This is a genomic window from Aureimonas sp. AU4, assembly GCF_001463765.1.
In the GTDB taxonomy this organism is placed as follows: Bacteria; Pseudomonadota; Alphaproteobacteria; order Rhizobiales; family Rhizobiaceae; genus Aureimonas.
The window spans coordinates 1-55,831 of sequence record NZ_BBWK01000054.1; the positions used below are offsets into that span (position 1 = coordinate 1).

Annotated in this window: 53 protein-coding genes and 1 pseudogene (1 of these 54 cut by a window edge); 14 read left to right on the top strand and 40 right to left on the bottom strand. The window is 70.9% G+C overall.

The genetic code is table 11. From position 1 onward, the window contains the following. The first annotated feature begins 343 nt into the window (after positions 1-343). Positions 344-2,224, top strand: a complete 1,881-nt coding sequence (locus tag AUL35_RS15715) for a KUP/HAK/KT family potassium transporter (protein ID WP_192847109.1) — start codon at positions 344-346, stop codon at positions 2,222-2,224. Between the two features lie 7 nt (positions 2,225-2,231). On the opposite strand, the gene AUL35_RS21700 is transcribed toward AUL35_RS15715, so the two are convergent. Further along, positions 2,232-4,835 carry an AAA family ATPase gene (locus AUL35_RS21700; protein ID WP_082666376.1) on the bottom strand — a complete coding sequence of 868 codons (2,604 nt, stop codon included), beginning with the start codon at positions 4,833-4,835 and terminating at the stop codon, positions 2,232-2,234. A 4-nt stretch (positions 4,836-4,839) separates the two neighbouring features. Further along, the gene (locus tag AUL35_RS15725; RefSeq protein ID WP_062016421.1) at positions 4,840-5,961 is read right to left on the bottom strand and encodes a DNA repair exonuclease; all 1,122 of its coding nucleotides are present in this window, start codon (positions 5,959-5,961) and stop codon (positions 4,840-4,842) included. Between the two features lie 155 nt (positions 5,962-6,116). Here AUL35_RS15725 and AUL35_RS15730 point away from each other — a divergent pair, with 155 nt between their 5' ends. Continuing rightward, complete coding sequence (locus AUL35_RS15730; protein WP_062016423.1) at positions 6,117-7,250, top strand: pyridoxal phosphate-dependent aminotransferase; 1,134 nt, start codon at positions 6,117-6,119, stop codon at positions 7,248-7,250. A 6-nt stretch (positions 7,251-7,256) separates the two neighbouring features. Here AUL35_RS15730 and AUL35_RS15735 read toward each other — a convergent pair whose 3' ends face one another. Next, complete coding sequence (locus AUL35_RS15735; protein WP_062016425.1) at positions 7,257-7,529, bottom strand: hypothetical protein; 273 nt, start codon at positions 7,527-7,529, stop codon at positions 7,257-7,259. Positions 7,530-7,917: 388 nt separating this feature from the next. On the opposite strand from AUL35_RS15735, the gene AUL35_RS15740 reads away from it, so the two are divergent. From AUL35_RS15740 to AUL35_RS15750, 3 genes are read left to right on the top strand one after another with little or no spacing between them, the layout of a single operon-like run. Next, positions 7,918-8,271 carry a DUF2147 domain-containing protein gene (locus tag AUL35_RS15740; RefSeq protein WP_244493797.1) on the top strand — a complete coding sequence of 118 codons (354 nt, stop codon included), beginning with the start codon at positions 7,918-7,920 and terminating at the stop codon, positions 8,269-8,271. A 57-nt stretch (positions 8,272-8,328) separates the two neighbouring features. Next, positions 8,329-8,661, top strand: coding sequence for a DUF2147 domain-containing protein (locus AUL35_RS15745; protein WP_062016428.1), 333 nt, complete (start codon positions 8,329-8,331; stop codon positions 8,659-8,661). Positions 8,662-8,666: 5 nt separating this feature from the next. After that, positions 8,667-9,743 (top strand): acyltransferase, encoded by a 1,077-nt coding sequence (locus AUL35_RS15750; protein WP_062016430.1) that lies wholly within the window; start codon positions 8,667-8,669, stop codon positions 9,741-9,743. Here the strand turns inward: AUL35_RS15750 and AUL35_RS15755 are convergent. Next, positions 9,740-10,441, bottom strand: a complete 702-nt coding sequence (locus AUL35_RS15755) for a glutathione S-transferase family protein (protein ID WP_062016432.1) — start codon at positions 10,439-10,441, stop codon at positions 9,740-9,742. The two genes, AUL35_RS15750 and AUL35_RS15755, sit on opposite strands and share 4 nt — an antisense overlap. Positions 10,442-10,617: 176 nt before the next feature. Between AUL35_RS15755 and AUL35_RS22210 the strand changes: the two genes are divergently transcribed. Genes AUL35_RS22210 through sbmA form a run of 4 tightly spaced genes read left to right on the top strand, consistent with a single transcriptional unit; the run spans position 10,618 to position 14,659 of the window. Continuing rightward, positions 10,618-10,785 (top strand): hypothetical protein, encoded by a 168-nt coding sequence (locus tag AUL35_RS22210; RefSeq protein ID WP_156418025.1) that lies wholly within the window; start codon positions 10,618-10,620, stop codon positions 10,783-10,785. Between the two features lie 40 nt (positions 10,786-10,825). Further along, positions 10,826-12,346 carry an AMP nucleosidase gene (locus AUL35_RS15760; protein WP_062016434.1) on the top strand — a complete coding sequence of 507 codons (1,521 nt, stop codon included), beginning with the start codon at positions 10,826-10,828 and terminating at the stop codon, positions 12,344-12,346. Positions 12,347-12,357: 11 nt separating this feature from the next. Continuing rightward, entirely contained in the window at positions 12,358-13,362 is a 1,005-nt protein-coding gene (locus tag AUL35_RS15765) for an endonuclease/exonuclease/phosphatase family protein (protein ID WP_062016436.1), read from the top strand. A 58-nt stretch (positions 13,363-13,420) separates the two neighbouring features. Continuing rightward, the gene (gene sbmA, locus AUL35_RS15770) at positions 13,421-14,659 is read left to right on the top strand and encodes a peptide antibiotic transporter SbmA (RefSeq protein ID WP_062016438.1); all 1,239 of its coding nucleotides are present in this window, start codon (positions 13,421-13,423) and stop codon (positions 14,657-14,659) included. A 22-nt stretch (positions 14,660-14,681) separates the two neighbouring features. Here sbmA and AUL35_RS15775 read toward each other — a convergent pair whose 3' ends face one another. Next, entirely contained in the window at positions 14,682-16,310 is a 1,629-nt protein-coding gene (locus AUL35_RS15775; protein ID WP_062016522.1) for an electron transfer flavoprotein-ubiquinone oxidoreductase, read from the bottom strand. Between the two features lie 242 nt (positions 16,311-16,552). Between AUL35_RS15775 and AUL35_RS15780 the strand changes: the two genes are divergently transcribed. The 3 genes from AUL35_RS15780 (at position 16,553) to AUL35_RS15790 (ending at position 19,224) form a co-directional block, all read left to right on the top strand. Further along, complete coding sequence (locus AUL35_RS15780; protein WP_062016440.1) at positions 16,553-17,422, top strand: uracil-DNA glycosylase family protein; 870 nt, start codon at positions 16,553-16,555, stop codon at positions 17,420-17,422. Positions 17,423-17,523: 101 nt separating this feature from the next. After that, a complete protein-coding gene (locus AUL35_RS15785) occupies positions 17,524-18,753 on the top strand; it encodes an MFS transporter (protein ID WP_062016442.1) in 1,230 nt (409 codons plus the stop codon). A 147-nt stretch (positions 18,754-18,900) separates the two neighbouring features. Beyond that, on the top strand, positions 18,901-19,224 hold the full coding sequence (locus AUL35_RS15790; protein ID WP_062016444.1) for a hypothetical protein: 324 nt from the start codon (positions 18,901-18,903) through the stop codon (positions 19,222-19,224). A 16-nt stretch (positions 19,225-19,240) separates the two neighbouring features. Here the strand turns inward: AUL35_RS15790 and AUL35_RS15795 are convergent, their stop codons facing one another. Continuing rightward, a complete protein-coding gene (locus AUL35_RS15795; protein ID WP_062016525.1) occupies positions 19,241-20,179 on the bottom strand; it encodes a DMT family transporter in 939 nt (312 codons plus the stop codon). A gap of 220 nt (positions 20,180-20,399) precedes the next feature. Here AUL35_RS15795 and pepN point away from each other — a divergent pair, with 220 nt between their 5' ends. After that, positions 20,400-23,051: an aminopeptidase N gene (gene pepN, locus AUL35_RS15800; RefSeq protein ID WP_062016446.1), complete on the top strand. Its 2,652-nt coding sequence runs from the start codon at positions 20,400-20,402 to the stop codon at positions 23,049-23,051. Between the two features lie 311 nt (positions 23,052-23,362). Further along, entirely contained in the window at positions 23,363-25,615 is a 2,253-nt protein-coding gene (locus AUL35_RS15805; protein WP_062016448.1) for an ATP-binding protein, read from the top strand. Here the strand turns inward: AUL35_RS15805 and AUL35_RS15810 are convergent. The 34 genes and pseudogenes from AUL35_RS15810 to AUL35_RS15965 all read right to left on the bottom strand — a co-directional run. After that, positions 25,612-28,539: a bifunctional [glutamine synthetase] adenylyltransferase/[glutamine synthetase]-adenylyl-L-tyrosine phosphorylase gene (locus AUL35_RS15810; protein ID WP_062016526.1), complete on the bottom strand. Its 2,928-nt coding sequence runs from the start codon at positions 28,537-28,539 to the stop codon at positions 25,612-25,614. The two genes, AUL35_RS15805 and AUL35_RS15810, sit on opposite strands and share 4 nt — an antisense overlap. Next, a complete protein-coding gene (locus AUL35_RS15815; RefSeq protein ID WP_062016450.1) occupies positions 28,517-29,947 on the bottom strand; it encodes a HAMP domain-containing sensor histidine kinase in 1,431 nt (476 codons plus the stop codon). Before AUL35_RS15815 ends, AUL35_RS15810 begins: the two co-directional genes overlap by 23 nt. Before the next feature lie 22 nt (positions 29,948-29,969). Next, on the bottom strand, positions 29,970-30,653 hold the full coding sequence (locus AUL35_RS15820; protein ID WP_062016451.1) for a response regulator transcription factor: 684 nt from the start codon (positions 30,651-30,653) through the stop codon (positions 29,970-29,972). A 155-nt stretch (positions 30,654-30,808) separates the two neighbouring features. Further along, a complete protein-coding gene (locus AUL35_RS15825) occupies positions 30,809-32,329 on the bottom strand; it encodes a Do family serine endopeptidase (RefSeq protein ID WP_062016453.1) in 1,521 nt (506 codons plus the stop codon). A gap of 128 nt (positions 32,330-32,457) precedes the next feature. After that, positions 32,458-33,141 carry an ABC transporter ATP-binding protein gene (locus AUL35_RS15830; protein ID WP_062016455.1) on the bottom strand — a complete coding sequence of 228 codons (684 nt, stop codon included), beginning with the start codon at positions 33,139-33,141 and terminating at the stop codon, positions 32,458-32,460. Beyond that, entirely contained in the window at positions 33,134-34,360 is a 1,227-nt protein-coding gene (locus tag AUL35_RS15835; RefSeq protein ID WP_062016457.1) for an ABC transporter permease, read from the bottom strand. Before AUL35_RS15835 ends, AUL35_RS15830 begins: the two co-directional genes overlap by 8 nt. Next, the gene (locus AUL35_RS15840; protein WP_202814284.1) at positions 34,353-35,558 is read right to left on the bottom strand and encodes an efflux RND transporter periplasmic adaptor subunit; all 1,206 of its coding nucleotides are present in this window, start codon (positions 35,556-35,558) and stop codon (positions 34,353-34,355) included. Before AUL35_RS15840 ends, AUL35_RS15835 begins: the two co-directional genes overlap by 8 nt. 213 nt (positions 35,559-35,771) lie before the next feature. Beyond that, complete coding sequence (locus tag AUL35_RS15845; RefSeq protein WP_062016461.1) at positions 35,772-36,230, bottom strand: cytochrome c-type biogenesis protein; 459 nt, start codon at positions 36,228-36,230, stop codon at positions 35,772-35,774. Between the two features lie 9 nt (positions 36,231-36,239). Continuing rightward, the gene (locus AUL35_RS15850) at positions 36,240-38,225 is read right to left on the bottom strand and encodes a heme lyase CcmF/NrfE family subunit (RefSeq protein WP_062016463.1); all 1,986 of its coding nucleotides are present in this window, start codon (positions 38,223-38,225) and stop codon (positions 36,240-36,242) included. Then, positions 38,222-38,707: a cytochrome c maturation protein CcmE gene (gene ccmE, locus AUL35_RS15855; protein WP_062016465.1), complete on the bottom strand. Its 486-nt coding sequence runs from the start codon at positions 38,705-38,707 to the stop codon at positions 38,222-38,224. Before ccmE ends, AUL35_RS15850 begins: the two co-directional genes overlap by 4 nt. Next, positions 38,704-39,843: a c-type cytochrome biogenesis protein CcmI gene (gene ccmI, locus AUL35_RS15860; protein WP_062016466.1), complete on the bottom strand. Its 1,140-nt coding sequence runs from the start codon at positions 39,841-39,843 to the stop codon at positions 38,704-38,706. The genes ccmE and ccmI overlap by 4 nt, the downstream gene beginning before the upstream one ends. 87 nt (positions 39,844-39,930) lie before the next feature. Continuing rightward, on the bottom strand, positions 39,931-40,347 hold the full coding sequence (locus AUL35_RS15865; RefSeq protein WP_156418026.1) for a hypothetical protein: 417 nt from the start codon (positions 40,345-40,347) through the stop codon (positions 39,931-39,933). 55 nt (positions 40,348-40,402) lie between these two features. After that, positions 40,403-41,800 carry a HAMP domain-containing sensor histidine kinase gene (locus AUL35_RS15870; RefSeq protein WP_062016470.1) on the bottom strand — a complete coding sequence of 466 codons (1,398 nt, stop codon included), beginning with the start codon at positions 41,798-41,800 and terminating at the stop codon, positions 40,403-40,405. Continuing rightward, entirely contained in the window at positions 41,797-42,468 is a 672-nt protein-coding gene (locus tag AUL35_RS15875) for a response regulator transcription factor (protein ID WP_062016472.1), read from the bottom strand. The genes AUL35_RS15870 and AUL35_RS15875 overlap by 4 nt, the downstream gene beginning before the upstream one ends. Before the next feature lie 37 nt (positions 42,469-42,505). Then, positions 42,506-42,817 carry a hypothetical protein gene (locus AUL35_RS15880; RefSeq protein WP_062016474.1) on the bottom strand — a complete coding sequence of 104 codons (312 nt, stop codon included), beginning with the start codon at positions 42,815-42,817 and terminating at the stop codon, positions 42,506-42,508. Positions 42,818-42,926: 109 nt separating this feature from the next. After that, positions 42,927-43,130 (bottom strand): hypothetical protein, encoded by a 204-nt coding sequence (locus AUL35_RS15885; protein ID WP_062016476.1) that lies wholly within the window; start codon positions 43,128-43,130, stop codon positions 42,927-42,929. Between the two features lie 31 nt (positions 43,131-43,161). Then, the gene (locus AUL35_RS22945; RefSeq protein WP_280137345.1) at positions 43,162-44,736 is read right to left on the bottom strand and encodes a phage tail protein; all 1,575 of its coding nucleotides are present in this window, start codon (positions 44,734-44,736) and stop codon (positions 43,162-43,164) included. Positions 44,737-44,865: 129 nt separating this feature from the next. Further along, positions 44,866-47,049: pseudogene (locus tag AUL35_RS23150) on the bottom strand (glycoside hydrolase TIM-barrel-like domain-containing protein); the annotation flags it as partial. Positions 47,050-47,055: 6 nt separating this feature from the next. Continuing rightward, positions 47,056-47,496: an NlpC/P60 family protein gene (locus AUL35_RS15895; protein WP_062016478.1), complete on the bottom strand. Its 441-nt coding sequence runs from the start codon at positions 47,494-47,496 to the stop codon at positions 47,056-47,058. After that, positions 47,493-48,374 carry a DUF2163 domain-containing protein gene (locus AUL35_RS15900; protein WP_062016480.1) on the bottom strand — a complete coding sequence of 294 codons (882 nt, stop codon included), beginning with the start codon at positions 48,372-48,374 and terminating at the stop codon, positions 47,493-47,495. Before AUL35_RS15900 ends, AUL35_RS15895 begins: the two co-directional genes overlap by 4 nt. Further along, positions 48,371-49,006: a DUF2460 domain-containing protein gene (locus AUL35_RS15905; protein ID WP_062016482.1), complete on the bottom strand. Its 636-nt coding sequence runs from the start codon at positions 49,004-49,006 to the stop codon at positions 48,371-48,373. The genes AUL35_RS15900 and AUL35_RS15905 overlap by 4 nt, the downstream gene beginning before the upstream one ends. A 2-nt stretch (positions 49,007-49,008) precedes the next feature. Continuing rightward, the gene (locus tag AUL35_RS15910; protein WP_156418033.1) at positions 49,009-49,587 is read right to left on the bottom strand and encodes a phage tail tape measure protein; all 579 of its coding nucleotides are present in this window, start codon (positions 49,585-49,587) and stop codon (positions 49,009-49,011) included. A 25-nt stretch (positions 49,588-49,612) separates the two neighbouring features. Continuing rightward, positions 49,613-49,831: a phage tail assembly chaperone gene (locus tag AUL35_RS15915; protein ID WP_062016485.1), complete on the bottom strand. Its 219-nt coding sequence runs from the start codon at positions 49,829-49,831 to the stop codon at positions 49,613-49,615. Beyond that, positions 49,828-50,166, bottom strand: a complete 339-nt coding sequence (locus tag AUL35_RS15920; RefSeq protein WP_062016487.1) for a gene transfer agent family protein — start codon at positions 50,164-50,166, stop codon at positions 49,828-49,830. Before AUL35_RS15920 ends, AUL35_RS15915 begins: the two co-directional genes overlap by 4 nt. Further along, positions 50,166-50,576, bottom strand: coding sequence for a phage major tail protein, TP901-1 family (locus AUL35_RS15925; RefSeq protein ID WP_062016489.1), 411 nt, complete (start codon positions 50,574-50,576; stop codon positions 50,166-50,168). Before AUL35_RS15925 ends, AUL35_RS15920 begins: the two co-directional genes overlap by 1 nt. Before the next feature lie 84 nt (positions 50,577-50,660). Then, on the bottom strand, positions 50,661-51,071 hold the full coding sequence (locus AUL35_RS15930) for a DUF3168 domain-containing protein (protein WP_062016491.1): 411 nt from the start codon (positions 51,069-51,071) through the stop codon (positions 50,661-50,663). A gap of 65 nt (positions 51,072-51,136) precedes the next feature. Then, positions 51,137-51,313: a hypothetical protein gene (locus AUL35_RS22215; protein WP_156418027.1), complete on the bottom strand. Its 177-nt coding sequence runs from the start codon at positions 51,311-51,313 to the stop codon at positions 51,137-51,139. Continuing rightward, positions 51,310-51,642, bottom strand: coding sequence for a phage head closure protein (locus tag AUL35_RS15935; RefSeq protein WP_062016493.1), 333 nt, complete (start codon positions 51,640-51,642; stop codon positions 51,310-51,312). Before AUL35_RS15935 ends, AUL35_RS22215 begins: the two co-directional genes overlap by 4 nt. After that, positions 51,642-52,190 carry a phage head-tail connector protein gene (locus AUL35_RS15940; RefSeq protein WP_062016495.1) on the bottom strand — a complete coding sequence of 183 codons (549 nt, stop codon included), beginning with the start codon at positions 52,188-52,190 and terminating at the stop codon, positions 51,642-51,644. Before AUL35_RS15940 ends, AUL35_RS15935 begins: the two co-directional genes overlap by 1 nt. Before the next feature lie 64 nt (positions 52,191-52,254). After that, a complete protein-coding gene (locus AUL35_RS15945; protein ID WP_062016497.1) occupies positions 52,255-53,517 on the bottom strand; it encodes a phage major capsid protein in 1,263 nt (420 codons plus the stop codon). A 35-nt stretch (positions 53,518-53,552) separates the two neighbouring features. After that, the gene (locus AUL35_RS15950) at positions 53,553-54,095 is read right to left on the bottom strand and encodes an HK97 family phage prohead protease (protein WP_062016498.1); all 543 of its coding nucleotides are present in this window, start codon (positions 54,093-54,095) and stop codon (positions 53,553-53,555) included. After that, a complete protein-coding gene (locus AUL35_RS15955) occupies positions 54,092-54,439 on the bottom strand; it encodes a DUF6107 family protein (RefSeq protein ID WP_062016500.1) in 348 nt (115 codons plus the stop codon). Before AUL35_RS15955 ends, AUL35_RS15950 begins: the two co-directional genes overlap by 4 nt. A 29-nt stretch (positions 54,440-54,468) precedes the next feature. Beyond that, a complete protein-coding gene (locus AUL35_RS15960; protein WP_062016502.1) occupies positions 54,469-55,680 on the bottom strand; it encodes a phage portal protein in 1,212 nt (403 codons plus the stop codon). A 10-nt stretch (positions 55,681-55,690) separates the two neighbouring features. Beyond that, positions 55,691-55,831, bottom strand: partial view of a DNA-packaging protein gene (locus AUL35_RS15965; RefSeq protein WP_062016529.1) — the final stretch only. 1,080 nt of this gene lie beyond the right edge of the window; 141 of the gene's 1,221 nt are visible here — the last part of the coding sequence; the start codon falls outside the window, past its right edge — the gene reads right to left on this strand; the stop codon is at positions 55,691-55,693.

Genomic DNA, 55,831 nt, shown 5'->3' on the forward strand with positions numbered 1-55,831 from the left:
TCCTGACCTCCAGTCAAGTTATAGGTTAGGGTTGGGCCTTTGTTACGAAGGACAGCCTTCCCTGCCCCATCCCTGTTGAAAGCCTCAGGTCGTCCCCCTTCGTCTTTCGAGTGTGAGGATATCGACGGGCGCACCGGATGCAATCACCGAAAGGCCACACCCCCGCCACCGAGACACGTTGGTCACACCGCTGTTGCGGCGATGCCACGTTCGTGAGGGGTGCGGCCCTATTTCGCTTGCCCGAACCTGAACAAACCCCTGCCTCGAAGGGGTTCGGACGCTAGCTTCGCGCCAGTTGCGGGACGGGCACGTTCGCGTATCGAAGAATCGGAGCGCACCGGGCATGGCGGTGAACGAGGCGGAAACGAGGCTGGAACGCGCCACGGCCTGGGCAGCGGTGGGGGCGCTCGGCGTCGTCTTCGGGGATATCGGCACCAGTCCGCTCTACGCGCTGCAGGAGGGCGTGCGGGCGGCGTCCGTCGGGGGGAACGCCGCGCCGGCCGCTATCCTCGGCGTCCTGTCGCTCGTGACCTGGGCGCTGATTCTCGTGGTGACGGTGAAATACGTCACCTTCATCCTGAGGGCCGACAACGACGGCGAGGGCGGCATCCTGGCGCTCGTCACGCTGCTGCGTGTCCACCAGGGCCGTCGGCGCGGCCAGCTCATCCTTCTGGGTCTCGGGCTGACCGGCGCGGCCATGCTGTTCGGCGACGGCGTCCTCACGCCCGCCATCTCGGTGCTCTCGGCCATGGAGGGCATCCGGGTCGTGGCCCCCTCCTTCGATCGCTTCATCGTTCCGGCGACGGTCGTCGTGCTTCTGGCGGTCTTCGTGCTCCAGCGCCTGGGAACCGCGCCGATCGCGCGCTTCTTCGGTCCGATCATGCTTCTCTGGTTCGCGGCGCTCGGCCTATTCGGCGCCCTCGCGATCGCCGGGCAGCCGGGCATCCTTGCCGCCGTGAACCCCGCGCACGGCATCTCCCTCCTCGTGTCGGAGCCCGGCCGGGCGCTGGCGATCATGGGATCGATCTTCCTGGCGGTCACGGGCGGCGAGGCGCTCTACGCCGATCTCGGCCAGTTCGGGCGCCGGACGATCCGCAACGCCTGGACGATGATCGCCCTTCCCGCGCTTCTCATGAACTACTACGGCCAGGGCGCGCTGTTTCTCTCCAGCCCCGATGTGCGCCATCCCTTCTTCGAGATCGTGCCCGCGCCCTTCGGCCTGCCGATGCTGGTTCTGGCGACGCTTGCCACCATCATCGCCTCGCAGGCGATCCTGACCGGCGCCTTCAGCCTCGCGAACCAGGCCGTGGAGCTCGGCTTCCTGCCGCCCATGCGGGTGCGCAACACCTCGGCGCACAACGAGTCCGATGTCTATATCGGGCGCGTCAACTGGCTGATCGGCATCCTGGCGATCGCCGTCGTCGTCAGCTTCGGCTCGTCCGAGCGGCTGGCTTCGGCCTACGGCATCGCGGTGGCGCTGGCCATGGTCACGACCACGGTGCTCTTCGTGTTCGAGATGGGGCGCGCTTGGCGCGTGCCGCGCTGGCTGGTCTTTGCGGTCGGCGCCTTGTTCCTCAGCCTCGACCTTCCCTTTGCGACGGCGAACCTGACCAAGCTTCTGGACGGCGGTCTCCTGCCGCTCTCGATCGGCGGCGTCGTGCTGCTCGTCATGTGGGCCTGGCGCCACGGCCTGAAGCGGCTTCGCAGCGGGTCGCGCCTTGCGTCCATGCCGATGAAGGAGTTGCCCGGCCGGCTTGCGGGCAGCCGCCGCCTGCCGCGCCCCGCCGTCTTCATCACGCGCACGGGTGAAACGGCGCCGCTCTCGCTCGTGCGCATGCGCAAGCTGGCCGATGTCAGCTTCTCGCCCTCGATCGTCTGCGTGGTGCGGCAGGTCGACAAGCCGCGCGTGCCGGACGGCGACCGCGCGCATTTCACCCGCATCGCCGAGGACATCGTGCGTGTGGACATCGGCTTCGGCTACATGCAGCGCCTCAACCTGCCCTCCGTGCTGGTGCCGGTGCTGCGCGCTCACCAGATCCCGTGCGACGACCTGATCTACTTCACGGCCATGGACCGCGCGGTCCCGAGCGACACGATCCGCTCGTGGAGCGACATCCTCGACCGGCTCTTCACCTTCCTGTTCGACACGGCGGAGCGCCCGGTGGACCGCTTCGGTCTGCCGGAGACGCGGACCGTCTCCTTCGGAACGAGCCGTCACATCTGAGCGTGGTTCACAGCCGGATGATCGGCGCGCCGAGATCGCGGAAGTCGCGCTCGCGGCAGGTGAGCACGATCACCTGCAACCCCGTGTCGGCCGCCCGCTGCAGCGCCATGTGCATGCGCTGGAGGCGAACCTCGTCGGTGTTGACGAGCGCGTCGTCGAGGATGACCGCCGCCGGATGGCCGCCGCGCTTGAGCACCTCGGCCAACGCCAGCCGCGTTACCACGGCCACCTGCTCGCGCGCGCCCATCGACAGGCGATCGAAGCGCTCCTCCGTGCCGCGACGGCGAAGGGCCGCGATCTCCAGCGTCGACTCGTCGAACTCGACGTCGCTTTCGGAATGGAGGAGCCGCAGGTAGGGAGCGACCCGCTGCTTGATCGGTCCGAGCCAGCTTTCGCGAGCCTCGCGCTGGGCGTCGAGAAGGGTCTGATGGAGAAGCCGCGATGCCTCGGCCTCGAGCGACAGACGCTGGCGCTGCATCTCGGCCGCGGCGATCTCGCCCTGCAGGCGCTCGATCTCGGAATGAAGGGAGACGAGCCCCTGCGCGCCGAGTTCGCCCTCGAGCGTCGCGACCTCCGCCTGAAGGCGGGTCTGGTCCTCGCGCACGGCGGCCAACGCGCGCTGGCGCGCCTCCATCGTGCGGCGCGCAGTGTCGGGATCGGCCGCCTCCAGAGCCTCGCGGCGCTGCGTGAAGGCGAGCGCGCGGCCAGCGCGCTCCGTGTCGGCGGCCGCCAGATCCGCAAGAAGGGCGGCACGGGGGCGGTCGCGCTCGGCCTCCGCCAATTCGGCTCCGCGCCGCCGCGCCTCGGCCTCGGCGTGGGCGGCCTCGCTGCGCAGGGCGCCCAGCGCCTCGCGCGCCTGCGACAGGGTACGCCCGGCGCTGGCCATGGCGCGTTCCGCCTCGGCCAGCTCGCGCCGCGCCTCGTCCCAGCTCCCCGCCGCGCCCTCCACCGGCTCGGGCTCGTCGGTCCGCGCCAGTTGCGCGCGGCGGGCCGCCATGCGCCCGGCCAGCGCCGCCAGCCCTTCCGGCACGAGCAGGCGGATCTGTGCGTCCAGCCGCTCTCGCGCACGCGCGCGTTCCTCGCTCTCGCGAACGCGCCGCCGCGCCTCGTCGACGTCGCTTGCGCCGATCGTCCGAAGCTTGTCGGCCAGCGCTCTCCTGGTGCGGTCCGCCTCGCGTCCCAAAGCCTCGCCGTCGCCGCCCGGCTCGATCTCGATCGCGCCGAAGCCCTCGAGCTCGAGCCGCGTCAGCCGGCCGATCCGCAGCACCTCGCCGGGCATGACCGGAGCGTCGGCGGTTCGCGCGGTTCGGCCGTCGAGAGGATAGAGCCGCAGAACGGGGCTCGCGCCTTCGAGACGGATCGCCGCCTCGCGCGCAGCCCGCTCCAGCGCATCCAGCGTCTTCAGAAGCGCGGCATCGAGGCCGGGCTCGGGCTGCGCGACGGCATCGCGCTCCTGCACGAGCGCAATGGCCCGCGCGTGCCGCGCGTCATCGGCTGCGAGCTCGGCCGCCAGTTGCCGGGCCTCGGCGCGTCGCGCGGCCTGTCCGGCCTGCGCGGCCAGCCGCTCCTCGGCCGCCCTCGCCGCTTCGAGCCGTGCCCCGACGCGGGTCGACACCTCGACCTCGCGCGCCAGTCGCGCCTCGCCCTCACTGAGGCGTTCGGCCGTCTCGCCCGCGCGCGCCTGCGCGCCGCGAAGCGCTTCGCTTGCGGTGTCCCGCGCCTTGAGACGTTCGGCACTAGTCTCGCGCGCCATCTCGGCCTGACGCAGGGCGCGCTGGGCCTCGCCCGCCTCGCGCTGCAGCGCGCCGAGCCCGGCCAGCGTCTCCTCGGCTGCCCGCAGCGCCCGCTCGGCCTGCCGCACGACATCGTCGCGCTCGTAGCCGCGCAGCCGGTCGCGCTGGCGATGGAGGCGCTCGATCTTCTCCTGGTAGCCCCGTGCCAGCGCCTCGCGCTCGTTCAGCTCGCGGCCGAGATCGGCCAGCCGGTCCTCGACGGCCTTCAGCGGCGAGTTGACCGAGACACGCCCGCGATCGGTGAAGAAGCGATCGTGGCGCGCCTTCGCGAGGGCCAGCAGCGAGCGGCCCCGGTCGCCGCCGAGCACCTGCGCGACCTCGCCCTCCAGCGAGGCGGCGACCGCGTCGCGACCCTGCCCGAGGTCGAGCCCCTGGAAGGCGCGGCCCTGGTCGGCCCAGAGCAGGCCGAAGGCGCCGGGATAGTCGCCTTCCTTCACCTTGCGGGCGCCCGAATGGTTGAAGCGGAAGATCTCGGCCAGCCGCTCCTCGACGGCCTCGCCGGTCAGGCTGCCGGTCGCCCAGGTCAGCTCCGCGTCGGGCTTCTGGAGGAAGCCCTTGCGCAGGCGATAGCTCTCGCCGCCCGTCTCGAATTCGACGGTGACCTCCGGGCGAACCTGACGCCCGTAGGGCGCGAAGAGACGAACGACCTCCGTCTGCGCCCGGTGGCGCTGGAAGAACGCGGAGCGCAGCGCCAGAAGAAGCGTCGACTTGCCGGCCTCGTTGTCGCCGACCACCACGTTGAGCCCCGGCTGGAGGCCGTCGAGGTCGCGCGTTTCGGAGCCGGCGAAGTTGCGCAAGGAAAGCGAGCGAAGGAACATCGGGTCAGCCTCCCTTGGCCGGGCGGGCGTGGTCCACGAAGGCCATGCGCAGCGCGAGCGCGGCGGCCTCGCGCTCGGGGTCGGCCGGGTCCGCCGCCTTTCGGCGCAGCCTCTCCACCGCCACGCGCACGAAGCCCGACAGATCGATCGCGTCGAGGTCGTCGACATCCGGTTCGTCCACGAGACCGGCATCGTGGATGCGAAGATCATGAAAGCGCGCACGCCATTCGTCGAGGCGCTCTTCCAGCGCGACGCGCTCGCGGATCGGCAAAGTGCCGCGCAGTCTGAGGTCCAGCAGCGTCGCGCCGGTGGGCCCGAGCGCGTCCAGCGCGGCGTCCAGCGCGCCGATCTCGCCGTGAAGTTCCACGTCGAGGCTCGTCCAGCGAAAGCGGGCCGTCGCCACCTTCTCGACGCGCGGCGCCGCGCCCGGTCCGTCGATCTCGACCAGCGCCGCGAAGCCCGGCTCGTTGGCAGGGTAGCGGTCGGGTTCGGGTGTGCCCGCGTAGAAGGTGCGGGGTGCGATCTGGAGGAAGCCGTGCCAGTCGCCAAGCGCCAGGTAGTCGAGTCGGGCGCGGTTCGCGCGGTCGTCGGCGATCGGATTCTCGCTTTCGGCGCTGGCCGGCAGGCGGTTCGCGACGGCGCCATGCGCCAGACCGATGCGGATCGCGCCGGGCGCCGTTTCCGCCGCGTCGAACCACGCGGTGACGTCGGCGCCCTCGTGTCGGCGCCGCAGCGGCGCTGGCAGGACGACGACGCGCCCCTCGCACAGGACGACGGGCTCGGGCCGATCGGCGACCCGCACCCGCGCGCCGTGCCGGAAGCGATCAAGCCGCGTCCAGACAGACACGGAGACGGCGGCGTCGTGGTTGCCGGGAAGCAGCACCCAGTCGCCGGGATAAAGCGCCATCGCGTCGAGCGTGCGCTGGATGGCGCGGTCCGACGCCGTATTGGCGTCGAAGACGTCGCCCGCCACCAGAACGAAGTCGGCCCGCCTCTCGGCCGCCAGACGAGCCAGGCGCTCCACCGCGGCAAAGCGCGCCTCCTTCAGCGCGAAGGCGACCTCGGGCGCATAGCCGCCGAAGGGCTTGTCGATCTGCCAGTCGGCCGTGTGGAGGAAACGGATCATGATCGGGAGAAGCGAACGCGGGACATGGGACAGGGTGTGAGGAGACGGATGCGGCGCTTCAAGGGCGGCGGCGCGCCGAGCGACGGTTGTCCCACGCTTTTCGCCCCGCCGGTCCGCCCACCGCAAGCCCGTTTCGTTCGCCGCGCGAAGTGCCTATGACGAAGCGGTCCGAAACGGAGGCATGGCCGCTCGTGTTCTTCACCCCTCGCACCCAGTCGTTGCCCGCCACCGTCCCCTTCGTCGGCCCCGAGGCGCTGGAGCGGCGGCTCGGACGCCCGTTCCGGGCGCGGCTCGGCGCGAACGAAAGCGTTTTCGGCCCCTCGCCGCGCGTTCTGGAGGCGATGGCCGAGGCCGCGCACGGAAGCTGGGCCTACGGCGACCCGGAACAGCACGCGCTGCGCGAGGCGATCGCGGCCAAGCTCGGCCTGACCGCCGCCCATGTGACGGTCGGCGAAGGCATCGACGGCCTGTTCGGCCTCCTGGCGCAGCTGACGCTCGACCCCGGCGACGCGGTCGTCACCTCGCTCGGCGCCTATCCGACCTTCAACTACCATGTCTCGGGCCATGGCGGATGCCTTGACTTCGTGCCCTACCGCGACGATCGCGAGGACCTCGACGCGCTGGCCGAGCGAGCGAGAACGCTCCGCCCGAAGCTCGTCTATCTCGCCAATCCCGACAATCCGACCGGAAGCTGGCACACGGCGGACGAGATCCGCGCCTTCGCGCAAGGCGTGCCGCCCGAAACGCTCGTCGTCCTCGACGAGGCCTATAGCGATCTCGCACCCGCCGAGGCGCTGCCGCCGAACGACTGGCTTTCGCCCAACGTCCTGCGCTTCCGCACCTTCTCCAAGGCCCACGGCATGGCGGGCGTGCGCGTCGCCTACGTCTTCGGCGAACCCGAGACGGTCCGCCAGTTCGACAAGGTGCGCAACCATTTCGGCGTCTCGCGCATGGCGCAGGCCGGCGCGCTCGCAGCCATGGCCGACGAGGGCTACCTCGCCGAGGTCGTGTCCCGCATCGTGCGGGCGCGGGGCATTCTTGGCGACATCGCGCGCGGCGCGGGCCTCGAGCCCCTGCCGTCGGCGACGAACTTCGTCGCGATCGACTGCGGCCGCGACGGCGACTTCGCCCGGCGCGTCCTAGAAGGCGTCCTGGCCGAGGGCGTCTTCATCCGCATGCCGGGCGTCGCACCGCTCGATCGGCTGATCCGCGTGACGGTCGGCCGCGACGACGAACTCGAGATGTTCGCGCAGGCGCTGGGCCGTTCGCTCGAAGCCGCGCGCAGCTGACGCCCTTCAGTGGCGGACGAGCCACTCGCGCGCCTGCCGCAGGGCCCGCCCGAGCTCGACCTTGGTCAGCGAGGCGGCGATCTCGGCGCGGTGGTAGGCCGCGTCCTCGGCGCCCAACTGGTCGGCGAGGTTGAAGTACATGTGCGCGGAAACGAGATCGACCGGACCCTCGCGACCGGCGGCGGCGGCGAGGCCCCGCTCCATCAAGGTCTCGCCGATCGGCATCGGGGCCACGAGGGCGGTGCCGAAGTCTGCATGCGGAATGTCGAACCGTGCCATGGTTGTCGCTCTCCTGATCCTTTGCCCTTTGTTGTTCGGGCGTTGGTTGAAGAGTGACGCGTAAGATTTGACTGCAATTTAAGGGGCTTGGCTAACCGAAGCTGAAGCGGACGTTCACGTTTCGGCAAGTTCGGGAGCCGCTTGTGCGCAAAGCCCTATGCGGCAGGGTTCGCGTCCAGGCTGTGGCGTTCGGGGCGCGGCGGATCGCCGGACGATGTTCGGGTTTTCCACAGCCTTGTTCGGATGGCTTTCGATTCGGGCGTTCGGAACGACGGGACGCTTCGCCTCCCGCCCTTGCCGAGCCGCGGGCTTTCCGCTTACGTCTTCGTCAATGGCGACCCGACACGACGAAGCGTGGCGCCGCACCCGGAGGAACGACCCGATGCGCATGACGAACCCGATCGCGGCGGCGCTCGCCGCGATGACCCTTCTGGCCGCCACGGGCGCGGCGATGGCGGACCCGATCGAGGGGCGCTGGAAGATGCCGTCCGGTTCGGACGCGACGATCGCCGCCTGCGGCGGCGACTTCTGCCTGACCTACGTGAACGGTCCCAACAAGGGAAAGACCTTCGGCCGGATGCGCGCCACCGGGAGCGGCGCCTACGAGGGCACGGTCACGGACTATACGCGCGGCGGCAAGGAGTTCACCGGCAAGGGCAAGCTGAGCGGCGACACGCTTTCAGTGTCGGGCTGCGTTCTAGGCGGGCTGATCTGCCGCTCGCAATCCCTCACGCGCATCTGAGGTTGACGCGGCTCGCGGATCGGGCAGAACGGGCGCCCGATCCGCTGAAGGCCGCGCATGACCCATCTTCTTCTCGTTATCGCGATGATGCTTGGAACGCTGTCCCTCGCGCGGGCGGAGGCGATCCTGGGAGAATGGAGGGTCTCCAACGGCGAGCGCGTGGTCTACGCGCCCTGCGGCGGCGCCTTCTGCGGCCGGGTCGAGAGCGGGCGATACAGGGGCAAGAGCGTCGGGCGAATGAGCGGTTCGGGCCGAAACTATACCGGCACCGTCACCGACCCCTCCACCGACAAGACCTATGAGGGCCGCGCCGAGGTGTCGGGCGACCGGCTGGTCCTGACGGGCTGCGTGGCGAAGGTCTTCTGCCGGTCGCAGACCTGGACGCGCTGAGCCGCGTGCCGCCCACCCCCGCGCCCCTGCCGCGCAACCGCAACGTCCAGTGGCTGCGCGCGGCGGCGGCCCTGATGGTGCTGCTCTATCACGCCTCCCATTACCTTGCCGCAGAGCGCGGCGACGGTTCCATGGCGGCGATCTTCGGCGGCGAGTTCGGACTTCTGGGCGTCGCGATCTTCTTCGCCATCTCCGGCGCGCTGATGGCCGAGATTCTGCCGCGCACCGCGCCGCCGCTCTTCCTGCTGCATCGCATCGCCCGGCTTTATCCCGCCTTTCTCGTCGCCTCGCTCCTCCTGCCGCCGTTTCTCACGGGCCGGCTGTCGATCGACCTGCGCGCGCTCTCGCTCGTGCCGGTGGGCGACAACGGCTCCTATCGGCTGCGCGTCGAGTGGACGCTGATCTTCGAGCTCTTCTACTACATGGCGCTGACGGGGCTGGCGGCCCTCGGCGGCGCGCGCCTCCTGCGCCTTTTCGCGCTCGGCTGGCTGGCGGTGATCCTCGCGGCGGCGGCCTGGCTGCCGGAGCTGCGGCAGGCGACGCTCGTTCCCACCATCGTCGACCTGCCGTTCCTGGCGGCGAACGCCGCCTTCGCGGGCGGCCTTCTCGTGCCGGAGCTCGTGCGGCGCGGCGTGTTCCAGCCGGCGCTCGGCGCGGTGGCGGCGGGGCTCGCCATGCTGCTCCTCGGCTTCGGCTTCACGGCGGGCCGGCTCCTCGCCTCGCTGGTCGGGGTGATCCTGGTCGGCCTCGCCCTCTCGGCCGCCCCCCGTGCGGGACCGGACGGCTGGATCGCGCGCGGCGCGACGCGGCTCGGCGACTGGAGCTACGCGCTCTATCTCTGCCACGTGCCCGTGGTGCTGGTGGTGATGCGGAGCTTCGAAGCCCCGCCCCTCGCCCTCTGGTTCGCGGCCGTCGCGCTGTCGCTCCTCGTGTCGGTTCCGCTCGGACTTCTCGATCTGGCGATCTACCGCCGCCTGCGGGCCCGGCTCGACGCCGCCCGGCCCCAAGCGCTCGCGCGCGGGGCCGGGATCTACGCCGCCGTCTACGTTGCGGTGGCCGCCGTGTTCCTCTTCAAGACCTAGCGGGCGCGCTGGTTGAACAGGACGCCCTGCGCGTTCTTGTCCTGCGCAAGGTTCAGGCGCTCGCGCTCGGCCTTGCCAACCTCGAGCCCGCGCCGGACGGCGGGACGCGCGTTCATGCGCTCGAACCACGCCTTGAGGTGGGGGAAGTCGTCGAGGTTCTGGCCCTGGTTGGCGTGCGGCACGATCCAGCCGACGCTGGCCATGTCGGCGATCGAATAGTCACCGGCCAGGTACTCCCGCCCCTCGAGCCGCCGGTTCATCACGCCGTAGAGGCGGTTGCACTCGTTGGTGTAGCGGTCGATGCCGTAGGGGATCTTCTCGGGCGCGTACTGGCGGAAGTGGTGCGCCTGGCCCGCCATGGGCCCGAGCCCGCCGACCTGCCAGAAGAGCCACTCCTCGCAGGCGACGCGGGCGCGCTCATCCGTCGGATAGAAGCGCGCGAACTTGCGGCCGAGATACTGCAGGATCGCGCCCGACTCGAAGACCGAGATCGGTTCGCCGCCCGGACCGTCGGGATCGACGATGGCGGGCATGCGGTTGTTGGGCGCGATCGCGAGAAACTCCGGCTTGAACTGGTCGCCCGCCCCGATGTTCACGAGCTTCAGCTCGTAGGGCACGTCCAGTTCCTCCAGCATGATGCTGATCTTCCAGCCGTTCGGGGTCGGCCAGTAATGCAGTTCGATCGGGCGCTGTGCCATCGCGGGCTCCTGTCTTGCCTGTCGGGCCGGGAGCTAGCGCGGCAAGGGCCGGCCGCCACCGTTCGCCGGCCGCGCCCTTCCTGAACGCAGCTTGAAGGCGGACGCAAGGCCGGGTTCAGCCTCGCCGTGCCATGGTCGCCCATCGCAATCGGGGCTTGAGGAGGAGACGAGCCGCCATGATCATACGCCTCTCCGTTCTCACCGCCCTGATGGCGCTCTTTGCGGTCGGCTTCTCGTCCCTGGTCCGCATCGAGCGGCCGTCGAGCGGCCCCGTGTTCGCCAAGGGCGACTGCCTCGACACCGGTCTCGTCTGCGCGCCGCGCAAGGCACGCGTCGGTCTCTGAAGCCGTTTCCCGCGCCGTGCGGGATGGGGTAGAAGGGGCCATGAACGAGCTCTCGCTGGCCGCCCGCCACCCCGACACCCTGGCCATCCCGGCGATCGTCTCGCCGCCCCCCTCGCCTGTCCGCGTCTTCTTCGACGCGCGCGAGGCGGTCGGCGAGCTGCGACGCCTCTACGACGCCGCGACGCATTTCCTGGTGGAGAGCTTCCGCGAGGTCCTGCGCACGGGCGACACGAGCCGGCGCTATCGCGTCTTCTACCCGCAGGTCTCGGTGCGGACCGTCGGCCATGCCCGCGTCGACTCGCGCCTTTCCTTCGGCTTCGTGCCGGGGCCGGGCCTCTACTCGACCACCGTCACGCGGCCCGACCTCTTCGAGACCTATCTCACCGAGCAGCTCGACCTTCTCATCCGCAACCACGGCCAGCCGGTCGAGGTCGGCGCGTCCGAGACGCCCATTCCGCTCCACTTCGCGCTGCCCGAGGGCAGCCATGTCGACGGCGCCTCGGCGGACCGGCTCGACAAGCCGCTGCGCGACATCTTCGACGTGCCCGACCTCGACGCGACCGACGACCGGATCGTCAACGGCAACTTCGAGCCGGTGCCGGGCGGACCCATGCCGCTCGCGCCCTTCACCGCGCAGCGCGTCGACTACTCGCTCCACCGCCTCGCGCACTACACCGCGACGAGCCCCCGCCACTTCCAGAACTTCGTGCTCTTCACCAATTACGGCTTCTATGTCGACGAGTTCTGCGCGCTGGCGCGGCGCTGGATGGCGGAAGGGGGTCACGGCTACGAGAGCTTCGTGGAGCCCGGCAACGTCGTGACGCGGGCGGGCGCCTCGCATGCCGAGAGCGGGCTTGCGGTTCCGCGCCTGCCGCAGATGCCGGCCTACCACCTGACGCGCGGCGGACAGTCCGGCATCACGCTCGTCAACATTGGCGTCGGTCCGTCCAACGCCAAGACCATCACCGACCACGTGGCGGTGCTGCGCCCGCATGCCTGGCTGATGCTCGGCCACTGCGCGGGGCTACGCAACACGCAGGCGCTTGGCGACTACGTGCTCGCCCACGCCTATGTGCGCGAGGACCACGTGCTGGACGCCGACCTTCCGGTCTGGGTGCCGATCCCCGCGCTCGCCGAGGTGCAGGTCGCGCTGGAGGAGGCCGTCGCCTCCGTCACCGGCCTGTCGGGCTACGATCTCAAGCGCATCATGCGCACGGGCACGGTCGCCACCATCGACAACCGGAACTGGGAGCTGCGCGACCAGCGCGAGCCGGTGGAGCGGCTATCGAAGTCGCGAGCGGTCGCGCTCGACATGGAGTCGGCCACGATCGCGGCCAACGGCTACCGCTTCCGCGTGCCCTACGGCACGCTGCTCTGCGTGTCCGACAAGCCGCTGCACGGCGAGCTCAAGCTTCCGGGCATGGCGACGGACTTCTACAAGCGCCAGGTATCGCAGCATCTCGAGATCGGCATCCGCGCCATGCAGAGCCTGGCCGACATGCCCCACGAGCGCCTCCATTCGCGCAAGCTGCGGTCCTTCTTCGAGACCGCGTTCCAGTAGGACGATCGATCGTGTCGCATCGGCATGCCGCCGCCCGCCTCCTGGGCGGGCTTATCACGCTCGGCTCGGTACTCGGCGCGGGCGCCGTCCTTGTCTCCTTCGCGGGGGGCGAGCTTCACCCGTTCGACAGCGTCGGGCATTTCCGGCTGCACATCGCCGTCGCCCTCGTGCTGATCGGCCTGGGAGCGCTTTTCTTCCGGCGGTGGATCGGCGCGGGCGTCGCGACCGTCGGCGCCGTCGTCGGCCTGGCGACGACGCTGCCCTTCGTTCTGCCGCAACCGAGCGCCGAAGCCGCCGGGGCGAGCTACACGCTGCTGCAGATGAACCTGCGCTACGACGCCCCCGAACAGGACCCGGCGGTGCAGCTGGTCGCAGAGCTGCGGCCCGACGTCGTGACGCTGGACGAGGTGACCGAAAGCTGGCGCGCCCGCTTCGAGGCGCTGGAGAGCGCCTATCCCTACCAGCACTATTGCGGCACCTACGGCAAAGGCGGCACGGCGGTCCTGTCGCGCCGACCCTTCGCGACCGATCCGGAAACCTCGGTCTGCCGCATCGAGGACGGCTTCGCCGCGCGCGGCGTCGACTTCAACGGGCGCGTCGTCACGATCGCCGCGCTGCACCTCGACTGGCCCTGGCCGAGACACCACTGGGGCCAGGTTCGAAGGCTCGAGCCCATTCTGCCCAAGCTCCCGAAGCCCGCCATCCTCGCGGGCGACTTCAACGCCGCGCCCTGGAGCGCGGCGGTCGGAACGGTCGCCGCGGACGGCGGTTGGCGCGTGGTGAAGGGCATCGGCCCGAGCTTCATGCTGGCCGACCTGCGCCGCATTCCCGCCCATGTCTTCGGACTGCCGATCGACAACGTCCTCGCCTCCGCCGACGTGCGGGTGCTGGAGGCCGAAACGCTGGCGCCGACGGGCTCGGATCACCTGCCCGTGCTTGTTCGCTTCTCGGTCGAGGCGGGCCCCTCGGCCGCACCGGACGCCCCCTCCGTCGCCGCGCGCGTGAACGCGAATTAACATGCGGCGCCGGTCGGGCGCTGCCATGATGCGCGCGCTTCCCGGAGACCGTTAGCCGATGTTCGTCTCGTTCTTTCCGCGTCCGCGCGCCTTCTTCCTGTCCGTCGCGGGCTGGACACTCGTCTGCGTCGCGCTCTGGTACGGCTTCGGGCGCGGGCTCGGCGTGAACCTCGGCTTCACGCCGCCGGCGGAGGGCGAGGTGGGCATCCAGACCTTCTGGTCGGGCTCGTTCCTCTGGTTCTACCTCTATTTCGCGCTGGCGGTCGCGATCTTCTATGCCGCGTGGCGGGCCATCGCGAACCACCCCTGGCAGAACTGGTCGATCCTCGGCTCGGCGCTGATCCTGTTCGTGACCTACTTCCAGGTCGAGATCACGGTCGCCATCAACAACTGGTACGCGCCGTTCTACGACATCATCCAGGCCGCCCTATCCAAGTCCCGCCCGGTCGAGCCGGGCGAGATCGTCGCGAGCATCACCTACATCTTCGGCGGCCTCGCGCTGGTCGGCGCGACGGTCAGCGTCCTGAACGCCTTCTTCGTCAGCCACTACATCTTCCGGTGGCGGCAGGCGATGAACGACTTCTACATGTCGCACTGGCCCAAGCTGCGACACGTGGAAGGCGCCTCGCAGCGCGTGCAGGAGGACACGATGCGCTTCTCCACCACGATGGAGACGCTGGGCGTGCGCCTGATCGACTCCGTGATGACCCTGATCGCCTTCCTGCCGATCCTTCTCGGCCTTTCGGCGGCGATCACGCGGCTGCCGCTGATCGGCGACGTGCCCTATGCCCTGGTGCTGGCGGCGATCCTCTGGTCGGTCGTCGGCACGGCGCTGCTGGCGCTCGTCGGCATCAAGCTACCGGGCCTCGAGTTCAAGAACCAGAAGGTCGAGGCGGCCTACCGAAAGGAGCTCGTGATCGGCGAGGACCGGGCCGACCGGGCGCGTCCGCCGGAGGTGCGCGAGCTCTTCGCGCATGTGCGCCAGAACTACTTCCGCCTGTATTTCCACTACATGTACTTCAACGTCGCGCGCTACGCCTACCTGAACGCCGACACGGTCTTCGCCTACCTGATCCTGGCCCCCACGATCGCCGCCGGCGCCATCACGCTGGGCATCATGAACCAGATCCTGAACGCGTTCGAGCAGGTGCGGTCCTCGTTCCAGTTTCTCGTGAACAGCTGGACGACGATCGTGGAGCTGCTCTCGATCTACAAGCGCCTGCGCACCTTCGAGGGCGTCATCGACGGCGGGCTTCCCGCGCCCGCCGGCCCGCAGCTGGCCCAGCCGGCGCAGTGACCCGCCGGCCGCGAGCCGCCCGTCACATGGAGGCGTAGACCGGCCCCTCGCCGCCCTGCGGCGGCACCCAGCGGATGTTGCCGTTGGGATCCTTGATGTCGCACGTCTTGCAGTGGACGCAGTTCTGCGCGTTGATCACGTAGCGAGGCGCGGCCGGATCGGTCTCGTCCCATTCATAGACGGCGGCGGGGCAGTAGCGCTGGCTGAGGCCCGCATAGACGTCGTGCTCGGATCGCTTTTGCAGCGCCATGTCCTTCACCACGAGATGCACCGGCTGGTCCTCCTCGTGATTGGTGTTGGACAGGAAGACCGAGGATGTCCGGTCGAAGGTCAGCTTGCCGTCCGGGCGCGGGTAGTCGATCGGCCGGTGCTTCTGTGCCGCTTCCGTGGATTCGGCGTCGGTCTTGCCGTGGCCGAGCGTCCCGAAGAACGAGAGTCCGAGAAGCTGGTTGGTCCACATGTCGATGCCGCCGAGGATGACGCCGAGCCCCGTGCCGAAGCGCGACCAGAGCGGCTTGACGTTGCGCACGGGCTCGAGGTCGCGCCCGATCGGCGAGGCACGCCAGCCGTCCTCGTAAGCCGACAGGCGATCGGCCGAGCGGCCCGCCGCGATCGCTTCCGCCGCCGCCTCCGCGGCCATCATCCCGCTGGTGATGGCGTTGTGGACGCCCTTGATGCGCGGCACGTTCACGAAGCCCGCCGAGCAGCCGATCAGCGCACCGCCCGGGAAGGCGAGCTTGGGCACCGACTGCCAGCCGCCTTCCGAGATCGCGCGCGCGCCGTAGGCGATGCGCTTGCCGCCCTCAAGCAGCGACGCGATGTCGGGGTGACGCTTGAAGCGCTGGAACTCCTCGAAGGGCGACAGATACGGGTTCTTGTAGTTGAGGTGGACCACGAAGCCGACGTAAACGCGGTTGCCCTCCAGATGGTAGAGAAAGGACCCGCCCCCGGTGGCCAGATCCAGCGGCCAGCCGAACGAGTGCTGCACGAGGCCGGGCTGGGCCTTGGCCGGATCGATCTCCCACAGCTCCTTGATGCCGAGGCCGTATTTCTGCGGCTCGGCGCCGTGGGCGAGGCCGTATCGCTCCACGATCTCCTTGGCGAGCGAGCCGCGCACGCCCTCGCCGACGAGCACGTACTTTCCAATCAGGGCCATGCCGCGCTGGAACGCGCCGCCCGGCTCGCCTCCGCGCGTCACACCCATATCGCCGGTCGCGACGCCCACGACATTGTCGTTGTCGTCGGTCAGAAGCTCGGTCGCCGCGAAGCCCGGATAGATCTCGACGCCGAGACCTTCCGCCTTCGCGCCCAGCCAGCGGCAGACTGCGCCGAGCGAGACCACGAAGTTGCCCTCGTTGCTCATCAGCTTCGGCATCAGCGCGTTGGGCAGCCGCACCGCCCCTTCCGGTCCGTAGAAGTAGAAGCGGTCGGCGGTCACGGGCTGGCGGATCGGCGTCTCTTCCGAGCGCCATTCGGGCAGCAGGGTGTCGAGCGAGGACGGGTCGAGGACGCAGCCCGACAGGATGTGCGCGCCGACCTCGGCCCCCTTCTCGAGGACGACGACCGACAGTTGGGGGTTCACCTGCTTCAGCCGGATCGCCGCCGAAAGCCCGGCGGGGCCCGCCCCCACGATCACGACGTCGAACTCCATCGACTCGCGCTCGGGAAGCGCTTCGTGTTCGGACGCCAAGTCGCTCAAATGCCGTTCCTCCGCTCGTGCCGCGCGAGGCACGCCCGCCCCGTCTGGAATCGTTCCGTTCTGGCCTTCGGTCTTACAGGTCGGAGCGCCGCGACGACACCCTCGCCGCCGATCATTCTTACGTAAACGTCAAAGTGTCGCCCCGATTTCCGCCTGCGCATGCGGGGCGCACCGCTTCGTGCTAGAAGCGCCCCATGAGCGTCGCATCCCAACCGGCCGAGATCATTGCGGGCCTTCTCGCCTGGTACGAGACGGTCGGCCTGCGCGACTTCGCCGGCGAGGTGCCGCGCGACCGCTTCGCGGAAACGGCGCCCCTGCGCGCTGCTGCGTCCGCGACGCCTGCCGTGCGCGCGGCGGAGGCCGCCGCTCCCCAGCCGGTCGACCGGCGCCCCTCGCCGAGCGCCGAGCCGCCGGCGGCGCCCGTGCGACCGGCGCTTGCCTTCGAGAGCGACGATGCGGCGGCCGACGACGCCCGAGCCCGCGCGCGGCGGGCGAAGACGCTGGAGGAGCTGGAAGCCACCTTGCGCGAGTTCGAGGGTTGCGCCCTGCGCGCCTCGGCCCGCTCGCTCGTCTTCGCCAGCGGCCGGCCGGATGCGCGGCTCATGATGGTGGGCGAGGCGCCGGGCCGCGACGAGGACCTTATGGGCGAGCCCTTCACCGGGCGCTCCGGCCAGCTTCTCAACCGGATGCTCGCGGCGATCGGGCTGGAGCGCGACGCCGTGCGCATCACCAACACCGTGTTCTGGCGTCCGCCCGGCAACCGAACGCCGACGCCCGCCGAGACCGAGACCTGCCTGCCCTTCACGCTGCGTCATATCGAGCTGGTTCGACCGCGCGTCCTGATCTGCCTCGGCTCCCCGTCGGCCAAGGCCCTTCTCCATATCGAGGAGGGCATCATGCGCGCGCGGGGCCGCTGGTCGAGCCTGCGCCTTGCCGACGGGACGGAGATTCCGGCCATGGCGATGCTCCATCCCGCCTATCTCCTGCGCCAGCCCGCCCATAAGCGACTTGCCTGGCGCGACCTTCTCGCACTCAAGGCGAAGCTCGACGAGACCGGTGCATGAGACCCATGTCGAATCGCCGACATGAAACGGCGATAGGACGCTCGCGCCGCCTTCCCTCATAGGGTAGCGAGACGGCGATTCTGTCAGTGTCGAGCCGTCGCATGGGCGCCCAACTTCTTCCGATCGTCGCGCTTCTGACGTCGACCTTCTTCCTCCTGGTCGGCATCGGCCTCCAGGGCATCCTCATGCCCGTGCGGGCTGCGAGCGAAGGCTGGAACGCCTACGAGATCGGCCTCATGGGCACGGCCTACGCCATCGCCTTCACGATCGGGTGCCTCGTCGCGCCGCGCCTCGTCAAAAGCGCAGGCCACATCCGCACCTTCTCGAGCCTTGCCGCTCTGCTCGCCGTCTGCGTTCTCCTGAACGGGCTCTGGGTCTCACCGATCGGCTGGATTCCGGTGCGCGCCCTGTCGGGCTTCGCGATCGCGGGCGCCTACATGGTGATCGAGAGCTGGCTCAACGAGCGCGTCACCAACGAGACGCGCGGCCTCGTCTTCTCGCTCTACATGGCGGTGTCGATGGCCGCGATGATGGGCGGGCAGTTCTCGCTGCCGGTCGTCGGCGAAGGCGTTCCCGCCGCCTTCATGCTGTGCGCGATCTTCTACGCGCTGGCCGTCATTCCCAACGCGCTCTCGCGCGCCCCCAGCCCCAAGCCCCTCGTCCAGGCCAGCCTCGACCTTCGGATGATCTGGCGCAACTCGCCGGCGGCGGTGGTCTGCGTGACGCTGTCGGGCGTCCTGTCGGGGGCCTGGACCAACATGGCGCCCGTCTTCGGCCAGCGCGTCGGCCTGTCCACCGCCGAGATCTCGACGCTGCTCGTCGCCACGATGGGCGGCGGGCTCGTCTTCCAGTTCCCGCTCGGCCGCCTGTCGGACCGGATCGACCGCCGCCTCGTCATGGTTCTGGCGGGGCTGATCGGCCTTTCGGCCGCGCTCGCGGGGCTGCTCGTCTGGGGCAGCGGCCACCTGCCGCTCTTCGCCATCGCCTTCGTGATCGGCGGCGTGATCTATCCCGCCTACTCGCTGGCAGTGGCCCATGCCAACGACTTCGCCCGCCCGACCGACTTCGTGAAGATTTCCGGCGGGCTCCTGATCCTCTACGGCTTCGGCACGATGGCGGGCCCGATGCTGGCCGCGTGGCTCATGGAGACGATCGGCCCGCGCGGTCTGTTTTTGGCGACCGGCGCGTCCCATGCGAGCTTCGCGACTTATGCGGCCTGGCGCATGGCGCGCCGACCGGACGTGGTCCCGCCGGCAGAGCGGTCCGACGCTCCCTCGCTCCCGACCGCGCCCCTCACCACGCCGGAGTCGCTGCGCCGCGAAATGGCCTGAAGCGCAGTGCACATTAAACCTTGGCAAGCTGACGGTTCCGCCCGAACCCGATCACGATGTCGTGCATTCTAGGATGCGTAATGTCCGCCGCGCCGCCCGGCAGGGGCCGGGCGCTCCCAGCGGAAACGCCTTTTGGGAGGCATTCTAATGAAGACCCGTTTGATTCTCGCCAGTCTGGTTCTGGGTACGCTGGCCACCGGTGCCGCTTCAGCCGCCGAGCCGATGGTGCATCACCGCAAGCCCGTGCACCACGCCGTGATGAAGCATCGCGCGCCGGTCAGGCATCACACGGCCATGCGCACGACGACCGCGGCGACCTACGGCGCGCCGAACCGCCGTCCGCTGAGTTCCGGCGACTCGCCGACCGTGGCGCGGGAGGGCAAGGTCGTCGATCCGCTGGCCGTTCCGGGCTCGGATGCGGCGATCTACAACTACAGCCCGAACGACCGGAACTCGGCCTACGGCTACTGAGCCGTGAGCCCCAGCGTCAGCCCCCCGTGCCGGGGCTGACGCGCTTGGCCGCGCGCCGCTCCAGACCGAGCCGGTGCTCGCGGAAGATGATGAAGACGCCGGCGCTGATCACGATGCCGGCGCCCGCCAGCGTCGTCCCGCTCGCCTCCTCCCCGAACAGGAAGTAGCCGACCGCCACCGCCAGGATCATCGAGGTGTACTCGAAGGGCGCGATGGTGGAGGTGTCGGCATGCCGATAGGAGGCGGTGAGGAGGAGCTGCCCCACCCCGCCGCAAAGGCCCGCCAGAACCAGGAGCACGGCCTGCGGCCACGTCGGCCACGTCCAGCCGAACACCGCCGTCGTCGCGGAGATGATCGTCGAGGTCAGCGAGAAGTAGATCACGATCGTCGCTGTCTTCTCCGTGCGCACGAGCCGCCGGATCTGGATCATCGCGACCGCCGCGATCGCCGCGCCCGCAAGAGACGCGAGGATGCCCGCCGTCTGCGAGGCGTCGATGCTGTCGGCACTCAGCGTGAAGTTCGGCGCGACCACGACGACGACGCCCGTCAGCCCGACCAGCACGGCCGCCCAGCGATAGGCCCGGACCGTCTCGCGCAGGAACACGGCCGCCGCCACCACCGTCAGCAGCGGCGAAGCGTAGGACACCGCGATCCATTCGGGATAGGGCAGCCGTCCGAGCGCGTAGAAGCCGCAGCCCATGGACGACACGCCGATCACGCCGCGCAGGAAGTGCCCGCCGATATCGTCGGTGCGCAGCGAGCCGCGCAGGTCCCCCAGCCAGATCAGGTAGGCGACCACCGGGACGAGCGCGAAGAATGAGCGGAAGAAGACGAGCTGACCCGCCGGAAAGGCGTCGCCGGTGGCCTTCAGCGCGGTCTGCATGCCCACGAAGACCACCACCGAGACGACCTTGAGCGCGATGCCCAGCATCGGGCTCGTGGTGTCGGAGTCGATCGCGAGGGCCATGGCATCCGGCGAGTGGAAACGGGAGCGGGAGGTCGGCCCCGCTTACGCCCACCGTTCCGGCGGGTCGACCCACCTTCTGGCATCATCCGTGAAACTTATGGTTAGCATGGGACACGACCCGTGATCGTGAACCGGGGCCGCGCGGTTGGCGTCCGGCGCGCGGACCGGTTACGGACGGCCGAACCCGGGCCCAACGAGGAGAGCTTTGATGGCGCGCAGCGACGATGGACAGGTTGTCCGGCTGGAAGACTACCGCCCGACCGACTTCCTGATCGAACATGTCGAGATGCGCTTCGAGCTCTTCGAGGGCGAGGCGCTGGTGGAAACGGTCTCGACGCTCCGCCGGCGCGAGGGAACCGACCCGGCGCGCCCGCTCGTCCTCGACGGCGACGCGCTCGACTTCGTATCGGCGACGCTGGACGGGCGCGAAATAGAGGCGGGCCGCCTTGAGGCGTCACCCGACCGCCTGACCATCCACCTCCCCGAGGCAACGCCCGCGCAATCCGTGCGCCTGGCCGTCCGCACCCGCCTGCGGCCGGAGGAGAACACCCAGCTCATGGGGCTCTACCGCTCCAACGGCGTCTGGTGCACGCAATGCGAGGCGGAGGGCTTCCGCCGCATCACCTACTTCCTCGACCGGCCGGACGTACTCGCGACCTACCGCGTCCGCGTCGAGGCCGACCGGCGCGCCGCCCCGATTCTCCTGTCCAACGGCAATCCGGTCGAGGCGGGCGTCACGGACAACGGCCGCCACTTCACTGTTTGGGACGACCCCTTCCCCAAGCCCTCCTACCTCTTCGCGCTGGTGGCGGGCGACCTCGACCATATCGAGGAGCCGTTCCGCACCCAGTCGGGTCGCGAGGTGAGGCTCGCCATTTACACCGAGAAGGGCCTGTCGGACCGCGCCGGCTACGCGATGGACGCGCTCCGGCGCTCCATGGTCTGGGACGAGCGGCGCTTCGGGCGCGAGTACGACCTCGACGTCTTCAACATCGTCGCGGTCGGCGACTTCAACATGGGGGCGATGGAGAACAAGGGTCTCAACGTCTTCAACCACAAGTACGTGCTGCTCGACCCCGACACCGCGACCGACGCCGACTACCAGGGCGTCGAGACCGTGATCGCCCACGAGTACTTCCATAACTGGACCGGCAATCGCATCACCTGCCGCGACTGGTTCCAGCTCTGCCTGAAGGAAGGGCTGACGGTCTTTCGCGACCAGGAGTTCACGAGCGACGAGCGCTCGCGGCCCGTCAAGCGCATCGCCTCGGTGCATACGCTGAAGTCGCACCAATTCCCGGAGGACCAGGGGCCGCTGCAGCACCCGGTGCGCCCGACGCGCTACCGCGAGATCAACAACTTCTACACCGCGACCGTCTACGAGAAGGGCGCGGAGCTGGTGCGCATGATCGCGACGATCCTCGGCGAGACGCGCTTTCGCGCCGGCATGGACCTCTACTTCGAACGGCACGACGGCGACGCGGCGACGATCGAGGACTTCGTCCGCTGCTTCGAGGAGGCGGGCGAGACGGACCTGTCGCAGTTCTCGCGCTGGTACGCCCAGGCCGGCACGCCGACACTGGAAATTCGCGAGAGCTTCGAGGACGGCCGGCTGACGCTCGACCTCGCGCAGACGCTCGTGCCGGGCTCGGCCGGAACCGGCACAGCGCCCCTCGTCATCCCGATCCGCTTCGGTCTGGTGGACGGAAGCGGACGCGACATGCAGGCGGTGCCGGAGGCCGGCAGCGCCGATGTGGAGGGCGACGTCATCCTCCTCACCGAGGCGCGCGCGAGCGTCGTCTTCGCAAACCTGCCGGAGCGGCCGCTCGTGTCGGTCCTGCGCGGCTTCTCGGCCCCCGTCACGCTCAGCTACCCGCAGGCCGAGGCGGACCGACTGGCGCTGGCGCGGCTCGATCCCGATCCGTTCGGGCGCTGGCGCGCGCTGACCGATCTGGTGGGCGAGCGCCTGCGCGACGCGGCCAAGGCGGGCGGTGCGGCGGGCGCGACCGCAGTGGATCCGGCCATCGTCGAGACGCTGGTCCGCAGCGCCGAGGACGAGCGGCTGGAGCCGGCCCTCCGGGCGCAGATGATGCAGCTTCCCGGCGAGGCCGAGATCGCGCGGCTGATCGGGCGCGATGTCGATCCCGAACGCGTCCATGCCGTGCGCGAGGCGGTGCTGCGCGAGATCGCGCGCGTCGGTGCCGAGCGGCTCGCGCGCGTCGAGGCGACGCTCGGGGGCGATGCCGCCTTCTCGCCGGACGCCGCCAACGCCGGGCGGCGCGCCCTGCGAAACGCGCTGCTTCTGCCGCTCTCGCTGGCCGACGCTTCGCCCGCGCGGGCCGCGCGCCGCTTCACCGAAGCCGACAACATGACCGACCGTCTCGCGGCGCTGACGATTCTGGCTCACGTCTTTCCCGAAAGCGCCGAGGCCGACGCCGCGGTGGACGGCTTCTTCCGACGCTTCGAGGGCGACGCGCTCGTCATGGACAAGTGGTTCCTGCTGCTGGCGACCGTGCCCCGTCCCGAGACGCTGGAGCGGGTCGAGGCCCTCGCCCGCCATCCGCTGTTCCGTCTTGCCAACCCGAACCGGGCCCGCGCGCTGATCGGCGGCTTCGCCACCGGCAACCAGCGGGCCTTCAACCGGGCCGACGGCGCGGGCTATCGCTGGGTGGCGGAGCAGCTTCGCCGGCTCGACCCGGTCAACCCGCAGACGGCGGCGCGCCTTGCCACGGCGTTCCGATCCTGGCGGGCCTTCGAGCCGACGCGGCAGGCCCATGCCCGCGCCGCGCTGGAGGATCTGGCGGGGGCCTCCGGTCTCTCGCGCGATCTTGCCGACATCGTCGCGCGGAGCCTGAATTGATAAGGGCGAACCGATAAATTTTTACGTTTACCCTTCGTTCACCTTGATCCGCGAAACACGTGGAAAAACGGTGTGTAAGCCTTGCAACAGGCCCCCTCGCGGCTTGCGCGGGGACGGTTTGCGTGACCCCGGCTTGCTGGACAACTGAGTCGCCGACTGGTTGAATGTTGTTAAGGTTTCGGGTGGCGGCGCCCGATGCCAATGATCGACATTCGAGGGGTCGGTGAATGGGGCTGGACGCGGCACGCGTTCCGGGACGGGCGACGTCGTCGCTTTTTTCCGGTCGTTCGGCGGGGACCGATGAGCGGCGAATGTCCCGGTTCCGGCTGGACACGGCCCGGCTCGGCGAGTTCGAGCCGATGCTCCGCTTGGCTCTTCCCTATTTCGTGGTGCTGTTTCTCGGCGTGCTGGCGCTGAGCTGGGTCGTCGCCCTCGTCGAGGAGCGCGGTGCGATCGAGGATCGCGCGCAGGCCGAGCTGCGCCTTGCCGCCAGCCTCGTGCGGGCCGAGGACGCGGCCCTTGCCGACGGCCTACCGGCGGCCGAGCGTGCCGACGCGCTGATGGCCAACGTCCTGTCGAGCTTCCTCCACGACAGGCGCATGATGGGTCTCGTGCTCGACCCGACCGGCCGGGTCCTGTCGGCGACGCCGGACGCCGAGCGGATGATCGGCGAGGACGTCGACCGGCTGGTCGGCAACTCCCAGCCGCTCATGGTGTTCGGCGAGCGCGCCGGCGTTCTGCCCGTGCTCTTCGAGCGCGAACCGGCGATGGCCGCCGCCGCCCGCCTCGGCGGCACGCTCGGCAGCGTGCTTCTCCTGCGCGACGAGGCTTCGCTCTACGGCGGCTGGCGCCGCTCCGTCTCGATCAGCGTCACGCTCTACTGCCTGACGAGCCTCGTCTTGCTGGCCATCCTGGTCGCCTACTTCCGGCAGGCGACGCAGGCGAGCCAGGCGAGCCGCCTCCTGATGGACCAGCACCAGCGCGTCGACACCGCGCTCTCGCGCGGTCGCTGCGGCCTCTGGGACTGGGATCTGGCGCGCGGGCGCATGTACTGGTCGCGCTCCATGTACGAGATCCTCGGCATGGAGCCACGCGACGACGTCCTGTCCTTCGGCGAGGTCGCGGCCCTCCTTCATCCCGAGGACGGCTCGTTCTTCGAGTTCGCCCGGCAGGTCGCGACCGCGCAGGGCGGCAATATCGAACGCTCCTTCCGCATGCGCCGCGCCGACGGCCAGTTCCTCTGGCTGCGCGCCCGCGCCGAGATCGTGCGCAACAACAACAACGAGATCCACCTGATCGGCGTCGCGGTCGACGTCAGCGAGAACCACATCCTCGCGCAGATGACCGACGAGGCGACGACCCGCCTACAGAACGCGGTCGAGAACATCTCCGAGAGCTTCGTTCTGTGGGACGCCGACCACCGGCTGGTCCTGTGCAACTCGAAGTACCAGGAGGTCTTCGGGCTGACCGACGCGGACGTGCGGCCCGGCACGGTCTTCGGCGAGGTGCGCGCCAAGGCGCGGCGCCCGATCGAGGAGCGCAAGCTGACCTCGCCCTCCTTCGTGCTCGGCGAGCGCGCCACCGAGACGCGTCTGGCCGACGGCCGCTGGCTTCAGGTCTCCGAGCGCACGCTCGCCGACGGCAGCCACGTGTCGATCGGCACCGACATCACCCAGCTCAAGGTCCACCAGGAGCGCCTGTCGGATTCCGAGCGACGTCTGATGGTGACGATCGCCGACCTCTCCAGCGCCCGCCGCGACGCCGAGGCCAAGGCCCGCCAGCTGACCGAGCTCAACCGCAACTTCCTGATCGAGAAGGAGCGGGCCGAGAGCGCCAACCAGGCCAAGACGACCTTCCTCGCCAACATGAGCCACGAGCTGCGCACGCCGCTCAACGCCATCATCGGCTTCTCGGAGATCATGCGCGACGGCTCGTTCGGCCCGATCGGCAACGGCAAGTACACCGAATACGCCGCCGATATCCACCAGAGCGGCCACTACCTCCTGAAGCTCATCAACGACATTCTCGACATGTCGAAGATCGAGGCGGGTCGCATGGTGCTCGCCAACGAGCGCGTCGACCTGCCCGCCATCGTCCACGAGACCACCAAGATCGTCGAGGTCATGGCCGAGCGGAAGCGCATCACCATGCGGGTCCATTGCGCACACGACCTGCCCTTGGCCGGTGATCGCCGGGCCACGAAGCAGATCCTTCTCAACCTCATCGCCAACGCGGTGAAGTTCACGAACCCCGGCGGCATGGTGGACCTGCGCCTGCGCCAGGTCGGCGACCGCGCGCTGGTGACGATCCGCGACAACGGCATCGGCATCCCGCGACAGGCGCTGCGCAGCCTCGGGCGTCCGTTCGAGCAGGTCGAGAACGAGCTGACGCGCACCAACAAGGGTACGGGCCTCGGCCTTGCCATCGCCCGCTCGCTGATCGAGCTGCAGGGCGGCGCGCTGCGCATCGCCTCCGAGCCCGGCAAGGGCACGGTCGTGTCGCTCCGCCTCCCATGCGCGGCGGCCGACTGCGCGACGCCCGCCGAGATCCGCCGCGCGGCCTAGCCGAGCTTCGGGTCGAACGGCAGGAGCGCGGAAAACATCTCGCGCACCGCCCGCGCCGTGTCGCCGACCTCGGTCTCGATAGCGGCCGGTTCGGCCAGGTCGAGCGCAGAAGCGATGCGCCGCGCAAGGCCGAGCGGCAGGTCCGCCACCCGGTTCGCGGTTCCCGTTCCCAGTCGCAGAAGCTGCATCAGCCGCGTCATGCGGTCCATCGCGTCGCTCGGGTCGAGGCCGAGCCCGGCGCGGTCCTCCGGCCGCAGATGGCGCAGCACCTCCGCCGTCGGGCGTCCGATGGCCTCCAGCGGCGCGCGCCCCGTCAGGATCGCCCATTGCGCGAGGAATTCGAGGTCCGTCAGCCCTCCGGCGAGGCGCTTGAGATCGAGGACGCCGCGCGGGGGCTTCTGCACGTCGAGCCGGGCGCGCATGTCGGCCACGTCGTCCGAGAGGAGCGGGTCTGCGCGGTGGGTCTCGATCGCCTCGCGCACGGCGGCCACGATCTCCGCCGCGAGCGCCGCGTCGCCGGCCACCGGGTGCGAGCGCGTGAGCGCCATGCGCTCCCAGGTCCAGGCCTCGGCCTGATAGCGCCGGAAGGCATCGACATGGGTCGCGAGCGGGCCCTTGTTGCCGGACGGGCGAAGGCGGAAGTCGACCGCGTAGAGCACGCCTTCGGCCATGGGCGCCGAGAGCGCGGCGATGAGCCGTTGGGTGAGGCGCATGTAGTAGGTCGAGACCGCGAGCGGGCGCTCGCCGTCGCTCTCATCGGCGCCCTCGTCGTGGTCGTAGAGGAGCATCAGGTCGATGTCGGAGCTGGCCGTCAGCTCGCGCGAGCCGAGCCGGCCGAGGCCGAGAACCGCGACCCGCCCGCCCGGAACCTTGCCGTGAACCCGCGCGAACTCGGCCTGCACGGCTTCGAGGACCGCCTCGATCACCACTTCCGCCAGAACCGTGAAGGCCGCGCCCGCCGCGGGACCCTCGATCGCGCCCGACAGAAGCCGGACGCCGATCAGGAACCGCCCCTCGGAGGCGAAGATGCGCAGGCGTACGAGGCGATCCTCGAGCGAGGTCGCCTCGGCGAGAAAGGCATGGAGTTGCGCGCGTCGCGCCTCCGCGCTCGGCATGTCGCGGAAGAAGGCGGGTTCGAGCAGGGCGTCGAAGACGTGGGGCCGCGCGGTGATGGTGCGGCCAAGCTCGGGGGCCGAGGTCACAATCAGCGCCAGTAGGTCGAGAAGGCGCGGGTTGGAGGCGATCAGCGAGAAGAACTGGAGCCCGGCGGGAAGTGCGGCAAGGAAGCGATCGAACTCTGCGAGCGCGGCGTCCGGGTCGGGTGCCGCCGCGAAGCTCTCGAGGAGACGCGGCAGGACCTGGGCCAGCGGCTCGCGCGCCGCTTCCGAGCGCGTCGCGCGCAGACGCCCCTCCGTCCAGCCGCCGAGGATGCGCGCCATGTCGGCCGGTCGGCGATACCCGAGCCCGGCCAGCCGCTCGCGCGTCCGCTCGTCGTCGCCGTAGCTCTCCGTCGCCTCGTCCTCGCGCCCGTCCGAGAACAGCGCCGAGAAGCGCCATTCGACACGCCGCAGGTGGTTGGTGAGCTCCGCCGAGAAGCTCGCGGCATCGGGATGGTTGCAGAGACGCGCGACGGTCTCGAGCCCCTGAGCGCTCTCGGGCAGCGTATGGGTCTGCTCGTCGGCGATCATCTGCACGGCGTGTTCGGCGCGGCGCAGGAACCAGTAGGCGCGGGTCATCTCCTCAGCGACCTCGGCGTCGATCCAGTCGCTCGCCGCCAGCTGCGCCAGCGCCTCGTCGGTGCGCCGCATGCGCAGGCGCGGCGACCGGCCGCCCGCGATCAGCTGCTGGGCCTGCGCGAAGAATTCGATCTCGCGGATGCCGCCGCGTCCGAGCTTCAGGTTGTGGCCGGCGACCTCGATGCCGGTGAAGCCGCGATGCTGGTCGATGCGCGCCTTCATGTGACGGATGTCGCGGATCGCCACGAAGTCGAGATAGCGCCGCCAGACGAAGGGCGTCACCTCGCGCAGGAACCCCTCGCCCGCCTCGCGGTCGCCGGCGACGACGCGCGCCTTGATCATCGCGGCGCGCTCCCAGTCGCGGCCGGAGCCCTCGTAGTAGACGAGCGCGGCCGGCAGCGGGATGGCGAGCGGCATGGCGGAGGGGTCGGGCCGCAGCCGCAGATCGGTGCGGAAGACGTAGCCCTCGCGCGTGCGCTCGCCGATCATGCGCACGAGGCGGCGCGCGAGCTTTCCGAAGGTCTCGACGCTTTCCGACGTGTCGAGGACGGCCGGCGCGCCGGGGTCGAAGAAGAGAATGAGGTCGATATCCGAGGAGTAGTTCAGCTCCCCCCCGCCGAGCTTGCCCATGCCGAGCACGAAGAGGCCGAGCCCCTGCTCCGGATCGGCCCGGTCGGGAAGCCGCAACGCGCCGCGCCGGTCGAGGTCGAGCGCGAGGAAGCGCACCGCATGGCCGACGGTCGCATCGGCAAGCGCCGAGAGATCGCGGCAGGTCTCGTCGGGCGTCGCCGCGCCGAAAAGATCGCGAAGCGCGACGAGGAGCGCCCCTTCCGCCTTGGCACGGCGAAGGTGCGCCATGACCTCGCCCTCGCTTGCGCCGTCGCCGACCGGCGCGTTCAGGTTCCCGACGATGGCCCGCACGCGCGCGCCGGCCTCCTCTTCGAAGAGAAGATCCAACCATTCGGGATGGGCCAGCGCGATCGAGAAGAGATGGGGCGAGAGCGACCAAACGGCCGCAAGGCGGGGGTCGCAGCGCTTCGACCGCAGCCACGCCGCCAGACGTTCGCATCCCGCCTCGCCGGCGCGCTCGGCGAGCTCGGCGCCTCGCCGCGCGGCCAGATCCGCGTCGAGAGCGTCCAGCGGCAGCGTGCCGCCGATCCGCAGGCTAGGCGCTGCCCCGCTCGCCATCTCCATCTGATCCCTCGCCCTCGCCAGCCGGAAAGCTCAGCGTCACCACGAGGCCGGGCCCCGCGTCGCTCAAGCTCATGGTCCCGTCATGGATGCGCGCGATGGCCTGCACAAGGGACAGGCCGAGGCCGGAACCGGGCTTCGTGCGGCTTTCGTCGAGCCGGTAGAAGCGCTCCAGCACGCGATCGCGCTTGTCCTCCGGAATGCCCGGCCCGTTGTCGGCGACCGACAGCTCGACGCGCTCGCCCAGCCGACGCACGCGCACGCGCACCTCCAGCGGACGCTCCGCCGTCTCGCCGTATTTCAGCGCGTTGTCGATGAGATTGGAGACGGCCTGCGCGATCAGCTCGCGGCTCACCACGGCCGGCAGCGGGCTGATCGCCTCCACGTCGAGGCGTCCCCCGTCATCCTCCACCAGGGGCTCGTAGAGTTCCGCCACGCCGGCCACGAGCTCCGCCAGATCGACCCGATTCTTGATCGCGGGATGCGAGCCTGCCTCGACGCGGCTGATCATCAGGAGCGCGTCGAACGTGCGGATCATGTTGTCGGCCTCCGCCATCGCGCCTTCCAGCGCCTGTCGCGACTGACGCTCGTCGGCGCCACCCGAGAGGCCGGCCTCGACCCGGTTTCTCAGGCGCGTCAGCGGCGTCTTCAGGTCGTGGGCGATATTGTCGGAAACCTGCCGCAGCCCTTCCTGAAGGAGCGCGATACGGGCCAGCATCATGTTGAGGTTGGCTGAAAGCCGGTCGAACTCGTCGCCCGAGCCGTCCACCGGCAGGCGCTCGTGGAGATCTCCGGCCATGATGCGGGCGGTCGAGGCCGACATGCGGTTCAGGCGCCGCAGGGCCGTGCGGCCGACGAGGACCCAGGCCGCGAGCGCGCCCACCGTCATGAGGACGAGCGCCAGGATGACCGCGTTGCGCACCACGAGGCGGATGCGCTCGAGGTCCGAGACGTCGCGGCCGACAAGGACGCGCATCCCGTTCGACAGCGTCAGCACCTCTGCGACGGCCGTGTGGACGCGGTCCGTCTCGTTCTCGGAATAGCGGGCATAGCCGAAGGCGCGCTGGGTGAAGCCGGGATCGTCGAGCGTGCCCGGCTGGATGCTCTCGACGTTGCCGGCCAGGATGCGGCCCGACGCGTCGGACACGAGATAGAGCGAGGCGCCGGGCCGGCGCGAGCGGCGGTCGATCGATCGCACGAGCCCGACGATGCCCGCGCCCTCGTAGATCTGGTTGAGCTCGGTGATCTCCTCGGCGATCGTCGCGCGGCTCTGCGACTGCAGGAGCGTCTGCGCCGTCGAGGTCACGTAGAGAAGCAGAACCGCCGCGAACACGGCGAAGAGCAGGAGGAACACCGCCGAAAGCCGGACGGCGGTGATCCGCATCAGGTCGCGCAGCCGCGTCATGGTCCGGCGCCCGGTCGCCCGGTCACGCCCCCTCGCCGGCCTTCATGATGTAGCCGGAACCCCGCACGGTGTGGAGCAGCGGCTCGCCGAAGTCGCGCTCGATCTTGGAGCGCAGGCGCGAGATGTGGACGTCGATGACGTTGGTCTGCGGGTCGAAGTGGTAGTCCCAGACGTTCTCGAGCAGCATGGTGCGCGTGACGACCTGACCCGCGTGCTTCATCAGGTATTCGAGAAGCCGGAACTCGCGCGGCTGGAGGAGGATGCTCTTGCCCGCGCGGCGCACCTCGTGGCTGAGACGGTCGAGCTCGAGGTCGCCGACCTGGTACTGCATCTCGACGTCGCGAGAGCCCCGCCGCCGGCCCAGCACCTCGACGCGCGCGAGAAGCTCCGACATCGCATAGGGCTTGGAGAGATAGTCGTCGCCGCCGGCGCGAAGGCCGGTGACACGGTCGTCCACCTGCCCGAGCGCCGAGAGGATCAGCGCGGGCGTCGCGTTCTTCTTTTCGCGCAGGCCCGCGATCACCGACAGGCCGTCGCGTTCCGGCAGCATCCGGTCGACCACGAGCACGTCGTAGTTCTGCGTATCGGCCATGTGGAAGCCGGTCTCGCCGTCGGCCGCATGGTCGGCCTGATGCCCGGCCTCCTTGAAGGCCTTCACGAGGTAGGAAGCGGCTTCCCGGTCGTCTTCGATGATGAGGATGCGCATGGCTGAGGATGTAGGGGAAACGGCGGCCAGCGTCATCTGATCCTCCGGCGTTCGAGGGACTGGATCTCAAAAAAGGGGCGGCGAACCCACCGGCTCGCCGCCCCGACACCTTCGGGGGATCCCGCGCCCTCGACCGGCGCGGGATCGTCGTCCGATCAGCTGCCGGCGATAGGCAGCGCGACGAAGCGGTTCTGGTCGCCCTGGCGCAGCTGGAACAGGGCGGCCTTGCGGCCCGAGTCCTTGGCGGCCTTGATGGCGTCCTGCACCTCGCGCTGCGAGTTCACGCTCTTGCCGTTCACGGCCACGATCGTGTCGCCGGCCGAGACGCCGCGCGTGGCGGCCTCGGAGTCCGGGTCGACGTCGGTGACGACCACCCCGTTGCCCTCGTCGGAGGGCGTCAGCGTCAGGCCGTAGCCCTGCAGCGAGGACGGGTTCACCGGCACGCGGCTGTTGCCATTGCTCGCGTTCGAGGCCTCGTCGAGCGAGGCGATATTGCCGAGCGCGACCTTGACGTCCTTGGCCGACCCCGAGCGCCAGAGCGTGACGTCGATCGTCGTGCCGGGACGGTAGGCCGCCACCTTGCGGGCGAGGTCGCGCGGTCCGTCCACCGTCTCGCCGTTGACGGCGGTGATGACGTCGCCGGTCTGGATGCCGGCCTTGGTGGCGGGCGTCTCGTTGTCGGGCAGCGTGACGATGGCGCCCTTCTCGTTGGCGAGGCCCACGGCTTCCGCGATGTCCTTGGTCACCGGAGCGATCTGGACGCCGAGCCAGCCGCGCTGGACGTTGCCGTTCTCGCGCAGCGACTGCACCACGGACTGGGCGGTCGAGGCGGGGATGGCGAAGCCGATGCCGACCGAGCCGCCCGAGGGCGAGAAGATCGCCGTGTTGATGCCGATCACCTGACCCTGCTGGTTGAAGGCGGGGCCGCCCGAGTTGCCGCGGTTCACCGGCGCGTCGATCTGGATGAAGTCATCGTAGGGGCCCGCGCCGATGTCGCGGCCGCGCGCCGAGACGATGCCCGCCGTCACAGAGCCGCCGAGGCCGAAGGGATTGCCGACCGCGATCACCCAGTCGCCGACCCGCACCTTGGCGTCGTCCGCAAAGCTCACATAGGTGAACTTCTGGTTCTTGGCGTCGACCTTCAGAAGCGCGAGATCGGTGCGCGGGTCGGTGCCGATCAGCTTGGCGTCGTACTCGGTGCCGTCGTTCAGGACGACCGTGTACTGCGTTCCGCCGTCGACCACGTGGTTGTTGGTCACGACGTAGCCGTCGTCGGAGATGAAGAAGCCCGACCCCTGAGCCATGCCGCCGTCACGCGGCGTGCGGCGCTGGGGACCGCGCTGGCCCGGCTGCCCTTGGCCGTTCGGGCCCTCGAAGAAGCGGCGGAGCGGATGGCCCTCGGGCAGCGAGTCGAAGGGCGAGGCGCCGCTGTTGCCGTCGTCGGCGGCGGGCCGCACGGCCTCCTTCACGCGCACCGACACGACGGCGGGCGACACCTTCTCGACGACGTTGGCGAAGCCGAAGCTTTCGGCGGCGGGCGCCACCTGGACGGCCTGGGCAAAGCTCGGGGCGGTCGTGGCGACGACGCCGCCGGAGAAGGCGAGGCCCGCGACGCCGGCCGCGAGCGCTGCGGCGGAAAGGCGGCGCTTCGTCTTGGATAGGGTCTGGATGCTCATGATGACCTCGTTCGATGGGTTCGGTCGGGCGGGGTGCCGCTCTGTCCGTGACCCGGAACGTAGGGATCGTCACCTTACGGCAATCCTTCGATGGCATGAAACCTTGGTAAGGTGCCCGATAACCGCGTTTACGGCACGACTCGGCCGTCCACGATCTGGATCGTGCGGTCGCAGCGGCGCGCCAGATCCATGTTGTGGGTCACGAGGAGAAAGGTCGTGCCCCGCTCCTTGTTGACCGAGCGCATGAGCTCGAAGACGCCCTCGGCCGACTTCGTGTCGAGATTGCCGGTCGGCTCGTCGGCCAGGACGATGGCGGGATCGACCGCGAGCGCGCGAGCGATGGCGACACGCTGCTGCTGCCCGCCCGACATGGTGTTCGCCCGGCTGTCCGCAAACGGGGAAAGCTGCACCTGGTCGATGAGCCGCTCGGCGGTCCGGCGCATCTCGCTGTTGGCGAAGCCGCGCCGGACGAGAAGCGGCAACATGACGTTCTCCAGCGCCGTGAAGGCCGAGATGAGGTGATGGTACTGGAAGACGAAGCCGATGCTTTGCCCGCGAAGGGTGGTCAAGGCGGCCTCGTCGAGACCGCCGGTGTCCTGCCCGTCGATGCGCAGCGAGCCGCCGCTCGGGCGGTCGAGCAGGCCGATGATGTTGAGGAGCGTGCTCTTGCCCGAACCGCTCGGGCCGATCACGGCGCAGAACTCGCCCGTCGCGACCGTGATGTCGATTCCGTGCAGAACCTCCGTCTCGGACGGCGTTCCGACGTTGTAGGCCTTGCGGATGCCTTGAAGAAGGAGAACGGCCTCAGCCACGGATCGCCACCACCGGATCGAGACGCGCCGCGCGCAGGGCCGGCACCATCGCCGCGAGCACGCCGCAGACGGTCGCGAGAAGGCTGGCCATCGCAAAAAGGCTCGTCTGGATGTCGATCGAGAAGAACGGCGTCCCGTCGGGGTTTCGGGCAAGGATCTGCCAGACGCTCAGGAAGAGCCGCGCCAGGGCCGATCCGAAGAAAGAGCCCGCCAGGCCGAGCAGGCCGCCCTGGACGAGAAAGACGCGCATGATCTGCCCGCGCGAGGCGCCCATGGCGCGCAGGATGCCGATCTCGCGCGAGCGCTGCACGACGGAGACGACCAGCACGCTCGCGATGCCGAGCGCCACCGAGAGCGCGACCGAGGCCCTGATCGTCGCGCTCGACACGTTCTGGCTGCGGATGGCGGTGAAGAACTGGCTGTTGGTGCGGATCCAGCTGTCCGCCTGGACGGGCCGGACGGCGGCGAGCTCGTCGGCGATCCCGTTGGCCACGTAGGGGTCCTTGAGCGTCAGGTCGATGCTGGACACCTCGCCCACCAGGCCCAGAAGACCCTGCGCCGTGTTCAGCGTGCCGATCACGATGCGCTCGTTGAAGCCCTTGTTGCCAAGGTCGAAGATGCCGGCGACATTCAGGGTCTCGGCCATACCCTCCGCCGTGCGCAGGAGCACCTTGTCGGCCACCCGGATGCCGAGGTCCTCCGACAGGTCCTTGCCGATCAGCATGTCGCGGCTCGTCAGGTGCGCGGTGCCCACGACCATCTGATCGGGCATGGTCACGAAGCGGAAATACTGATCCGGCTCGACACCCTGGAAGGTGACGGTGCGCGAGGCCGCGCCCCGGATCACGAAGACGGAGCCCGACGCCATCGGCGAGATGACGTCGACGCCCGGCGTCGCGCGCAGGAGCGCGGCCAGCTTGCGCCACTGGTCGACGGTGATGTGGCGCTGCGGCCGGCTCTGGACGAGGCGCACGAAGCGGACGCCATCCTTCGTCCTGACGGGCCGGGACGCGTCCTTCTGGGGCAGGACGACGACCTGGGCCTGCGTGCTCAGGACACGGTTCAGGAAGTTCGCCTGAACGCCGGCCAGCAGCGCCGACATGAACACGATGACGCCGACGCCGACCGCGACGCCGACGACGATCAGCAGCGTCTGGACGAGCCCCTCGCGCAGGAAGCGCACGGCGGCGATGAGCTCGAAGGGAAGATGCTCACGCACCGGTCCGCACCCGCAAGCGCTGGCCGTCGGCAAGGTTCGTGCCAAGCCCTCGGACGACCGTTTCGCCGGGCGCGAGGCCGCCAAGCACCTCCAGCGCCGCGTCGCCCCTCAGGCCCGGCCGTATCGTGCGGCGGTGGAGCACCCCGTCCTGCGCCACCAGCACCCACGGGTTCGGCCCCGCGACGTCGTGGACATCGCCGAGATCGACCGTGACGGCGTCGGTCTTGCGATTCGTCTCGATCTCGGCCGAGACGGTCATGTCCTGCCGGAGGTAGGCGGGCGGGTTCGGCACGTCGAGCTTGACGAGAACCGAACCGCTCTGGGCGTTCACCGCAGGGTTGATGTAGCCGACCGTCGCCGCGAAGACCTGTGCCGGATAGGCGTCGGCCGCGATGGCGGCGGTCTCGCCGAGCCGGAGAAGGCCGAGGTTCTGCTCGTCGATCTGCACCACGATCTGCGTCTCGCCGGCGGGCGCAAGCACCATCAGCGTCTCGCCCGGCTGCACCGTGTCCCCCAGCTCGACATTGCGGGTGATCAGCGTGCCGTCGCGCGAGGCCCGGATCTGGCTGTCGCGCAGCACGGTCCGCGCCGCCTCGAGCTGCGCCTTCATCTGCTCGACGAGGCTCTGCGCGACGCGGAAGTCCATGCCGCCCGGCCGGTTGGTCTCGACCTGAAGCTCGGCGGCGCGCAACTGGGAGCCAGCGACGTCGAGAGCGCGCTTGTCGTCGTCGAGGGTCGCGGTGGTGGCGACGCCGTGGCGCGAAAGGTCGAGCGTCCGACGATAGGTGGCCTCGGCGTTGACCAGCGCCGCCTCGGCCTGACGCCTTGCCTCCTCCGCGAGCGGCGCGGCCACGTTGCGCAGTTGCTCGAGCTTCGCTTGCGCCTGCGCGACCGCCGTCCCGGCGGTGGCGACGGCCGTTCGGGCCTGCGCGTCGTCCAGCTGGATCAGGAGATCGCCGGCCTTCACGGCCTGCCCCTCCTCCACCGGCACGCCGGCCACGACGCCGATGATCTTCGAGCCGACGTCGATCCGGAACGGCGTCTGCACGAGGCCGCTTGTGACAACGGTCTGGACGATGTCCCGGCGCACGACCGTCGTGACCGGGACGACGGGGCCCAGGAACCAGGGAACGGTGAAATAGGCGATGCCGCCGCCCACGAGGACGAGGGCCACGATCCAGCCCATGCGCCTGCGCAACCAAGCGAGCGGCCCTTGGGCGGACTTTTCGGCCTGGGTGTCCGGCCATCGTAGCGCATGTGTGACCGACATCGCGAACGCCCGATGCGGGCCGCGACGGCGGGCATGGAATGGGAAGCCTCGCCGTGGCCTGCAGCTGCCGACGCTAGGAAGCGGGCGGCGCCCGGCCTTGATCCCGATCAGACGCCCGGCGTTTGTCGCACGAGGCGGTCGTCAGGCGTCCTCAGCCGTCAGGCGCCGGAGTTCGCGCTCCTCGGCTTCGCTCAAGGGTTCCGTCTCCATCGCCCTCGCGCGACGCCGCGCGCTCCAGGCGAGGACGCCGCCGAAGACGAGAAGCACCGCCGGCGTGCCCCAGAGCGCGATCGTCTCCCATTCGAGGCGCGGGCGTAGCAGCACGAACTGGCCGTAGCGCGCGACGAGATAGTCGCGCACGCCCTCGTCGCTGTCGCCCGCCTGGAGCCGCTGGCGCACGAGGACGCGCAGGTCCTTGGCAAGGGGCGCGTCGGAATCGTCGATCGACTGGTTCTGGCAGACCATGCAGCGCAGCTCGGCCGAGATCGTGCGCGCCCGCGCCTCCAGCGCCGGGTCGGGCAGGATCTCGTCGGGCTGGACCGCGAGCGCGGGGCCGCCGAGTGCAACAGCAAGCGCGAGTGCGGCAAGGCGGCGACGCATGTCCGCGCCCTACTCCGCCGGCACCGGTGCGGGCGGGCGGCGCGAGCGGGCCGGCGCGCCGACGCGCAGGCGGCGATCGCTGAGCGAGGCGAAGCCGCCGAGCGCCATCAGAACGGCGCCGAGCCAGATCAGCGTGATCAGCGGCTTGGTCCAGATGCGGACCACGGTCGCCCCGCCGTTCGCCGCGCTGTCGCCGAGCGCGATGTAGACCTGGCTGAAGAAGCGGGTGTGGATGCCGGCTTCGGTGGTCGGCATCTGGCGCACGGGATAGAAGCGTCGCGCCGTCTCCAGCGCGGTCACCTCGCCGTTCGGGCGGATCAGGGTGAAGCGCCCGACATCCTCGCGGTAGTTCGGTCCCTCGCGCGGGGTCATGCCCTCGAAGCGCACGGTGATGCCGTCCGCCACGACGCTCGCACCGGGCACCATGGTCGTCACCGTCTCGGTCTCGAAGCTGTTCACCGCCACGACGCCGAGCATCGTCGCGCCGAGGCCGGCATGGGCGAGAGCCGTGCCGAAAGCCGAGCGCGGCAGGCCGCGAAAGCGCGACCACGCGGTGCCGAGAGGCACGCGGCCAAGGCCCGCGCGGCTCGCGAGATCGACGAGGCTTCCCGCGATCACCCAGACCGCGAGGCCGAAGCCCAGCGCGGCCAGGATGCGCAGTCCCTGCGTGACGGCGAGAACCGCGAGCATCGCCGCCATCGCCATGCCGACCGCCACATAGAGGCGCTGCGCGGCGGCCAGAAGGTCCCCGCGCTTCCAGGCGAGGAACGGCCCGAAGGGCACCGCCAGCAGCAGCGGCACCATGAGGGGGCCGAAGGTCAGGTTGAAGAAGGGCGCGCCGACCGAGATCTTGGTGCCGGTCACCACCTCCAGCGCCAGCGGGTAGAGCGTGCCGACGAGAACCGTGGCGGCGGCGGTCGACAGGAACAGGTTGTTGAAGACCAGCGCGCCCTCTCGGCTGATCGGCGCGAAGATCGAGCCAGCCTCCAGCGCCTGCGCCCGCCAGGCGAAGAGCGACAGCGAGCCGCCGATGAAGACGCACAGGATGCCGAGGATGAAGACGCCGCGCTCGGGGTCCACCGCGAAGGCATGGACCGAGGTCAGAACGCCGGAGCGCACGAGGAACGTCCCGAGCAACGAGAGCGAGAAGGTCAGGATCGCCAGAAGCACGGTCCAGATCTTCAGCGCCGAGCGCTTCTCCATGACGAGCGCCGAGTGAAGCAGCGCCGTGCCTGAGAGCCAGGGCATGAAGGAGGCGTTCTCGACCGGGTCCCAGAACCACCAGCCGCCCCAGCCGAGCTCGTAATAGGCCCAGTAGGAACCCATTGCGATGCCCGCCGTGAGGAAGGCCCAGGCGAGCAGGGTCCAAGGCCGCACCCAGCGCGCCCAGGCTGCATCGATGCGCCCGTCGATCAGCGCCGCGACCGCGAAGGAGAACGAGATCGAGAAGCCGACATAGCCGAGGTAGAGAAGCGGCGGGTGGATCGCGAGCCCGATGTCCTGGAGGATCGGGTTGAGGTCGTTGCCCTCCGGCGGCGCCGGAACCGAGCGCAGGAAGGGGTTCGAGGTCAGCAGGATGAAGAGGAGGAAGGCCGTCTGGATCCAAGCCTGGACGCCGAGCACGTTGGCCTTCAGCGTCGGCGGCAGGTCGCGGCCGAAGAGGGCCACCGTCGAGCCGAAGAGCGACAGGATGAGCACCCAGAGGAGCATGGAGCCCTCGTGGTTCCCCCAGACGCCGGTGATCTTGTAGAGGAGCGGCTTCAGCGAATGGCTGTTCTCGACGACGTTCACGACCGAGAAGTCGGATACGACATAGGCGTGGGTCAGCGCCGCGAAGCTCAGCGCCAGAAGCAGGAAGCCCGCCACCGAGCTCGCCGACCCCGTCGCCATCAGACGCTCGTCCCTCAACCGCGCGCCCACGGGCGGCAGGACTGACTGAACGAGCGAGAGCGCCAGCGCGAGCACCAGCGCGAAGTGGCCGATCTCGACGCTCACATGCCCGCTCCGTTCGGCGCGGTCGGCGCGTTGGCGCCCGCCATGACCTCGCCCTCCTTCCAGATGCCGCGACGCTTCATGTCGTCGACGACCTCCTTGGGCATGTAGGTTTCGTCGTGCTTGGCGAGCACGGTGTCGGCCCGGAAGACGTGGTCCGCCCCGACCGTCCCCTCCGCCACGACGCCCTGCCCCTCGCGGAAGAGGTCCGGCAGCAGCCCGGCATAGGTCACCTCGACGCTTTCCACCGTGTCGGTCACGCGGAAGCGCACCGGAGCGCCGTCGGCGCGGGCGACCGAGCCCGCCTCGACGATCCCGCCGAGCCGCAGCCGCTGGCCGGAGCCCGGCTGGTGCGAGAGGATGTCGGTCGGCGAAGCGAAATAGGCGACGCTGTCGGACAGCGCGGTCAGCACCAGCCCGCCGGCCGCTCCGACGACGGCGAGGATGGCGGCGAGCGAGAGGGCGCGCTTCTGTTTGCGGGTCATGGCGTCGATACCGGTCCGGAGGCGTCGAGGCCGAGCGCTGATGCGGCCTCGGCCACCGTCATACGCCCGGGCGACCCTTGCGGAAAGACGTCGAGCGCGCGCCGCAGCGCCGCGCCGGCGCGCTCGCGCTGGCCGAGAACCACGTAGGAGCGCATGAGCCGGGCCCAGCCATCGGGGTCGTCGGGCGTGGATTCGAGGCGGCTGGCGAGCTGCGCCACCATGCCTTCGATCATCGCGCCACTATCCTGCGTCGACAGCGAGGCCGCCGCCTCGACATCGGCAGCGGTCGGCCCGCTCGAGGGAGCGGACGACGCGGCTCGCGCATCGGCGAGCGCCGCTTCCGCGACAGGCCGGAACGGCGCGTCGGCCGGCGCATCCGCCAGCAGCGCATCCCAGGCGACGGCGGCTTCGGCATTCTGGCCGCTCTGGGATAGCGCGAGGGCGAGATAGAAGCGCGCGGCCGGCAGGCCCGGCTGGAGCTCCAGCGCGCGGCGGAAGGTCGCCTGCGCCTCAGGCGAGACCTCGCCGCCCGCCGCCTGCACCATCGCCTCGCCAAGGCCGGCCTGGTTCTGCGGCGTCTCGCCGGAAAGGCGGATCACGTTGCGATAGGCGTTGGCGGCCTTGGCCCCCTCGCCCATGCGCAGATACACGGGCGCCACGACGCTCCAGCCCTCCGCGTCGTCCGGCCGATCGGCGAGGCGCTGCTCGATCAGGCCGACGATCGCGGCCACGCTCGGCCGCTTGGCTTCAAGGTCGCGCGAGGCGAGCGGCTGGTCGCCGATCTCCGGGGTGCCGGTGCGGTCGTAGAACACGAACGCGCCGAGCGGCAGGAGCAGCGCCACGACGAGGGCAGCCAGAACCGGACGCCGCGAGGCGATGGCGGGCTTGGCGGCGGCCGTCTCGGCACGCAGGAGCCGGCGGCCGATCTCGGCCCGTGCGCCGGCCGCGTCGGCCGGCGCGATCGCGCCCCGCTCGACATCTCCCGCCAGCTCGCGCAGCTGCGCGCGGAACACCTCGCGGTCGTAGGCCTCGCGCGTGTCGGCCTGTGCGCCGTCGGGCGTCCGGCGCAGGAGCGGAAGGACGATCGCGGCGGTGACAATCAGCGTGAGAAGCGCGGCGAGGAGCCAGAAGAGCATGAACGGTCCGAAGGGTCAGGCCGCCCGTCTGCCCTTTCGGGGCGGCGACATCAAGGCGAACGGTCTGGTGAGCCGGTCACGCACGCGTCAGGCGACGGGGGTCCACTGGTCCTCGCCCTGCCGGCAGGCGGTGCCGACCTGGCGCACCGTGTTGTCGCCGCGCGTGATCGTATGGGTGAAGCCACGGCAGTCCTGCGATCCGACGCGATAGAGCTGGGTCGGCACGAACTGCCCCCGGAAGCCGTCGGCCTCCCAGCTCACGGGCTGGCCGACCGGCCCGAACTGGAGCGCCTGGTACTCGGCGAGGATCGCCCGTTCCTCGGCCGCGGAGGATAGCTTGATGCGCTGGGTCGATGCGATCGAGCCGCGCAGCGAGGCCGCCCCGGCCGGCAGCGCCACGGGCTGAGAGCCGGTCAGGCGCGGAAGCGAGGTGAGGTTCGCGTTCGCGCAGCCCGCCAGCATCAACGGAACCAGAAGGAGGATCATTGAACGGGCAAGGCGCATGAAACCGGACCGCTGCGGCGCCGCGAGCTCTGGCCGTGGCGCCCTTGAACAACCCTCAGGACATCGGCGTGTCGGGCGCGCGAGGCAAGACGACCTCCGCGCGCAATCCCCCGATTTCGGCGCGCGCGAGGCGAAAGTCGCCGCGGTATTGCAGAACGGTATCAGTCACGATCGACAGTCCGAGCCCGCTTCCCGCCACGCGCTCGTCGAGCCGCGCGCCGCGCCGCAGCGCCTCGGCCCGCTGCGGCTCCGACAGGCCGGGACCGTCGTCCTCGATCGCGATCAGGAGGTGGTCGGCGTCGAGCAGCCGGAGCTCCGCGCGAATTCGGCTGCGGCCGTATTTCGCGGCGTTCTCCAAGAGGTTGCCGACGATCTCCTCGAGGTCCTGCGCCTCGCCGGCGAAGACCGCGCGGCCGGCGCCCTCCGCGTCGAGCTCGACCTCGGTACCCGGCGAAAGGCGTGCGATGACGCGCATCGAGCGCTCCAGAACGGGAAGCGCGGGCGTTCGCGCCACGGCGAGCCCCGCAAGGGCGGCCACGCGAGCCCGGTCGAGATAGTGCTGCACCTGGAGGCGCATCGCCTCGGTCTGCTCGGCGACGAGGCGTCCGCGCTCGCCGCCGATGGCGTCCGCCTCGTTGCGCAGGACCGCGATCGGCGTCTTCAGCGAATGCGCGAGGTTGCCGACCTGCGTGCGCGCCCGCTCCACGATGCGACGGTTGGAATCGATCAGGAGGTTCATCTCGGTCGCCAGCGGCCTGATCTCGGCGGGAAACGATCCCGGCAACCGGTCAGCCCGTCCCTCGCGCACCTCGGCGAGCGACCGGCGCACGCCGATCAGCGGATGAAGGCCGGTGAGGATCGCGAGCGCGTTGATGACGATCGAGCCGAGACCGAACACGCCGAGATAAAGGCCGAGCCGCCGGTTGAAGGCGGCGACGTCGCCGTCCACGACGCTGGCATTGCCCATGACGCGGAAGCGCGCGGCGTGGTTGTCGCCGTCGAGCACGACCTCCGCCTCCTCGACGTAGAGCATCTCGCCGTTGAGGCCCGTGGTGCGGTAGTCGCGCCGGTACTGGCCGTCGAACGGGCGCTCGCGCTCGCTCGGGGCCTCGATCCGGCCCGGCCCGAGCGAGAAGGACGAGAGGCGCCCGTCCGTGTTGGCGCTGGCGGGCAGTACCTCCCAGTACCAGCCCGAGAGGGGCTGCGAGTATTCGAGGTCGCCGAGGTCGGGCACGCCCACCAGCCCGCCGTCCTCGTTCACGGTCACGGCGTTGATGAGGTTGAAGAGCTGCGCGCGCACCACGGCCTGGAAGCCCGACTGCGCGGTGCGCTCGTAGAGCGAGGAGATGAGCGTGCCGACGACGAGGAAGGCGGCGATCGCCCAGAGGCTCGACAGGCCGATGACGCGGGCCGCCAGGCTCTCGGTCGGACGGAAGCGCGTCGGCCCGATCACGAGGCGTCCGCACCCCCGTTCATGCGGTAGCCGAGGCCGCGCACGGTCTCGATGAGATCGAGGCCGATCTTGCGGCGCAGCCGGCCGACGAAGACCTCGATCGTGTTGGAATCGCGGTCGAAGTCCTGGTCGTACATGTGCTCGGTCAGCTCCGAGCGCGACACGATCTCGCCCTGGTGGTGCATGAGGTAGCTGAGGAGACGGTACTCGTGCGAGGTGAGCTTCAGCACCTGCCCGTTCAGCGTGGCGCGCGAGGTGCGCGTGTCGAGCCGCAGCGGTCCGCACAGGATCTCCGACGAAGCGTGCCCGGCCGCGCGGCGAATCAGGGCGCGCAGGCGCGCCAGCACCTCCTCCATGTGGAAGGGCTTGGCGACGTAGTCGTCCGCGCCCGCGTCGATGCCGGCCACCTTGTCGCTCCAGCGGTCGCGCGCCGTGAGCAGGAGGACGGGCATCGCGCGTCCCTCGCGGCGCCAGCGCTCCAGGACGCTGATGCCGTCCATCTTCGGCAGGCCGACGTCGAGCACCACGGCGTCGTAGGGCTCGGTGTCGCCGAGGAAGTGCCCCTCCTCGCCGTCGCCCGCGCGGTCGACGACATAGCCGGCGCCTTCCAGCGCCTCGGCCAGCTGGCGGTTGAGGTTCGGGTCGTCCTCGACGATCAGGATGCGCATGAAACGGGTCCGCCCTTCAGGGTCTCGCGCGGGAGCGTTACTGCTCGATCGTGATGGTCTGACGGCGCGGCCGGTTGCCGTCCTGTGCGGGTATCAGGACGGTCACGACGCAGACCGTCCGGCCGCCCCGGTTGGCGGTCTGGACCGACAGGACCTGTCCGCCGGACTGCTGGGCCGCCTCGCGAGCGGCACCCGAGCAGCCTCCTTGCGCCACCTGAATGCCGATCTCGCGGCCGGGAACCGCCTCGTCCATCCCTCGAGGACCGACATGCAGAGCCTCTGCCGCGGTCGCCGGCATCAGGAGCAGCGCGGCGAGCGCGAGCGGGCGAGAGGTCGAGGGGCGCGTCATCGGTGATCCATTCCAGCAGTCCCCCGAACGCTAGCAACCCGTCGCTGAATGTCCAATGAATGGCGGGCGTTCCGCCCGGGAACGCCCGCCCTCCTGACGCAGCCGTGACCTAGCGCAGCGTCTCGCGCGCGGCAAACCGGCCCCAGATCGCGACCAGCGCGCCCGCCGCGCCCGCCAGCGCCGTCAGGGCGCCGACGGCCTCCTCGCTGGAGGCGGCATCCAGATGAACGCCCGTCATGCCGGCGAGCGCGCCCGCGAGAGCCACGACCGCGCCCCAGACCTTCCGGGATTTCCACCAGTCCTTCTCGTCCATACCCGTCTCCATCCTCGTTCGCGGAGCGGCGTCATGCCGCCCCCACCTCCACGGTCCGGGCCTCGCCCGGACCGACCGCCGCGCCGATCTGCGCGACCGATACCGCGAGGCGGCCGGACGCTTCCGCACCCAGCCCCGCCTCGATCTCCTCCCGTGCGACGACGCGGGCGGGCGTTGTGGTCTCCACGACCATCTCCCGGCCGCCTGGCGTGAGAAGGCGCACGCGATAGCGCTCCGTCGCCTCGCCGAGCGCGATCTCCTCGTCGAAGGGATCGAGCGGGGCGCGGCTGCGGCGGATCCAGCGGACGGAAAGGCCTCCCGCCTGTCTTCGGGCGCGCAGGTGAACCGGCGCGAGCGGCAGAAGCGCGCGACGGCCGAGCGCGAGGGTTTCGCGAACCACCGCCCCGTCGTCGAGCGCGCGCCCCGCCGGGGCGACGAGCCAGTCGAGCGCCGCGCCGGTCTCGCTTTCGGCGAGCGGAACCGGCACGCAGCGCTCGTCGAGAAGCACGAAGCGCGCGCCGGCTGCCGCCGCGGATCCGCCGGTGGCGCCGCGCCCACGCACGAGGCCCGCCAGACGGAAGCGATTCGGCGCCACCTCCTCCGCCTCGCGGAACTGCAGCACTTCCCAGCGCCCCTCGGCGCTCTCCACGGCGGCAAGGTTCGCGCCCGCCAGGAGCCGCGCCGCGTCGATCGACTGGAGCGCGCCGCCCGCCAGATCCACGAGGATGCGGTTCGTCCGGTCGAGACAGCTCTCGCCGCCGGCGCCCAGCGGCTCGACCAGCCGTCCCATCGCGGCCGGCTGCGACACGCGAAGGCGCGGGCGCATGTCGCCGCCGCCGCGCGAGACGAGTACCTCGCAGGGCACGAAGGGCCGGGCCGCGAGAGCGACGCGCGGCCCTTCGCCGTCCGGCAGGAGGCCGAGCGTGGGAAGATCGAGGAAGGCGGCAAGCGGGCGCGAGGGAAAGGCCGGCCCGCCTGACACGGGTCCCGCCGGGGGCATCCGCCCCCCGCCGTCGCCGAGCGCCGGGGCGAACGCCGCTCGCCGCGCCTCGACGCGCCGCATCAGCTCGTCCTCGATCCGCTCGACGCTCCAGACGCCCGCCTCGCCCGCGATGCGCAGCTCGTCGCCCGGCACGACCTCGAGGCGGGCGGGAGAGAGCGCGAAGCTCGCGGTCTCGCCGGTTCCGGCCAAGCGACGCAGGAGCCCGGCGGCGAGCCGTCGCGCCGCGTCCTCGCCCAGCGTCAGCGGCAGTTCCACCATCTCCTGCCGGGGCCGGTCCGCCTCTCCGCGCACGGCGTCGGCGACGCCCGGCTGATAGGCGCGCGCCGGATCGCTGTAGGCGAGGACGAGTTCGCCGGGCCGGTCGCGCTCCTCCGCGCGCCGCCGCTCAACGAGCGGCCCCCCGTCCTCCTCCGCGACCGCGTCGATCTCGTGAACGGCACGCACGCGGTCCACCGAGCGAAGGCGCAGCACGCCGTCCACCTGCGCCGCCTCGACGCCGCATACGCGCATCAGCTCCTCGATCTGCGCGCGCGCGCTGCCGGGCGTGGCCAGCAGGAAGCCGCCGACCACCCCCTCGACACCGGAGGCGTCCACCGTCGTCACGCCATGGTCGGCGAGAAGCGCGACCAGAAGTTCGCGCAAGGGTGCGGCGCCGAGCCGCCCGCTCAGCCAGTGCCCCCGCTCCCAGTTCGCGCCGTCGCGCCATACGTCCCGGGCCGCCGGGAAGGCGGGATAGGGTCGCGCGTCCCAGCACCAGAGATGGATCGCGTCCGGTGGCACCATGCGCTCGCCGGTGAGCGGCGAGAGGGGATTGTCGCTCTCGCGAAAGCCCGGCGCGGCCGGGTCCCAGCGCCGGAGGTGAGCGTCCAGAAAGGCGCGCTGCGCCGCGTCGTCGCGGTGCCCGGCCGAAAACCAGGGGAAAGCGCTTTCCGCCGACTTGGGGTCCAGGAACACGTTCGGCCGGTTCGCGCCCCGTTCGATCGCCGGGCAACCGAGCTCGGTGAACCAGATGGGCTTCGAGCGCGGCATCCAGGCCGTGTCGGCGGCCATCTCCTGCCCGCCGCGCCGTTCACGATGTCGGTTCTCCCACCACGAGCGGATGTCCTTGGCGCGAAACACCCAGGGCTTGCCGAGGCCGTCCGTGATCGCCGTGCGCCGACGCGCGCGCCGGTCGGCCTCGTCGCGGTAGAACCAATCGAACCACTCGCCCGCCGCGATGCCTTCGCCGAGCGCCGCCTCGTCCAGCGCCGAGGCCGCCCCGTCGGGCGAGGTGCCCTCCGCGTCCTCGTCACGCCAGTCGAGAAGCGGGAGGTAGTTGTCGATGCCGACCGCCCCGATCGCCGGATCGGCCCAGAGCGGGTCGAGGTTGAAGAAGACGTCGCCCAAGCCGTCCGCCGGCTGGAAGCCGAAATACTCGCTCCAGTCCGCCGCATAGGTCACGGTCGCCTCCGGCAGAACCGCCTTCACGTCGCGCGCCAGCGCCACCATCGCCTACACGAAGGGAAAGCGGTCGCGCTCGTCGCGAAGCCGCGTGAGGCCCACCATCTCCGAGCCGATCACGAAGGCGTCCACACCGCCCGCCAGCCGCGCCAGATGGGCTTGATGCAGCACCATGCGCCGCAGGCTCCACTCGGCGGGCCCGCGGTAGCGCACGCGCCCGGCCTCTAGCCGGAAGTCTGAGGGCGCGGCGCGACCGACGAAGCGCTCGACCTCGGTCCTCGCCCCGGCGGTCCGGTCCGCCGAACCCGGTCGTCCGGGCGCGACGTCCAGCGTCATGCGCCCGCGCCAGGGATAGCTGGCCTGCGCCGCCTCGCCATAGGGATCCGCCAGCGCGTTGCCGGCCGGCACGTCCATCAGGAGAAAGGGATAGAGCGTGACCTTCAGTCCGCGCGCCCTGAGATCGAGGATCGCGCGCACGACGCCCGCGTCCGAGGGCGTCCCGCCATAGGCCGGTCCACCGTCCGCCTGGCTGACGAGGTAGGCCCCGTCCCGTCCGGTCTCACCGACGCGCCACGCTTCCGTCTCGTCCCGCACCGCCGTCTCGACGCCCGGCCGCACCTGCGCCCGCCCCACGCGCAGGTCGTCCGCGAACCAGGCGACCACCAGCGCCGCGCGCTCGAGCCTCGGGCAGAGCGCCGCAAGCTCGTCGATCGAGGCGGTCCAGTCGCTCGCTCCGTGCAGGACGTGCCGGTTCGCGAGACGGTCCTCGCCGAGCCCGATGCGTTCGCGCACCACGACCGGGTCGAGTCCGTGCTCGCTCGCGCCGGGAATCACCGTCACGGCGCGGATGTTCGCCTCCAGCGCGCCGACCGGGCGCACGACCTCGCAGGCGATCTGGGGGATGCGGTTGCCCCAGCGCTCCAGGGCCAGGCGCTCGAACACGACATAGGCGAGGCCGCGATAGGCCGGCGCGTTGCCGCGTCCCTGCCGCGCCTCGATCAGCGGGTCGGGCGCTTGGCCCTCGTCACCGGGGTGGAGGCGCCAGTTGACGAGCGAGAGATCCATCTCCTCGCCGTCCGCCCATATGCGGCGCACGCTTGCCACCGGTCCCTCGCACAGCCCGATCGCGACATTGCCGAAGTAGCTGTAGCTCATGCTTTCGGCGCCGCCGCCGCGCCCGCCCTTGCCGCCCTGCCGCTCGGTGGTCGCGACCTCCTCGAAGCGCGTCGTCCAGATCACCTGTCCGGCGATGCGCGCCGTGCCATAGAGCCGGGGCACCCCCGCTCCCTCGTCGGCCTCGAGAATGCGCGCGGCCCCGAGGCGCGGCCCCTCGCGCCGCGCCGCCCCGCCGAACAGCCGCTTGTCGATTGCCGCGCCGCCGAGCGCCCCGAGCGCGCGGCCCGCCATCGCCCCGAACGGGCCGCCGACGAGACCGCCCGCCACACCGCCCGCAGCCTGGAGAAGGATCGTCGCCATGAGACCTCACGGAAAAAGAAAGCTGCCGCAGATGCGCCGTGCCCAGGCGCCCGCCAGCGGCGAGGACACCACCGCCGCGCCCTCCAGCGCATGGAGGATGCGCGGGCCAGCCGCGTCCGGCTCGTCGAGGATCGCGCAGTGCCGCGCCGGCCGGCCGTCGCGCCAGCGAAAGAGCACGAGATCGCCCGGCCGCGCCTCGCTCGGCGGCAGGGCCGCGAAGTGCCGCCGGGCCGCCTCCGACAGGGGGTCGCCGGCGGAAAGCTCCGCCCAGTCCGCCGCATAGGCCGGCAGCGCCTCGGGCTCCCCGCCGTAGAGCCTGCGCCACACGCCGCGCACGAGGCCCAGACAGTCGCAGCCGACGCCCGCGCGGCTGCCCTGGTGGCGGTAGGGCGTGCCGAGAAAGCGGCGCGCCTCGTGCAGCGCGGCCACGCGTCGGTCGCCCGTCACGGCACCACCGGCGAGCCGTCATGCGCCCCGTCGCGCTTGGCGACCCCGAGCGCCGCGTCGTTGCCCGGCATGTGCGGGAAACCGCGAAAGTTGAGCGCGTTGCGGAAGCGGTCGCGGCAGGTCGCGAACGACCGGTCGCAGCCTGCCAGAAGGCGCAGCGCCGCACCTGGCACGGCGCGCACCCGCGCCTCCGGCTCGGCCAGGGCCAGCCGCCAGTCGCCGGGCGTTTCCGTTTCGGTAAGCCCGGCGAGAAACAGCGTCTCGTTGCCGAGCACCACGCGACCGAGCCCAAAGAGCGCCGCGTCGATCCCGGGTCCGAGCCGCGCCACGAGCCGGCCCTCGCCGCCTTCGACGAGCGTGCCATCGCGGCGCCACGCCGCCGCCGTCAGGTCGACGCCGCAGCGCCGGTCGCCGAGCACGGCATCGCAGCGGCGCCGGTAGGTGCGCCCGTGCACGTCGTCGAGCCGCGCGGCCAGCCCGCGCAGTTCCGCCGAGAATCCGCCCCCCGCGCGCCGGATGGGTCCGAGTTCGGCGACGTCGACGAGGACGTGCAGCGCCGGCTCGCTCCAGTCGACGCGAAACACCTCGATCCGCGCCCCGTCGAAGCCCCCGGCCGCAATGTCCTCCTCGCTCAGCGCATCGCAGGACAGCGCCCCCCCCACCGCCGCCGTGCCGGCGACAAGCCCGGCCGTCCCTTCCGCCTCGCCAGCCGTCCAGCCGCTCGCGGCATGAAACAGCGTCCCATCGAAGCGAAGATCCGCGTCGTGGTCGGTGAAACCCAGCACCGCGCCGTCGCGCCGCGTCAGGCGCCAAGCGCTGGCCAGCGTCGTCGCCGGCTCGCGCAGCCGCTCGGCCAGTCCTGCGGGGAGCTCTCTCATGCGCGCACCTCGACAAGCGGGATGGTCGGAATCTCGCCGGCCTCGAAGGCCGCGAGGTTGATCGCGAGATGGTCGATATCGAAGCGCACCGGCACGTCGAACAGGAAGCCTGCCGTCACGGCGGCGCCGGCTGCGGGCGCCGCGTCGAAGCGCAGCAGGCCGCTCGAGGCGTCGAGCATGAAGCCGGACGCGATCTCCGAGCCCGCGACGGCGACGCGCAGCGTGTCGGCCACGGGCTTTGCGATCGGCCGCTCGTAGCCGCCCTCGCCCATGCCGTAGCGCTTCACGAGCTGGAACGCTGCCTGCTCCCCGTCGCCGATGCCCAGCACCTGGTCGAAGGCCGTCACGGCCAAGCCGAAGCGCGCCGAGGAGTGATCGAACGGGTCGCGGAAGCGGAAGGCGACGAGCCGCCCGCGTCGGGCCTCGAAGAAGTCGAGCACGATCGCAAGGTCGGCCAGGGCCTTCACGCCCGAGCCCGCGTCGTAGCGCCGGGCCGAGTGTCGCGCGCGCTGGTTGCGGTTCTCGAAGCCCGTCGACAGGCGCACGATATCGGTACGCCGCTCCGGGCCGCCGCTCGTGTTGAGACTGAGCCGCAAGGGAAAGCGCTCGTCGCAGAAGGAGGCGATCCGCATCGTCAAAGCCCCCGCTGTCCGCGCAGCGCCGCGCGCGCCAGCATGGCCTGGATCTGCCCCTCGGCGCGGCGAAAGCTCGGCGCGTCCGGTGTCGAGACGTTGAACACCACCGTCGTGGGCCCGCCCCGCGCGCCGCCGCCGCTGGTCGCCACGCCGAGGCTTCCGTCGCTGCCACGCCGGAGCGGCAGGATCGCCTCCGCCCCCGCCTCGCCCATCAAGCCGGCCGCGCCGCCCATCGGAAAGAAGCTTGGCGCCCGCACGACGCCGCCCTTGGCGAAGGGCACGACGCGCTGCGGTGCGGCCGCACCCGCCGCGCCGCCGCCGAGCGCCCCACCGAGGCTGCCGATGAGCCCGTTCAGGAGGTTGCCCGCCAGAGTCCCGACCGGCCGCAGCGCGCTGTCGAGCGCGATCCCGCTGATGCGGGTCGCCAGCTGCTTCAGGACCCCTTCCAGCGACTTGCCGCCGCCGGACGCGTTGCGGAAGGCGCTCGTGAAGGCCGAGCCCAGCGCCCCCGCCCGCAGCTGCAGGTCGCCCATCGCCCGGTCGAAGCCGCGTGTGTCGGCCTCCACCGCGATGCGCATCGTATCCGCGCCGTCCTGCGCCATGTCATCCTCCGTCGGGAAAGCGTTGCATCAGCGCGTCGAGCGCAGCGCGGCCGGGATGGCCGAGCCGTTCGGGTGCGTGCGCCTCGAGAAGGGCGGCGAGCTCGCGCGGCGCGAGGCGCCAGAACTCGGCGGGCGCAAGGCCAAGCGCGAGCGCGGCGCGCATCGCCCGGTCCCAGGGAAAGGCCGCCGCGCCCGCCGCGTCGGGCGCGGCGGCGCTCAAGGGCGAGCGGGCGTTTCCCCGCCGGCTCCCCCGAAGGCCGCATCCAGAAGCTCGGCCGCAACCCGTGCCGCGCCCGCCACCCCGCCCTCGATGGGAAGGTTTGCCAATTCCGCGTCGCTGACGCAGGCGCCGGCGCCCCGCAGGCCCGCGCCGAGGATGCGCGTCAGGTCGCGCGCCGACAGGTGCCCCGAGCCGAAGCGCGCGGCGAGCTGTCCGAGGTCCTCCAGCGCGAAGGCGTCCTCCAGCTCGGCCAGCGCCCCGAGCGTCAGGCAAAGCCGCCGCTCCTCGCCCCCGATCACGGCCGAGACCTCGCCGCGCCGCCGGTTCGCCGCCATCACAGCGCCTCGAAGACGAGCGCGCCGGCCGATTCCAGCGTCATCTCGAATGACACCTCGCCGTCGTGCTCGCCGCCGTATTCCAGCGCCGTCACCTGGAACGGACCGGTCACCGTGCCGAAGTCCGGCACCACGGCCTGGAAGGGCACGGGGCGCCCCTCGAAGAACACCCGGCGGAGCGCCGCGTCGGAGGCCGCGTCCTTGAAGAGGCCGGCGCCCGAGAGCGAGGCACGCTGCACGCCCGCCCCGCCCAGAAGCTCGCGCCAGCGCCCGGCGCTCTCGCCGTCGGTCACGTCCACGATCTCGGCGTTCATGGCCAGCCGGCGCGTGCGCAGGCCGGCGACGGTCTGGAACGGCGCGCCGTCCAGCGAGATCTTGAGAAGAAGGTCCTTGCCGCGCTGCGCGCCCATGGTTGGCGATCCCCGATCGTGAAACGAAAAAGGGGCGGTCCCTTCGGACCGCCCCTTGCGATGGCGTGGATGGCTGGAATGCCGTCAGGCGAGCGGTTCGGTCACCGCCCGGAAGCGCAGGATGCCGTGATAGGCAGGCGAGTCCGGCTCCTGCCGGGCCTCGGCGAACTGGAGGCGCAGGTTGACGAGCCGGTGGCCATCCATCGGCAGCGTCGCGTCGTGAAGCCTGTTCGTCACCTTGTCCATGATCGCGTAGGTCTCCTGCTTCGAGCCGCCGCGTCCCCAGACGTGAAGCGTGAGAATGTGCTCGGAGCCGTCCTCCGAGCCGGTGGACCAGTCCACCACCGCGGTGCGCCCAAGCGTCAGGTAGGGAAAGGCGGCGCGCTCCGGCTGCCGGTCGAAGACCTTGGGCCCGCCCAGCATCGCGGTCAGCGCCGGGTCGCCCATCAGCGCGGAGACGATCGTGGTCTGAAGTTCGGCGCTGGCCTGCATCATGGCCGGTGATCTCCCTGTTTCACGATATGCGTGTCACGGATGATATGCATTGAAATGTGGCGTGATCAGGCACGCGCGTCCAGCCGATCCGTTAACTTTTCCTCACCTTCGAACGGCTTTCCACCGCCCGACGATGCTCCGTCCAGCCGCAGCTCCGCCTCGCGGGCCAGCCGCTCGCGCAGCCGTCGCAGCATCAGCGCCCGCAGCTTCGCGCCGGCCGGTCGCCTCACAAGCGCCCTCACGCCTCCTCCTCGCAACGGCACACGAGGTAGCGACCCGTCTCGTCCGGGTCGTGCATCGTACGGATCACCAGCCGCCGCGCGCCGAGACGAAAGGCCATGCCGCGCTCCAGCCCGGCGCGGCGGCGCAGCGTCACGCGATGCGTGACGTTCGCGATCCGCTGTCCCGCCTCCGGCCCGACCTCGACGCGGGCGGGCTCCACCCGCACCGACGTCTCGCCCACCTCGCGCCAGCGTTCGGTCGCCCCGCCCATGGCGTCGGGCACCGGCTCGTTGCGCTCGATCAGCGCGCGGTGCCGCAAGAGCCCTGCATCCAGAAACAGAGTCGACATCAGATCGCCAGGCTCCGGTAGGGCGACAGGAGGCTGCCGACGAGCGGCGGGATCGTGTCGGGCTGCAGCGCCGGGGCGAGCAGCGTGCGCGTCTCGTAGGCTGTCGCCGCCAGCCTTAGCATGGCGAGCCGCAGCGATTCCGGCACGAGTTCGGGCGGCAGGCCGGCGCGCAGTTCCAGTTCCGCCCCGCCGGCGGCCACCACCGGGCGGCGCCAGTGAAGCCGCGTGTGCAACGGCGAGTTCTCGAAGCGCAGGTCGGCCAGATCGCCCAGACGGGTCGCGCCGTCCTCGTCGAACAGCGTCACGCCGAGGATTGTCGTCACCGGCCGGAAGCCAAGCGCGAGCGTCCCGACCGCCGCCTCCACGACGAGGCGGCCCGTGCGTTCGGCGACGAGCAGCCCCGTGCGCCGCTCCACGTCCTCGCGCGCCGCCCGCAGGAGGCGCCCGAGCAGCGCGTCCTCGTCCTCGCGGTCCAGCCGCAGGAAGGCGCGAAGCTCCGCCACGCCCACCGGCTCCTCGGCCGGCGCGCTGGTCTCGATCCAGATCATGGGTGCAAACCTCGGCTGATGGGGAAGAGTGAGGGCCGGGCGAGAAACCGCCCGGCCCGCCCGGTCAGGCGTTGAAGGCGAGAAGCTTCGCCGCGTCGAAGTCCTGCACGCCGCCGCCCACGCGCTTGGTCGTGTAGAAGAGGACGTAGGGCTTGGCGGAATAGGGATCGCGCAGGACGCGCACGCCCTGGCGGTCCACCACGAGGTAGAAGCGCCCGAAGTCGCCGAAGGCGATGGCCTTCGCCCCGTTCGCGATGTCGGGCATGGCCTCGGCCTCGACCACGGGGAAGCCCATCAAGCTAGCGCGTCCGCCCGCCACGCTCGGCGGCGCCCAGAGGTAGTTTCCGTCCGCGTCCTTGAGCTTCCTCACCGCGCTCTGCGTGCGGCGGTTCATCACGAACGTGGCGTTCTGCCGGTAGCTGCCCTTCAGCGCGTAGACGAGGTCGATCAGCGCGTCGCCGCCGAGCCCCGGCAGGAAACCGCCGTTGGCCCCGGTCGCTACCGTCCCGATCTTGCCCCAGGCCCAGTCGGCCTCGGCTGCGGTCGGGTAGGTCATGAAGCCCTTGGGCTTGGCGACCCCGTCGCCCGTCACGAAGGCCGCGCCCTCCTGGCCGGCGAAGGCCTGCTCCACTTCCTCGCCGAGCCAGCGGTCGAGATCCACCGCCGCGTCGTCGAGAAGCGCCGAGGTCGCCGCCGGCATGGCGTAGAGCTCCATGGTCGGGAAGCTCAGCTCCGAGAGCTGCGGCGCATTCGTCTGCGGCCTCGCGTCGGCCTCGCCCACCCAGCCTGTCTGCGCGCCGTTCACCGCGAAGGGCTTGCGCAGAACGGCCGAAGACACGGCGCGAACGCTTGCGATCGAGCGGATCGGCGAGACGCTGGCGAGACGCCGCCCGATCTCCGTCTCTGTCTCGGGCGGCACGAGGAAGCCGCCGTCCTGGCCCGACAGGCCCGACATCGCCTTCTCCTCGAGGCGACGGATGCGCCCCTCGTCGCCGCCGCGCACGTAACTCTCGAAGGCGGAACGGTGCTCGCTCGGCTCGGCCGACATGCCCTCCGCGCCCCCGCCCAGCGGCGGCCGCAGGCCCTTCAGGACGAGACGCTCGAGGCGCCGCTCCTGCTCGTCCACCGCACGCGAGATGCGGTCCGCCTTTTCCTGCGTCACCGTATCGGCGCTCATGCGCCGCTCGATCTGGCTCAAGCGCTCGTCGTTCGCCTCGCGGAAGCCCTCGAAGGCGCGCATGAACTCGTCGAAGGCGTCCGCCGTCTCGCCGTTGCGCGGCGCGTCTGCTGCCTTGGTCTCGTGCGACGGCATGGGGATGGTGTGCATCGGGTCGATCCTTGTTGGCTTTCGGGGTGAAGGGGTCAGCGCGCCGCGAGCGGCGGCGCCAGCGGCGGCAGGAGCAGCCGCCGCGCCGCCTCGACGAGGCGCAGGGAAAGGTCGCGGGCCGGCAGCGTGCGCGAGCGCGTCTGCGTCACGCGCGCGGCCTCCTGCATCGGGAAGGTGACGATCGAGATCTCCCAGAGATCGAGCTCGACGAGGCTGCGCCGCGCCCGCCCGTCGTGCACGGGCGCCGAGCGCCGCGTGTGGAAGCCGATCGACAGCCCGTCGATCGCCCCGGCGCGCAGGAGCTCGAAGGCCTCGCGCCCTGCGCCCGACTGAAGCGCCAGCCGTCCTTCCGCGAAGAGCCCGACCTGATCCTCGGCGAGCCGCGTCCAGACGCCGATCGGCCGAGCCGGGTCGTGCTGCCAGAGCATGCGGATGCCCGCCGCCCCGCGCCGCAGGAGCGATCGGCGGAAGGCGCCGCGCTCGACACGGTCGCCGCCGTTGTCGGGCCGGTCGAAAAGGCTGGCATAGCCCCTCACGGTGCCGTCCGCGTCCAGCCGCGCGGGCTGCGCCGCGCTCACGGCTGGCCTCCCCGGCGGCGCTGGCGGAACAGCCCGTCCGCAAAGCGCCCCAGCGCTCCCAGCGCCCACCAGGCCGAAAGGCTCGCCGCCGCCGAGCCCATCACCGCCGTCTCGGTGGCGCCCAGCGCCTGCCCGAAGCCGAGATGGTCGGCCAGAAGCAGCCCCGCCGGGCCGCCGAAGACCAGCCCGGTCGCGAGCCCGATCAGGAAGCGGGTCGCCGCCTCGCGCCGTCCCTCCGGCAGGAGATAGGCGATCGAGATCACCGAGCCGCCGATCGCCCCGACGCATTTGGCGCCGAGCAGCGCGAGCGGGGACGCGACGTCCCCGGCCACCGTCGTATCCATGGCTTGCCTCCATCAGTGGATGTGAAAGTTCAGCGCACGCCCGCGCGCGGGCCGTAGCCGACCGCCTCGCGCTTCTCGTCCTCGGACAGGAACTCCGCTCCCCCGAGCCGTCGCCACAGCGCCTCGCGCTCCAGCGCCAGGCCCTCGATCCGGTCGGCGTCGAAGCCGAGCCTCAAGGCCGGTTCGCCGTGAAGCGCGGCCAGCCAGTCGCCCACCGCCGCGCAGAGACGCGACACGAGCGGCAGGACCGTCAGCCGGAACAGCGCCCGGTTGGCTTCGGCGTAGTTCGCGTAGGTCGCGTCGCCCGGGATGCCGAGCAGCATGGGCGGCACGCCGAAGGCGACCGCGATGTCGCGGGCCGCGCCGTTGCGCGCCTCCACGAAGTCCATGTCGCGGGGGGAAAGCGCCATGGTCTTCCAGTCGAGCCCGCCTTCCAGCAGCATCGGCCGCCCGGCGCGCGCCGCGCCGACATAGCCGTTCTCCAGCTCGCTCTTCAGCCGGTCGAACTGGTCGGGCGAAAGGTTCGAACCGTCGCCCGGCTGGTAGACCAGCGCACCGCTCGGCCGCGCCGAGTTGTCGAGAAGCGCCTTGTTCCAGCGCGTCGCGGCGTTGTGGAGGTCGAGCGCCGTGCGCGCGGCCTCCAGCGGGGCGAAGCCGTCCGCCTCGCCGAGCGGATGAAAGAGCCGGATCGCGAGGACCTGGGGCGGCCGTCCGCCCTCGCCTTCGAGACTCAGGCGACGCACGCTCGCGCCATGCCGCAGCTCGACCGCCGCCGGCCAGCCGTCGTTCCCGGCCAGCGTGCGCACCGTGTCGGGCCGCAGCGCATGAAGAAGGCGCGGCTCGCCGTCGAGCATCACCGCCTCAAGGTGCGCCGCCCCCGAAAGAAGAAGGTGCCCGCACAGCGCCTCCACCAGCGCCGCCCCGTCCTGCGCCCCGTTCGGCCGGCGCAGCAGCCCGAGCATCGGGTGCTCGGCCACCTCGCGGGCGCCGTCGTAGAGGAGAAGCGGCACCGCCGCCGTGCTTTCGGCCAGAAGCCGCACGCAGCGATAGGCGACCGGGTTGCGCATGAAGCCCTCGCGCGCCGCCGACACGTAGCCCCGCTCGCTCCAGCTCGCCCCGTCCGTCTGCCCGCCCGCGAACACGAGCGAGCCGCCGGCGAACCCGCCTTCCTTGCGCTCGGGCGCACGCGCGCCCGCCGGCCCGCGCGCCCAGGCACGCAGCCTCTCCACTGGTCCCACCATCGATGTCTCCTCAGATCGTCCGAACGCGCGGCTCGATCACCGGGCCGCCCAGCGCCGTCACCGCCCAGACCAGCGCGTCGAGCCGGTCCGGCGAGCGGCCGTTCGACAGGCCGTCGGGGCCGAAGTCGGCCATCTCGTCCTCGAGTTCGGG

Excerpts from the sequence above, each read along its gene's own strand:
- AUL35_RS15715 (WP_192847109.1), top strand. The coding sequence starts at position 344 with ATGGCGGTGAACGAGGCGGAAACGAGGCTGGAACGCGCCACGGCCTGG.
- AUL35_RS21700 (WP_082666376.1), bottom strand. The coding sequence starts at position 4,835 with ATGTTCCTTCGCTCGCTTTCCTTGCGCAACTTCGCCGGCTCCGAAACG.
- AUL35_RS15725 (WP_062016421.1), bottom strand. The coding sequence starts at position 5,961 with ATGATCCGTTTCCTCCACACGGCCGACTGGCAGATCGACAAGCCCTTC.
- AUL35_RS15730 (WP_062016423.1), top strand. The coding sequence starts at position 6,117 with ATGACGAAGCGGTCCGAAACGGAGGCATGGCCGCTCGTGTTCTTCACC.
- AUL35_RS15735 (WP_062016425.1), bottom strand. The coding sequence starts at position 7,529 with ATGGCACGGTTCGACATTCCGCATGCAGACTTCGGCACCGCCCTCGTG.
- AUL35_RS15740 (WP_244493797.1), top strand. The coding sequence starts at position 7,918 with ATGACGAACCCGATCGCGGCGGCGCTCGCCGCGATGACCCTTCTGGCC.
- AUL35_RS15745 (WP_062016428.1), top strand. The coding sequence starts at position 8,329 with ATGACCCATCTTCTTCTCGTTATCGCGATGATGCTTGGAACGCTGTCC.
- AUL35_RS15755 (WP_062016432.1), bottom strand. The coding sequence starts at position 10,441 with ATGGCACAGCGCCCGATCGAACTGCATTACTGGCCGACCCCGAACGGC.
- AUL35_RS22210 (WP_156418025.1), top strand. The coding sequence starts at position 10,618 with ATGATCATACGCCTCTCCGTTCTCACCGCCCTGATGGCGCTCTTTGCG.
- AUL35_RS15760 (WP_062016434.1), top strand. The coding sequence starts at position 10,826 with ATGAACGAGCTCTCGCTGGCCGCCCGCCACCCCGACACCCTGGCCATC.
- sbmA (WP_062016438.1), top strand. The coding sequence starts at position 13,421 with ATGTTCGTCTCGTTCTTTCCGCGTCCGCGCGCCTTCTTCCTGTCCGTC.
- AUL35_RS15775 (WP_062016522.1), bottom strand. The coding sequence starts at position 16,310 with ATGGAGTTCGACGTCGTGATCGTGGGGGCGGGCCCCGCCGGGCTTTCG.
- AUL35_RS15780 (WP_062016440.1), top strand. The coding sequence starts at position 16,553 with ATGAGCGTCGCATCCCAACCGGCCGAGATCATTGCGGGCCTTCTCGCC.
- AUL35_RS15785 (WP_062016442.1), top strand. The coding sequence starts at position 17,524 with ATGGGCGCCCAACTTCTTCCGATCGTCGCGCTTCTGACGTCGACCTTC.
- AUL35_RS15790 (WP_062016444.1), top strand. The coding sequence starts at position 18,901 with ATGAAGACCCGTTTGATTCTCGCCAGTCTGGTTCTGGGTACGCTGGCC.
- pepN (WP_062016446.1), top strand. The coding sequence starts at position 20,400 with ATGGCGCGCAGCGACGATGGACAGGTTGTCCGGCTGGAAGACTACCGC.
- AUL35_RS15805 (WP_062016448.1), top strand. The coding sequence starts at position 23,363 with ATGTCCCGGTTCCGGCTGGACACGGCCCGGCTCGGCGAGTTCGAGCCG.
- AUL35_RS15810 (WP_062016526.1), bottom strand. The coding sequence starts at position 28,539 with ATGGCGAGCGGGGCAGCGCCTAGCCTGCGGATCGGCGGCACGCTGCCG.
- AUL35_RS15815 (WP_062016450.1), bottom strand. The coding sequence starts at position 29,947 with ATGACGCGGCTGCGCGACCTGATGCGGATCACCGCCGTCCGGCTTTCG.
- AUL35_RS15820 (WP_062016451.1), bottom strand. The coding sequence starts at position 30,653 with ATGCGCATCCTCATCATCGAAGACGACCGGGAAGCCGCTTCCTACCTC.
- AUL35_RS15825 (WP_062016453.1), bottom strand. The coding sequence starts at position 32,329 with ATGAGCATCCAGACCCTATCCAAGACGAAGCGCCGCCTTTCCGCCGCA.
- AUL35_RS15845 (WP_062016461.1), bottom strand. The coding sequence starts at position 36,230 with ATGCGTCGCCGCCTTGCCGCACTCGCGCTTGCTGTTGCACTCGGCGGC.
- ccmE (WP_062016465.1), bottom strand. The coding sequence starts at position 38,707 with ATGACCCGCAAACAGAAGCGCGCCCTCTCGCTCGCCGCCATCCTCGCC.
- ccmI (WP_062016466.1), bottom strand. The coding sequence starts at position 39,843 with ATGCTCTTCTGGCTCCTCGCCGCGCTTCTCACGCTGATTGTCACCGCC.
- AUL35_RS15865 (WP_156418026.1), bottom strand. The coding sequence starts at position 40,347 with ATGCGCCTTGCCCGTTCAATGATCCTCCTTCTGGTTCCGTTGATGCTG.
- AUL35_RS15875 (WP_062016472.1), bottom strand. The coding sequence starts at position 42,468 with ATGCGCATCCTGATCGTCGAGGACGACCCGAACCTCAACCGCCAGCTG.
- AUL35_RS15880 (WP_062016474.1), bottom strand. The coding sequence starts at position 42,817 with ATGACGCGCCCCTCGACCTCTCGCCCGCTCGCGCTCGCCGCGCTGCTC.
- AUL35_RS15885 (WP_062016476.1), bottom strand. The coding sequence starts at position 43,130 with ATGGACGAGAAGGACTGGTGGAAATCCCGGAAGGTCTGGGGCGCGGTC.
- AUL35_RS15900 (WP_062016480.1), bottom strand. The coding sequence starts at position 48,374 with ATGAGAGAGCTCCCCGCAGGACTGGCCGAGCGGCTGCGCGAGCCGGCG.
- AUL35_RS15905 (WP_062016482.1), bottom strand. The coding sequence starts at position 49,006 with ATGCGGATCGCCTCCTTCTGCGACGAGCGCTTTCCCTTGCGGCTCAGT.
- AUL35_RS15910 (WP_156418033.1), bottom strand. The coding sequence starts at position 49,587 with ATGCGCATCGCGGTGGAGGCCGACACACGCGGCTTCGACCGGGCGATG.
- AUL35_RS15920 (WP_062016487.1), bottom strand. The coding sequence starts at position 50,166 with ATGGCGGCGAACCGGCGGCGCGGCGAGGTCTCGGCCGTGATCGGGGGC.
- AUL35_RS15925 (WP_062016489.1), bottom strand. The coding sequence starts at position 50,576 with ATGGGCGCGCAGCGCGGCAAGGACCTTCTTCTCAAGATCTCGCTGGAC.
- AUL35_RS15930 (WP_062016491.1), bottom strand. The coding sequence starts at position 51,071 with ATGATGCAGGCCAGCGCCGAACTTCAGACCACGATCGTCTCCGCGCTG.
- AUL35_RS15935 (WP_062016493.1), bottom strand. The coding sequence starts at position 51,642 with ATGTCGACTCTGTTTCTGGATGCAGGGCTCTTGCGGCACCGCGCGCTG.
- AUL35_RS15940 (WP_062016495.1), bottom strand. The coding sequence starts at position 52,190 with ATGATCTGGATCGAGACCAGCGCGCCGGCCGAGGAGCCGGTGGGCGTG.
- AUL35_RS15945 (WP_062016497.1), bottom strand. The coding sequence starts at position 53,517 with ATGCACACCATCCCCATGCCGTCGCACGAGACCAAGGCAGCAGACGCG.
- AUL35_RS15955 (WP_062016500.1), bottom strand. The coding sequence starts at position 54,439 with ATGGATACGACGGTGGCCGGGGACGTCGCGTCCCCGCTCGCGCTGCTC.
- AUL35_RS15960 (WP_062016502.1), bottom strand. The coding sequence starts at position 55,680 with ATGGTGGGACCAGTGGAGAGGCTGCGTGCCTGGGCGCGCGGGCCGGCG.